Annotated in this window: 48 protein-coding genes (2 of these 48 running past the window's edge); 22 read left to right on the forward strand and 26 right to left on the reverse strand. The window is 38.6% G+C overall.

The window, feature by feature from the left end; all coding sequences use genetic code 11:
• The 3 genes from G6R09_RS01950 to G6R09_RS01960 all read right to left on the reverse strand — a co-directional run.
• Positions 1-918, reverse strand: partial view of a bifunctional UDP-sugar hydrolase/5'-nucleotidase gene (locus G6R09_RS01950; protein WP_065168789.1) — the start only. The gene continues 1,071 nt to the left of window position 1, outside the view; only the first 918 of its 1,989 coding nucleotides appear in the window; its start codon is at positions 916-918; its stop codon lies beyond the left edge, outside the window.
• 157 nt (positions 919-1,075) lie between these two features.
• Positions 1,076-2,479, reverse strand: coding sequence for a cytochrome c peroxidase (locus G6R09_RS01955; RefSeq protein ID WP_163920243.1), 1,404 nt, complete (start codon positions 2,477-2,479; stop codon positions 1,076-1,078).
• Positions 2,480-2,856: 377 nt separating this feature from the next.
• Positions 2,857-4,704, reverse strand: a complete 1,848-nt coding sequence (locus G6R09_RS01960) for a hybrid-cluster NAD(P)-dependent oxidoreductase (protein WP_240345701.1) — start codon at positions 4,702-4,704, stop codon at positions 2,857-2,859.
• A 244-nt stretch (positions 4,705-4,948) separates the two neighbouring features.
• Between G6R09_RS01960 and G6R09_RS01965 the strand changes: the two genes are divergently transcribed.
• On the forward strand, positions 4,949-5,521 hold the full coding sequence (locus G6R09_RS01965) for a cytochrome b/b6 domain-containing protein (RefSeq protein WP_065168786.1): 573 nt from the start codon (positions 4,949-4,951) through the stop codon (positions 5,519-5,521).
• Between the two features lie 57 nt (positions 5,522-5,578).
• Here G6R09_RS01965 and G6R09_RS01970 read toward each other — a convergent pair whose 3' ends face one another.
• The 3 genes from G6R09_RS01970 to katG all read right to left on the reverse strand — a co-directional run bounded on the left by G6R09_RS01970 (position 5,579) and on the right by katG (position 10,101).
• The gene (locus G6R09_RS01970; RefSeq protein WP_163920247.1) at positions 5,579-6,346 is read right to left on the reverse strand and encodes a TerC family protein; all 768 of its coding nucleotides are present in this window, start codon (positions 6,344-6,346) and stop codon (positions 5,579-5,581) included.
• 388 nt (positions 6,347-6,734) lie between these two features.
• On the reverse strand, positions 6,735-7,742 hold the full coding sequence (locus G6R09_RS01975) for a transposase (RefSeq protein WP_163920249.1): 1,008 nt from the start codon (positions 7,740-7,742) through the stop codon (positions 6,735-6,737).
• Positions 7,743-7,917: 175 nt separating this feature from the next.
• The gene (katG, locus tag G6R09_RS01980) at positions 7,918-10,101 is read right to left on the reverse strand and encodes a catalase/peroxidase HPI (protein WP_163920251.1); all 2,184 of its coding nucleotides are present in this window, start codon (positions 10,099-10,101) and stop codon (positions 7,918-7,920) included.
• A gap of 420 nt (positions 10,102-10,521) precedes the next feature.
• On the opposite strand from katG, the gene mltC reads away from it, so the two are divergent.
• A complete protein-coding gene (gene mltC / locus G6R09_RS01985) occupies positions 10,522-11,652 on the forward strand; it encodes a membrane-bound lytic murein transglycosylase MltC (RefSeq protein WP_163920253.1) in 1,131 nt (376 codons plus the stop codon).
• A 520-nt stretch (positions 11,653-12,172) separates the two neighbouring features.
• On the opposite strand, the gene murQ is transcribed toward mltC, so the two are convergent.
• Entirely contained in the window at positions 12,173-13,078 is a 906-nt protein-coding gene (gene murQ, locus G6R09_RS01990; RefSeq protein ID WP_205522969.1) for an N-acetylmuramic acid 6-phosphate etherase, read from the reverse strand.
• Between the two features lie 92 nt (positions 13,079-13,170).
• Between murQ and G6R09_RS01995 the strand changes: the two genes are divergently transcribed.
• The 5 genes from G6R09_RS01995 (at position 13,171) to putP (ending at position 24,019) form a co-directional block, all read left to right on the forward strand.
• Positions 13,171-14,004 carry a MurR/RpiR family transcriptional regulator gene (locus G6R09_RS01995; RefSeq protein ID WP_065168780.1) on the forward strand — a complete coding sequence of 278 codons (834 nt, stop codon included), beginning with the start codon at positions 13,171-13,173 and terminating at the stop codon, positions 14,002-14,004.
• 273 nt (positions 14,005-14,277) lie between these two features.
• On the forward strand, positions 14,278-18,195 hold the full coding sequence (locus G6R09_RS02000) for an AsmA family protein (protein WP_163920255.1): 3,918 nt from the start codon (positions 14,278-14,280) through the stop codon (positions 18,193-18,195).
• A gap of 163 nt (positions 18,196-18,358) precedes the next feature.
• The gene (norR, locus tag G6R09_RS02005) at positions 18,359-19,882 is read left to right on the forward strand and encodes a nitric oxide reductase transcriptional regulator NorR (protein WP_065168778.1); all 1,524 of its coding nucleotides are present in this window, start codon (positions 18,359-18,361) and stop codon (positions 19,880-19,882) included.
• Between the two features lie 173 nt (positions 19,883-20,055).
• On the forward strand, positions 20,056-21,717 hold the full coding sequence (gene hcp, locus G6R09_RS02010) for a hydroxylamine reductase (protein WP_163920257.1): 1,662 nt from the start codon (positions 20,056-20,058) through the stop codon (positions 21,715-21,717).
• Between the two features lie 814 nt (positions 21,718-22,531).
• Positions 22,532-24,019, forward strand: coding sequence for a sodium/proline symporter PutP (gene putP, locus G6R09_RS02015; RefSeq protein ID WP_065168765.1), 1,488 nt, complete (start codon positions 22,532-22,534; stop codon positions 24,017-24,019).
• 87 nt (positions 24,020-24,106) lie between these two features.
• Here putP and G6R09_RS02020 read toward each other — a convergent pair whose 3' ends face one another.
• Positions 24,107-24,478, reverse strand: a complete 372-nt coding sequence (locus tag G6R09_RS02020; protein WP_060997282.1) for a hypothetical protein — start codon at positions 24,476-24,478, stop codon at positions 24,107-24,109.
• A gap of 509 nt (positions 24,479-24,987) precedes the next feature.
• Between G6R09_RS02020 and G6R09_RS02025 the strand changes: the two genes are divergently transcribed.
• On the forward strand, positions 24,988-25,200 hold the full coding sequence (locus G6R09_RS02025; RefSeq protein WP_005372751.1) for a cold-shock protein: 213 nt from the start codon (positions 24,988-24,990) through the stop codon (positions 25,198-25,200).
• Between the two features lie 144 nt (positions 25,201-25,344).
• Here the strand turns inward: G6R09_RS02025 and G6R09_RS02030 are convergent, their stop codons facing one another.
• The 3 genes from G6R09_RS02030 to G6R09_RS02040 form a co-directional block, all read right to left on the reverse strand.
• Positions 25,345-27,720 (reverse strand): Lon protease family protein, encoded by a 2,376-nt coding sequence (locus G6R09_RS02030; protein ID WP_065168764.1) that lies wholly within the window; start codon positions 27,718-27,720, stop codon positions 25,345-25,347.
• Positions 27,721-27,940: 220 nt separating this feature from the next.
• A complete protein-coding gene (locus G6R09_RS02035) occupies positions 27,941-28,822 on the reverse strand; it encodes a 6-carboxytetrahydropterin synthase (protein ID WP_065168763.1) in 882 nt (293 codons plus the stop codon).
• A 170-nt stretch (positions 28,823-28,992) separates the two neighbouring features.
• A complete protein-coding gene (locus G6R09_RS02040; protein WP_163920259.1) occupies positions 28,993-29,667 on the reverse strand; it encodes an outer membrane protein in 675 nt (224 codons plus the stop codon).
• A gap of 294 nt (positions 29,668-29,961) precedes the next feature.
• Between G6R09_RS02040 and G6R09_RS02045 the strand changes: the two genes are divergently transcribed.
• Together G6R09_RS02045 and G6R09_RS02050 are read left to right on the forward strand one after the other, a co-directional pair.
• Complete coding sequence (locus tag G6R09_RS02045) at positions 29,962-31,443, forward strand: C69 family dipeptidase (RefSeq protein WP_163920261.1); 1,482 nt, start codon at positions 29,962-29,964, stop codon at positions 31,441-31,443.
• A gap of 248 nt (positions 31,444-31,691) precedes the next feature.
• Entirely contained in the window at positions 31,692-31,859 is a 168-nt protein-coding gene (locus G6R09_RS02050) for an addiction module component (protein ID WP_107204573.1), read from the forward strand.
• 86 nt (positions 31,860-31,945) lie between these two features.
• Here G6R09_RS02050 and G6R09_RS02055 read toward each other — a convergent pair whose 3' ends face one another.
• On the reverse strand, positions 31,946-32,209 hold the full coding sequence (locus G6R09_RS02055) for a hypothetical protein (RefSeq protein WP_065168760.1): 264 nt from the start codon (positions 32,207-32,209) through the stop codon (positions 31,946-31,948).
• A 276-nt stretch (positions 32,210-32,485) separates the two neighbouring features.
• Between G6R09_RS02055 and G6R09_RS02060 the strand changes: the two genes are divergently transcribed.
• Positions 32,486-32,725: a hypothetical protein gene (locus G6R09_RS02060; protein WP_065168759.1), complete on the forward strand. Its 240-nt coding sequence runs from the start codon at positions 32,486-32,488 to the stop codon at positions 32,723-32,725.
• Positions 32,726-32,814: 89 nt separating this feature from the next.
• Here the strand turns inward: G6R09_RS02060 and G6R09_RS02065 are convergent, their stop codons facing one another.
• Positions 32,815-33,213: a zinc ribbon domain-containing protein gene (locus G6R09_RS02065; protein WP_235004354.1), complete on the reverse strand. Its 399-nt coding sequence runs from the start codon at positions 33,211-33,213 to the stop codon at positions 32,815-32,817.
• A gap of 251 nt (positions 33,214-33,464) precedes the next feature.
• On the opposite strand from G6R09_RS02065, the gene G6R09_RS02070 reads away from it, so the two are divergent.
• Complete coding sequence (locus G6R09_RS02070) at positions 33,465-33,956, forward strand: copper chaperone PCu(A)C (protein WP_065168758.1); 492 nt, start codon at positions 33,465-33,467, stop codon at positions 33,954-33,956.
• A gap of 55 nt (positions 33,957-34,011) precedes the next feature.
• On the opposite strand, the gene G6R09_RS02075 is transcribed toward G6R09_RS02070, so the two are convergent.
• Positions 34,012-34,218, reverse strand: a complete 207-nt coding sequence (locus G6R09_RS02075) for a DUF3283 family protein (protein WP_060997230.1) — start codon at positions 34,216-34,218, stop codon at positions 34,012-34,014.
• A 449-nt stretch (positions 34,219-34,667) separates the two neighbouring features.
• Here G6R09_RS02075 and deoD point away from each other — a divergent pair, with 449 nt between their 5' ends.
• From deoD to G6R09_RS02100, 5 genes are all read left to right on the forward strand, one after another.
• Complete coding sequence (gene deoD / locus G6R09_RS02080) at positions 34,668-35,378, forward strand: purine-nucleoside phosphorylase (protein WP_065168757.1); 711 nt, start codon at positions 34,668-34,670, stop codon at positions 35,376-35,378.
• 209 nt (positions 35,379-35,587) lie between these two features.
• Complete coding sequence (locus G6R09_RS02085; protein WP_065168756.1) at positions 35,588-37,081, forward strand: lactate dehydrogenase; 1,494 nt, start codon at positions 35,588-35,590, stop codon at positions 37,079-37,081.
• Between the two features lie 452 nt (positions 37,082-37,533).
• Positions 37,534-38,484 (forward strand): transaldolase, encoded by a 951-nt coding sequence (tal, locus tag G6R09_RS02090; RefSeq protein WP_065168755.1) that lies wholly within the window; start codon positions 37,534-37,536, stop codon positions 38,482-38,484.
• An 81-nt stretch (positions 38,485-38,565) separates the two neighbouring features.
• On the forward strand, positions 38,566-40,560 hold the full coding sequence (gene tkt, locus G6R09_RS02095) for a transketolase (RefSeq protein ID WP_065168754.1): 1,995 nt from the start codon (positions 38,566-38,568) through the stop codon (positions 40,558-40,560).
• A gap of 476 nt (positions 40,561-41,036) precedes the next feature.
• The gene (locus G6R09_RS02100) at positions 41,037-41,351 is read left to right on the forward strand and encodes a cation diffusion facilitator family transporter (RefSeq protein ID WP_065168753.1); all 315 of its coding nucleotides are present in this window, start codon (positions 41,037-41,039) and stop codon (positions 41,349-41,351) included.
• Positions 41,352-41,444: 93 nt separating this feature from the next.
• Here the strand turns inward: G6R09_RS02100 and G6R09_RS02105 are convergent, their stop codons facing one another.
• On the reverse strand, positions 41,445-41,891 hold the full coding sequence (locus G6R09_RS02105) for a bifunctional diaminohydroxyphosphoribosylaminopyrimidine deaminase/5-amino-6-(5-phosphoribosylamino)uracil reductase RibD (RefSeq protein WP_065177137.1): 447 nt from the start codon (positions 41,889-41,891) through the stop codon (positions 41,445-41,447).
• A gap of 156 nt (positions 41,892-42,047) precedes the next feature.
• On the opposite strand from G6R09_RS02105, the gene G6R09_RS02110 reads away from it, so the two are divergent.
• The 3 genes from G6R09_RS02110 (at position 42,048) to G6R09_RS02120 (ending at position 45,279) form a co-directional block, all read left to right on the forward strand.
• Positions 42,048-42,356, forward strand: coding sequence for a hypothetical protein (locus tag G6R09_RS02110; protein ID WP_065168751.1), 309 nt, complete (start codon positions 42,048-42,050; stop codon positions 42,354-42,356).
• A gap of 301 nt (positions 42,357-42,657) precedes the next feature.
• Positions 42,658-43,989 carry a peptidoglycan DD-metalloendopeptidase family protein gene (locus G6R09_RS02115; protein ID WP_065168750.1) on the forward strand — a complete coding sequence of 444 codons (1,332 nt, stop codon included), beginning with the start codon at positions 42,658-42,660 and terminating at the stop codon, positions 43,987-43,989.
• Between the two features lie 237 nt (positions 43,990-44,226).
• The gene (locus G6R09_RS02120) at positions 44,227-45,279 is read left to right on the forward strand and encodes a succinylglutamate desuccinylase/aspartoacylase family protein (protein ID WP_163920263.1); all 1,053 of its coding nucleotides are present in this window, start codon (positions 44,227-44,229) and stop codon (positions 45,277-45,279) included.
• A 92-nt stretch (positions 45,280-45,371) separates the two neighbouring features.
• On the opposite strand, the gene G6R09_RS02125 is transcribed toward G6R09_RS02120, so the two are convergent.
• The 6 genes from G6R09_RS02125 to G6R09_RS02150 all read right to left on the reverse strand — a co-directional run bounded on the left by G6R09_RS02125 (position 45,372) and on the right by G6R09_RS02150 (position 52,657).
• Positions 45,372-45,977, reverse strand: coding sequence for an NTP transferase domain-containing protein (locus G6R09_RS02125; protein ID WP_065168748.1), 606 nt, complete (start codon positions 45,975-45,977; stop codon positions 45,372-45,374).
• Positions 45,937-46,917 carry an XdhC family protein gene (locus tag G6R09_RS02130; protein ID WP_065177139.1) on the reverse strand — a complete coding sequence of 327 codons (981 nt, stop codon included), beginning with the start codon at positions 46,915-46,917 and terminating at the stop codon, positions 45,937-45,939. The genes G6R09_RS02125 and G6R09_RS02130 overlap by 41 nt, the downstream gene beginning before the upstream one ends.
• A gap of 73 nt (positions 46,918-46,990) precedes the next feature.
• Positions 46,991-48,262 (reverse strand): cytochrome c, encoded by a 1,272-nt coding sequence (locus G6R09_RS02135; RefSeq protein ID WP_163920264.1) that lies wholly within the window; start codon positions 48,260-48,262, stop codon positions 46,991-46,993.
• Complete coding sequence (locus G6R09_RS02140; RefSeq protein ID WP_065168745.1) at positions 48,259-48,789, reverse strand: (2Fe-2S)-binding protein; 531 nt, start codon at positions 48,787-48,789, stop codon at positions 48,259-48,261. Before G6R09_RS02140 ends, G6R09_RS02135 begins: the two co-directional genes overlap by 4 nt.
• A complete protein-coding gene (locus G6R09_RS02145; protein WP_163920274.1) occupies positions 48,786-51,629 on the reverse strand; it encodes a xanthine dehydrogenase family protein molybdopterin-binding subunit in 2,844 nt (947 codons plus the stop codon). Before G6R09_RS02145 ends, G6R09_RS02140 begins: the two co-directional genes overlap by 4 nt.
• A 491-nt stretch (positions 51,630-52,120) precedes the next feature.
• Entirely contained in the window at positions 52,121-52,657 is a 537-nt protein-coding gene (locus G6R09_RS02150) for a Dps family protein (protein WP_065168743.1), read from the reverse strand.
• Between the two features lie 256 nt (positions 52,658-52,913).
• Between G6R09_RS02150 and G6R09_RS02155 the strand changes: the two genes are divergently transcribed.
• Entirely contained in the window at positions 52,914-53,834 is a 921-nt protein-coding gene (locus G6R09_RS02155) for a M14 family metallocarboxypeptidase (protein WP_163920276.1), read from the forward strand.
• A 66-nt stretch (positions 53,835-53,900) separates the two neighbouring features.
• Positions 53,901-54,377 (forward strand): methylated-DNA--[protein]-cysteine S-methyltransferase, encoded by a 477-nt coding sequence (locus G6R09_RS02160; RefSeq protein ID WP_163920278.1) that lies wholly within the window; start codon positions 53,901-53,903, stop codon positions 54,375-54,377.
• Here the strand turns inward: G6R09_RS02160 and G6R09_RS02165 are convergent.
• The 5 genes from G6R09_RS02165 to G6R09_RS02185 all read right to left on the reverse strand — a co-directional run.
• Positions 54,374-54,592 (reverse strand): TIGR02450 family Trp-rich protein, encoded by a 219-nt coding sequence (locus G6R09_RS02165; RefSeq protein WP_065168740.1) that lies wholly within the window; start codon positions 54,590-54,592, stop codon positions 54,374-54,376. The genes G6R09_RS02160 and G6R09_RS02165 overlap by 4 nt on opposite strands.
• Positions 54,593-54,594: 2 nt before the next feature.
• On the reverse strand, positions 54,595-55,254 hold the full coding sequence (locus G6R09_RS02170) for an HAD family hydrolase (protein WP_163920280.1): 660 nt from the start codon (positions 55,252-55,254) through the stop codon (positions 54,595-54,597).
• 158 nt (positions 55,255-55,412) lie between these two features.
• Entirely contained in the window at positions 55,413-55,877 is a 465-nt protein-coding gene (gene nanQ, locus G6R09_RS02175; protein ID WP_065177146.1) for an N-acetylneuraminate anomerase, read from the reverse strand.
• An 83-nt stretch (positions 55,878-55,960) separates the two neighbouring features.
• Entirely contained in the window at positions 55,961-57,439 is a 1,479-nt protein-coding gene (locus tag G6R09_RS02180; RefSeq protein WP_065177192.1) for a sodium:solute symporter, read from the reverse strand.
• Between the two features lie 46 nt (positions 57,440-57,485).
• On the reverse strand, positions 57,486-57,671 hold the 3' portion of the coding sequence (locus tag G6R09_RS02185; RefSeq protein WP_163920282.1) for an N-acetylmannosamine kinase. It continues 699 nt past the right edge of the window; 186 of the gene's 885 nt are visible here — the last part of the coding sequence; its start codon lies beyond the right edge, outside the window — the gene reads right to left on this strand; its stop codon occupies positions 57,486-57,488.

The following is a 57,671-nucleotide window of genomic DNA, read 5'->3' on the forward strand; positions in this document are numbered from 1 at the left end:
TGCATATTCTCCCGCTTGAACAACACAAGTTTCAGATTTACCGTCAGGGTTCTTTACCATCTGAGCGTATATACCATTATTGTTTAACCCTAGATCAGTAAAGTCACCTAATAATGTATGTGAATGACCACCAACAATTAAATCGATACCATTCACTTTTGATGCAACATCTAAATCAACGGCGTTACCGATATGGGTTAAAGCAATAATATTATCAATCCCTTTGCTTTGTAGCATATCGACTGTCGCTTGAGCCGTTTTCACCATATCATTAAATTTAACATCACCCGTATTAGGCGCAATATTTGGCATGTTATCAAGTGCTAAACCAAATACCGCAACAATGTTTTTATCTTTGGGTAACTGATTAATATTTTTGACAATAGTTTTGTTGTTGCCATCAAAAGCGAACACTTGGTAAGGCCGTAAATTGGTTTGATTTTTCAGATCGGCATCTTGACTGGTATCAATATTGGCCGCTAACACCGGAAAATTAACGCTACTAATAAAAGCGTTGAGTTTTTTATTATTTAAGTCAAATTCATGATTACCCAATGCCATTGCATCTAGGCCCATTTTACTGAGCATATCCGCATTCATCGCACCATGGTTTAACTTAAAATATGCACTGCCTTGCCATGCATCACCACCATGTAAAAACAATAAACTTTGATCTTCTTGCTTAGCTTCATCTTTGTATTCCTTCGCCATCGTCTGTAGGCGAGGATAGCCACCAAATTCATTATAGACACGTGTACCATCAGCTTTAAAACTTGACTTCACTGGGTCAAAATTAGAATGGGTATCATTAATATGAGCAACCGTCAGTGAGAATGGTTGGTGCTGAACAGTAGATGGGGTTGCACAACCTGAAAGCGCTAAAGCGATAGATAATGCGATGAGTGGCTTATTAAACATAGGTGATCCTTACTTTATGGTAATCGTTTGCGCCGCAAGCATACTCCACATCAAATACCTTTTCAGTAGCATGTATCAAAATATTGTTCTTTTAAATGCCTTATTTGTTTCGAATTAATGCAAAAACGGCTTCTTTAATAAAGAAGCCGCTATTATTTTATTGGAGTAATTTACCGTTATATTCGCCCGTCAGTGTTTTTAAATAAGCCGTGATTTTATCGACCTCATCTTGAGTTAACTTCACACCTACTTGGTACTGCGCCATATCAGCGACTGCTTGTTCTAACGTTAGTGCACTCGCATCATGAAAATAAGGTGCTGTTAAAGCAACATTACGTAAAGTGGGTACTTTGAAACGATGCATATCATTTTCATCTTTAGTCACGTTATAGCGACCGTTATCGACATTTGATACATTGCTACGATCACCAAAATAATCGTCTTTAAGGCCCATGACTTCAAACGTTAAACCACCCATCGCTTCACCAGTATGACAAGTTTGGCACTTATTTTGTTTAAACAGTGCATAACCTTGTTGCTCTTCTGCTGTCAGGGCTGTTTTATCACCTTTTAAGAACTTATCAAAACGGCTGTTTGGCGTCACTAACGTCTTTTCAAATTCAGCAATAGCATCCGTAATACTATGTTCTGTAATACCTTTTGGATAAATAGCATCAAACTGCGCTTTTAATGCGGTATCTTGATCTAACTTACCAATAATTTGTTGCCAAGATACTGCACCCATTTCTAATGGATTTAGTGGTGGACCACCAGCCTGAGCTTGAAGATCATCTGCTCGACCATCCCAGAACTGATGAATATTAAACACCGAGTTAAACACCGTTGGCGCATTAATTGGGCCTTTTGCTCCATTAATACCAGTCGAGGTATTCAAATTATCAACACCACCAGTATCTAAACCATGGCATGATGCACAAGAGATAGTGTTGTCACCCGATAAACGTGTATCGTGATAAAGCACTTCACCGAGCTTAACTTTTGCCTCATCCACTGCAAATGTAGTTGAAATTGGCTGTACAGCATCATATTTAAATTCAGCGCTAACCTTTGGATCAGCATAATATTTGCTACGCTCAGATTTCACCCAATTCAGTAATGTTTCGGTGTTCTCTTTAGATAAATCTGAACGCCAATGCATTAATAAATATTGCTTAGGTGGCATAGCATGATCAACCAGTACCGACTCTAATTTCGCTAGTTCAACCTCAGAAATAGGCTGATTATTCTGAACCTGTTGCATTAATGCCGTAATATTAAATTGACGTTGTGCTTTTTTAATATCATGTTCCATCAACTGTTTAGCTACCGGCATATCAGCATAAAATGGCATTTTGCTATCGGTAGTATGGCAATACTGACAGCCTTTTTCATTAAACAGTTGAAATGCTTCTTTTGAAAGTGGATCTGCTTTAGTCAAATTCGCTTGCGAAAGATTGTGTTGAATTAAATTTTTATCGCCTTGATCGACTGCATATACCGTTGCTAAATAACCGACTAAACCAGCACTAATTGCACACGCTAGATATGTTGTCTTTCTCATGAAAATTCCCTATGAAAATATTTTGGAAGAAAATAATCGCTCGTAAGGAATAATTCAAATCGAAAAAAACGTACACTTTCATAGGTAAATTCGATTAGGTGCTGCTCCCCTCATGGGAAATTAAAAATAAACCATAAATAACAACTAGATAGAGAGCCAATAAAAATAGTTAGTGAGAGGTGTAGCAAAATTTAACTTATGCTTTTATTGTTCTAGATCAATTTATAAAACAATCATTATTGTACTTTTATTGAACTTTCGATGAGAATGCTACAAAAGAAAATCATATTTACTATTTTAATCATATTTTCCAACACCTTAAAAAAACAAAAGAATAAAGATAATAATATCAATGTTCTTTTGTATGAAAATAAAACTTACTGAGTGATTTTTAGATCGGTTTTAGGTATACAACAACATGCCAACACTTTACCTTGCTGCCGTTCTTGCGGTAACAATGCAGGTACATCAGGTTGCTCAACTTGCCCCGAGGTTAATGTCACTTTACATACACCACAAAAGCCAGCTCGACAGCTGTAATTAAGACCAATCCCCGCCGTTTCAGCTTGCTCTAATAATGTTCTTTGGTTATCACCACTAAAAATATGCCCATTGATATTAAGTTTTAGGGTTTGTTTTGGCGTTAATGTTCCACGTAAAGGTCCAAAGGCTTCTTGATGGTAACGTGCTGGAGAAACACCTATTTTTAGCAATAATTTTTTTGCAGCAACCATAAAAGCATCAGGGCCACAAACAAACACTTGGCGCTTATCTAAATCACTGATCATTGCTAAATGACTCAAACTTAAACGGCCAGATTCACCTTGCCAGTCTCGTCGTGGTTGGCTAAGCACAATCCGTAAATCAAGCGATGGATGCATATTTTCAAGTTGATGTAATTCTTGTTGCGAAGGAATATCGGCTTCAGTACTGCATTGATGATAAAACACGACATCGCGAATATTATCATTATCAGATAAATACCTCAGCATAGAGAGCATCGGTGTAATACCACTTCCTGCTGATAACAATAATAATTTATCAGTATGAACACCTAAATGAAAATCGCCATTAGGCTTGTCAGCAACCAATACATCCCCAACTTGGAAATATTGGTGTAACCAGTTAGAGACACGACCATCATCGATACGTTTGACCGAAATAGCATAACGCCCTGGTCGAGAAGGACTCGATGAGAGCGTATACCTGCGTGATATAAACTCACCATTAATTTCAAGTTGTAACGGCAAATGTTGGCCAGGTAAATAAGTCGGTAACGGTGATTGTTGATGTGATTCCAACCAAAACGTTGTGAAATCAGCGGCAATGTCTTCTCGTTCAACACAAGTAAGTTGCAATTTCGTGACTATATTATCGGCATACACTGGTTTGGGTTGTGTTTCTAGTATTTCGATTTCATCACCAGCGCGAATAATACCTTCATTAATCGCCACTAAATTTTGACCAAAAAACACTTCGCCCTGTTCATCAGCACGAAAAGTAGCCATGGTTTTTAATGGCTCTTTAAGTGGACTAAATTCTCCCGTTAGAGGGTCAACTGTCGTCAAAATGCAACGCGCACACGGTTTGACAGCTTTAAACTCCACCTCACCAATACGGATCCGCTTCCAGCCATCTTCTGCAAAAGCGTCAATATTAGACACCACTAAATTAGTTCGAAACTGTGCCATTGTGTGCTGCTCACTGCTACGTTCATTTAACGCTGCTAATGATGCTTCACTGATAATCAATAGTGGATAACCGTCAGCAAAACTAACGTTATGTCCAATTTTAGGTCGTACTCGCTGAGATTGTTGACCACAAAAAAGTAACTGTACTGAATGACCAATAATGTCACTGAACCATTGGTTGGCTATTACCGTGGTTGTATGAGCATTAAAATTATCATTCCAGACCGTGGCTGCTGCATCTTTCATATCAAAATCAGCATACTGTAAAACAAGATCGGCTTTATTTGGATATTGCAGCACTAACCCTGCCATGGTCAATATTGCATTAATTTTAACCATTTGGGGATATTTACGCGCAGTGATCATCCCACCATCATCACTAGCGACCATAAAACGTCGATCAAACGCCAGCCCTTGTTTTTCAACCCAGGCTTGAGATTGAGTTAACGCCGCAATCGATTTCACGGGATAAACATGTATATGTGATAATGTTGGTATTGTTGGTATTGTTGGTATTGTTGGTATTGTTGGTATTGTTGGTATTGTTGGTATTGTTGAGGATTGGCTCACGGTGATCTCCATACACAGAAACATTCCTAATAAATTTACCCCAATTATTTAACATTTATCGCCAAATAAACAGCCAATAGTTTATTTATGAATAATTATTTTGCTTAGTAATGGCAAATTATTACATATATAAAACCATTAGTTATGCTAGATTTATAAAAAATTTATAACATTTATTATTCTATCCTGATTCCCTCTTGGAGATGATATGCCCCTTTTACGATCCTTTTGGCGCTACATTGTTCATTACTTTCCTAATGTAGGGTTACGCCACCTACACACAACCCTTGCAGGATTAATTATTCTGCAAATCTTAAACAGTAATCTAGTTCACATGACTCATACTGGTGCAGTAAAAGCTGGCATGTTTAATACACTATTTTTATGGGTACATATTGTTTTAGGATCGTTAACAGTACTTGCGACAATTGGCATGATTATTTTCATGTTAACCAAACAATCTTTTAAACAATTCTTCCCATATCTTTTTGGGGAGAATGCTATTTTAAAAGACGATCTCAAGCAGATTTTAAAAGGCAAGCTACCAGAACCTCGTGAACAGGGCCTTGGTAATGTTATTCAAGGGTTAGGTATTGGTGCATTAATCTTAATTGAAGCTGCGGCATTAATCTGGCTGGTGCTGTGGCTCAATCACTCCCCTTATGCCAACGATGCACGTGAAATTCATAAATCACTAACAGGGCTTATTGAGGCTTATTTGATTGGTCATGGTGGCATGGCATTATTGCATTTCTTTATTGAACGTAAGCGTTTTCAATAGTCATGATAAAAAGAACAAAAAAAGCAGAGCTCAAGGCTCTGCTTTCTTATTTGAGATTTACTTTGCTTTAACTGCCCAACCACCGCATTGTTGTGGATAAACTCGTCTAATGACTTTCTTATTCTGTTTTTTAAGCAAAATATGACAAGTTTCAATAATTAAACCAAAGGCCATAGCAAAATACACATATCCTTTATTCAAGTGAATCGCAAAACCTTCTGCCATCAACATACCGCCTAACATCACTAAGAACAGTAGCGCTAATGTTTTCAATCCAGGATAACGCATCACATAATCGTTAATTTTCTCAGCACATAGCACCATAATGACCGCTGACGCTAAAATAGCCGCAACCATCAAAGGCACTTCGCTGGTTAAACCAACCGCAGTGATCACTGAGTCCATTGAGAATACCGCATCGACTGCGACAATCTGCAATAACACTAACGCAATACCGGCTCTTACTGTACTTGCTTGTTGCTGATGAGCATGGCTGAAACACATCCATAATTCTTTTAAGCTTTTGGCTAATAAGAATGCACCACCGCCGATCATAATTAAATCACGACCACTAAAGTTATAATTAAATAGATTAACTAATGGTTGTGTTAATGACATTACCCAGCTGATAGAGAACACTAAACCGATACGTGCAGCTACTGCTAACGCGATACCGAGGTTGCGGGCCATTTTACGCTGATGTAATGGTAGACGTTCACAAAGTACAGAAATGAATACAATATTATCGACACCTAATACTACTTCAAGTGCAAATAGGGTCGCAAATATCATTAACGCTTCAGGTTGAAGAAATAACTCTAGCATTGAACAAACTCCATAGAAAAGGAGTTAGGAATTAAAGAACAACTCGAGGGGTCGTCCATATGTATTTTGATACCTCAATAAAGAATGAGTTTGTATTTGAGCAGTAAAATCGAAAAATGAAAACATAACAAATGTAACTAAATGTAATGAGTTTTGATTGGTTCATACGTAGAAAAAGAAGTCATCTGGACAGCCAAATCTTTTTGTTCTTAAATAGCTCTATCAAAAACAAACTATTCCACCTTAAATAAACTCTTCTACTATAAAAATTGCAGCTTATTATTTATATTTTCAGTTAAAACAATGCGATTTCCATATTTCACGATCAACAACACCCACAATCCTGATGGTTATTGCGGTACTTTTATCTCGTTATAAAAAGCTATATCTAATTAGGATGTAGCTGGTAACTCGCCGACTTTCCTTTGCACCAATGGCCACCAACATGCTGTTTGAAAGCACGCATTCGTGACCATTTTCCACTTACATTGGCATAACGTTCCATAAATTGTTCACTATGCTCAAGCCAAGCATCTGCTGATATTCCCAATTGCTTTAAAATCTGGGGTTGATTCGATGATATAAAGCCTTTTTTATCATTGCGAATGCAGCGACCAGTCCAGTCGATAAGTTCAAGATAATCGGCAAAGGCAAAGTTTATTCCAGCCGTTTTAGCCTGATGTTCAGCACCAACAAAGGGTAATAATTGAAAATGTCCTTTATTTGATGGTGATTGTTTAGCTGAGGTTTTCGTTTGCTGGTATTCACGAATGCGCTGCTGAATCGAGGTGAAATTTGATTGTTCTAATGACGGCGTAATACCAGCCCTGATCGGATTTAAATCTACATACATCATGCACGATAGTAACGCTTGCTCATCTAATAATGCTTGAGATTTAAATCGTCCTTCCCAAAACGCCCCTTTGCATTGATCTTCTTTATTAGCCTTACGTGCTATTTCTTCATTAAGACAGCGCATAAACCAGCTAATACTGCCTAATCGTTGCTGCCATTCAGTGACTAAATTTGATAATACTTGCTGTTTTTCTGCCCCTATTTGGCCTTCTTTTAAGAAATCTACCGCAATTGGATGACCATTAAATAACTGCAACCAGCGTGATATTACTGCTTTCGGTGTTAGATTTTGCTGTTGTTCAGTATCTATTTTTAGCACCAAATGATAATGGTTACTCATCACTGCATAAGCACACACATCAATACAAAACACAGCAGCTAATTGTTTGATTTTATTTACTATCCAACCACGACGATGATGATAATTTTTGCCGTTATATGGATCGTCACCACATAAATATGCCCGCCGTACACAGCGATTAATTACATGATAAAAAGGTGTGATTTGCGGCTCAATCAATTTGCGTCTTGAGATTGTCATTAGCTTCACCATAAGCAATATGAAGCTTAAGTGTAGTCACTCATTGTTGATGTGCAAAGTTATGGCTGTCCATTGTTCTTGTTCTTATAACAAAATAACGCCCAAAAAAAGAGGCGCTGATAATCAGCGCCTCTCATTTAATATTATCGAGTAGTGATACTACCGAGTTGTAACCTTATTTTTTAAGGTCAAAACGGTCAGCGTTCATTACTTTAACCCACGCATTGATAAAGTCATTGATGAACTTATCTTCAGCATCGGCACATGCATATACTTCAGCGATTGCACGTAGTTGAGAGTTAGAACCAAATACTAGGTCAACACGTGTTGCCATCCACTTCTGCTCGCCAGTCTTACGATCAGTACCTGCAAAAATATCTTGGTCAACAGAGGTTGGTTTCCATACTGTTGCCATATCAAGTAGGTTTACGAAGAAGTCATTGGTTAATGCTTCTTTACGCTCAGTGAATACACCAAACTCGCTTGCTTGATAGTTAGTATCAAGAACACGCATACCACCGATTAGCACTGTCATTTCAGGTGCTGTTAGGGTTAGCAACTGTGCACGGTCTAGCAGTAACTCTTCCATTGCAACAGTGTATTTTGCTTTTTCAAAGTTACGGAAGCCATCAGCGATAGGCTCAAGAACAGAGAAAGAAGCAACGTCAGTTTGTGCTTGAGTAGCATCAGCACGACCAGCTGCAAACGGTACAGATACATCACGGCCAGCTTTCTTCGCAGCCATTTCAATACCAACACCACCAGCAAGGACAATTAAGTCAGCAAGAGAAATCTCTTTGGCAAAGTTTGCCTTAATGGTTTCAAGTACTGTTAATACTTTATCAAGCTGAGCTGGCTCGTTCGCTTCCCAATCTTTTTGAGGCGCTAGACGAACACGTGCACCGTTAGCACCACCACGCATATCAGAACCACGGAATGTTGATGCTGATGCCCACGCTGTTGATACAAGCTCACGTACTGATAAACCTGAATCTGCGATTGCTGTTTTTAGTATTGCAATATCTGCGTCGTTAACAACATCATATTCAACTGCTGGAATCAGATCTTGCCAGATGAATTCTTGAGTTGGAATTTCAGAACCCAAGTAACGTGCACGAGGTCCCATATCACGGTGAGTCAGTTTAAACCAAGCGCGTGCAAATACTGCTGCAAACTCTTCTGGGTTTTCATAGAAACGACGTGAAATTTCAGCATAAGCAGGATCAACACGTAGTGAGATATCTGTTGTTAGCATTGTACCACGGTGCATACCTTCACCAAATGCATCTGGGTATTCATCACGGCCATCTTTAGCGATCCATTGATGTGCACCTGCAGGGCTCTTTTCTAGTTCCCACTCATGACTAAACAAGCTATGGAAAAAACCATTACCCCATTGTGTCGGTGTTGTAGTCCAAGTTACTTCTAAGCCACTTGAAATAGTATCAGCAGCATTACCACAACCGTAGCTTGAAGACCAACCGAAACCTTGCTCTTCAATACCAGCAGCTTCTGGTTCTGCACCAACTTGAGCGGCATCGCCAGCACCGTGGGTTTTACCAAATGTATGGCCACCAGCAATAAGTGCGACAGTTTCTTCATCATCCATTGCCATACGTGCAAATGTTTCACGAATATCATGTGCAGCTAATAGTGGATCAGGATTACCATCTGGACCTTCTGGGTTTACATAAATTAGACCCATTTGAACAGCAGCTAATGGATTTTCTAGATCACGTTGCGCGTCATCTTTCTCGTAACGAGTATCATCAGCTAACCATGTTTTTTCTTTACCCCAGTAAACATCTAGCTCAGGTTCCCAGATATCAACACGACCACCGGCAAAACCGATTGTTTCAAAGCCCATTGATTCTAGAGCAACGTTACCTGTAAGAATAATTAGGTCAGCCCAAGAAATTTTGTTGCCATATTTTTGCTTGATCGGCCAAATTAAACGACGTGCTTTATCAAGGTTAACGTTATCAGGCCAGCTGTTTAATGGCGCAAAACGTTGGTTACCAGTACTTGCACCACCGCGACCATCTGAAGTACGGTAAGTACCTGCGCTATGCCAAGCCATACGAACAAAGAAAGGACCGTAATGACCAAAGTCTGCAGGCCACCAATCTTGTGAATCAGTCATTAAGTCGCGAAGATCTTGCTTCACGGCTTCTAAATTTAATGTTTTAAATGCTGCTGCGTAGTCAAAATCAGCACCCATTGGATTTGATTCACTACTGTGTTGATGCAGTAAACCTAATTTAAGTTGATTTGGCCACCAATCACTAGGAGAAGTACCATTACCAGGGTTAATCGATGGATTAACAGTTTGTGTATGATTAAAAGGGCACTTTGACATTATTATTATCCTAATTGTTCGTATGATTATTGATAATCACTAAATATCATATTGTTTATAAACATAGTCTAATCAAAAAATATAGTAACGTTCTTTTTATGGATAAATTTAAAATCTAATTACTTAAATTTATTCACTGTTACTACTTAGGCTCGTTCACTTGTTAAACATAATTTATAGCACTCAAATAAATAAAGACAATATTACTTTTCTATTACTTCAATAGGTCATACTTATCAAAGAAAAAAACACCATTAGATTAAAATAATTCATCGTCACCATTAAAATAATGAACACACAAAATTGCAGCGCTTCTGTAAACTAAGCTGTTATTAATCAATCATATTTTCGGGTTAAATATACCCAAATGTCATTGATATTCTCACTGCTTATCATGGATCATAATAATTAGGGATAATAATGAAAAAAGCTTGGCTTGCTGTCGCTAGTTGTTTATTAACCGTATCATGTTCGTCGTCTTCGACACCTGATTGTATTTATAATTGTGCGCCATCATCAAGTGTTGGAAATAACAATCTAAATGGTAATAATAATCATGTCGCTCTTACTGAAGCACAGCGCCTCGCATTATTTAAATACCTTGAGAACCAAGTTAAAAAACAATGGGGAGATGATGATTATTTACAAGCAGGAAAACATCGCTACGTAAAATATTTTGATGGTTATCGAACTCGTGCTCATATTGATTTTGATAATGGTAAAATTTATGTATCTACAGTTGCTAATTATGCGCCACAAGCAACACTAAAAAAAGCGATTGAAGCAACCTTATTAATGCCTGCAGATCCATCTCAAGTTGATCTTTTTAGTGATAAATCAATTCCGCTAAAGGGTAAACCTTTTTTATTAGGCCAAGTTAAAGATCATGAGAATCAGAATATTCAATGGCCTTGGCGTGCGGGTAAATATGCAGATTATTTAATTGCAAATAAACTTAAAACAAAAAAACTTCAACATGGTACAGCCTATTATGTTGAAATTAATATGGTCGATGATCATCTTGAACAACGTGAATATCAATATGCAGATCTGATTCGTCAAGCCGCTAAACGTTATGATATTGATGAAGATTTAATTTACGCTATTGTAAAAACAGAAAGCAGTTTTAATCCATATGCTGTCAGTCATGCAGGTGCTTATGGCTTAATGCAAGTTATTCCTAAAACGGCAGGAGCTGATGTTTTTAATTTAGTAAAAAATAAATCAGGTATTCCAACTAAAGAGTATTTATTTGATCCGGCCAATAATATCGATACCGGAACGGCTTATTTCTATATCTTAAAAAATCGCTACCTCAAAGAAGTTCAGCACCCAACGACTAAGCACTACACCATGATTTCAGCCTATAATGGCGGGACTGGCGGTGTATTGGCAACATTTGATACTGATAGAAAACAAGCAATGAACGATCTCAATCAATTGCAACCAAATCAAGTATATTGGGCATTAACCAATAAACACCCCAAAGCGGAAGCTCGTCGTTATTTAGAAAAAGTACTTCATTTTCAAAAAGAATTTGAAGCTATGTAATATATAAGTTAATTAAGCTGCTTAACCGAATAACTCTACATTATAGGAGTTATTCTTTATATAGCAGCTTTAAATATTTCTATATGTAATATTAAGCTATTACTCAAATATAAATTTAATTAAAACAAATAAAGGCTCATTAAGCATAGGTTAAGCTTATATTTAAAATAAAATATTCGTGATATATAATAGATTTATATTATTTAAAAACATTGACCTTGCTCTTATTTTAATATGACATTGCTATAACAATAAACCTATTGTCTCTGTATACTGTATTGTACAACTCTTAGTGGACAACCTTTTGGATTATATATGCTTATCTTATTAGTATTATTTATTCTATCTGCGCTTGCATTGATTATTTCACTGCGTTTGTGTCGATTTAATGATAGTCCTAACCAATCATCACAAATATCCGCCCCCCCTAAAAAAACATATAACAATCATGTTATGTAACTCATAAAACACACACCATGCTTTTGGTGTGTGTTCTTAATAACATTAACAATAATATGCATTAGCCATTTTTTGTAATTGCCGAACGAATATAACCTTTATTTTGCTGCAAAAGTGCTGTAGCTGTCACGACATCAACTCCTGTCAATATCATTACAATCGCTGTTTTACAGTGGCCCTTTGAGGCTATTAATGCTATTTCTGCTTGTTCACGATCACACTCTGTTGCCTGCATCACAATCTGCTTTTGACGTTCAACCAATTTAGCGTTGGTTGCTTCAACATCCACCATCAAGTTACCATATACCTTACCGATGCGGATCATTGCACCTGTGGTTAGCATATTAAGTACTAACTTTTGCGCTGTACCTGCTTTCATTCGAGAAGAACCGGTGACAACTTCAGCCCCAACAACGGGTGTGATAGCAATATCAGCAACTGCAACCATCGGACTGTCTGGATTACAACTCACACAAGCAACAATAGCATTAACTGCACGCGCATAAGCCATCGCACCTAATACATAAGGTGTACGGCCACTGGCAGCAATACCAACCAAAACATCACGATCTGAAAAATGAATTTCTTTTAAATCTTCAGCGCCCATTTCAGTATTATCTTCCGCATTTTCAACTGCTTTCAAAATAGCTTGATGGCCACCAGCAATTAAACCAACGACTTGTTCTGGCGCACTACCATATGTCGGTGGACACTCACTCGCATCAAGAATACCTAACCGACCAGAAGTACCTGCGCCAATATAAATTAACCGACCACCATTTTGAAAAGCAGCTGCGATAGTATCAACAGCTTGCGCAATTGCTGGCAATGTTTGCTCTACAGCTAATGCGACTTTTTTATCTTCATCATTAATAACTTTCAGCATCTCTATCGTAGATAAAGTATCTATCGCTTCACTGGCACTATTACGACTTTCAGTAACTAATTGTGTTAAATCTATTTTCATGATGAGTCTCTAAAATAAAACCATGAGTGGTAACATGATGCTTGGTTATTTTTGTTATGATAGCAGCATCCCCCTCTTTCTAGATAAAGCCTATGACGATTATTGCTAAGATTGCTAATATAAAATCGCAACTATCACCCAGTGCGCAAAAAATTGCTGCCTTAATATTACAACAACCCGCAGTCGTTGTATCATTGTCGTCTCTTCAATTGGCACAACAAGCGAACGTTGGCCAATCAAGCATTGTTAAATTTACCCAAAAACTGGGATTTTCCGGCTTTCCCGCTTTTAAAAATGCCATAAAAGAAGAATTAGCTCGCCAACAAGCAATTGGTAATGATCCGCTACAATTACAAAACCAAATTAGCGAAAGTGATACATTAATAACTATTGCCCAAAAATTAGCCCATCAAAAAACAGATGCCATTATTGAAACCACCAATGCCATTGATGAGCAAAATCTTAAAAATATCGTTGCCTTATTTATTAATGCCCACCGTATCCAACTGGTCGGTTTTGGTCACTCAGCAGTAGTGGCGAAGGATTTCAGTACTAAGCTACTCACACTTGGCATGATGGCGATTGCAGAACAAGACAGCCAGAGCCAAATTGATATTGCCAATACACTGGGGCCAGCAGATATTCAATGCCATATTTGTTATGACGGCAATCATCAGTATGCATTACTCGCCGCAAATAATGCAAAAAATAAAGGGGCAGCGATAATTGCATTAACTTCAGTACATGAAAGTCCATTACGACAATTAGCACAGTTTACTCTTGATACACTTGCAATCGAAACATCCAGCCTGAGCCAATCTCAACCACACAATTATTCACTGGCTTCACATGCAGCACAACAAACGCTAACTGATCTGTTATTTATGGCATTAACGCAGCAACCTCACCATTCAGCGCAACAATGATACTGAAATTGCTTGTCTATCATTAGCAACATAAGCTGTTAATGGCTAAAGTATGACGGAATATTTCACTAAAAAAACGCTAATAATGCATTTTTAGCAATCAAAATACGAAAAATGAATGGAACCACAGACATTGCGGAATGTCACACTGTATAATAGCCTCCATAAAATACAGTTCCAGCGCTAACAATAAATCCAGTAAAACGTCATTGTTTTACTCATAATCACTGCTGGATTAATTTTTCATGACTACGGATAGAAACTGAATAAGTAATGACACAAGATACCCCCCAATCCACACCGACTGTCCACAAGAAAAAGACCATCAAAAAAGTGGTGCTATGGACACTTGTTGCACTATTAACGCCAATCGTCACTCTCTCTGGGGTACTTGCCTATGGGGTTAAACTTGATCTAAGTACTCATCGAAATGAAATTAACCAATGGCTAACCAAGGCCCTTGATCGTAAAACGAATATCAAAGGTAATATGGCATTAACGCTGTCTTTTAGCCCTGAAATTGAGCTCAGCGATGTCACGATCGCTAACCTTAAATCAATGCCGTGGCAACCAATGCTAACTTCAGGCGAGATTGCAGCAAAAATTTCAGTATTACCCTTATTACAAAATACTCTTAAAATTGATTATCTTAATCTTAAAGATATTTCTTTAAATCTACTTCGTGATCAACAAGGTCATGAAAACTGGATGTTTAATAAACAACCCACACCGGAAAAACCGACGTCATCAACGGCTTTTAAACTGGTATTGAGTAATAACATTAATGCTGACAAAGTTAGTGTTAACTATGAAGATCAAACCAAAAATACCTATTACAGCGGTTACCTTGATCATCTTGCACTGACGAAGCCTGATAAATGGTTATTAGTTGCTAAAGGTGATGCCATGGGAAGTGAATATAACCTTTCGCTAACAGGTGATCTGCAAAAATTAATTAACAATCAACACGGTCAATTATTTGCGAAAGGCAGTTTTGCTGGAGCACAATTAGATGTTGATGCTAACATTTCACCATTTAATAGCGGTGATGATTCAACTGCAAATATCAGTTTAAATTGGAAAGATACTAGCCAAATTGCCAGCTTGTTAGATCTTGATCTCCACCATGTTGCTCCCTTATCGGTCACAACAGCACTTAGCGCATCAAACACCGGTTTTGCCTTTAAAGATATTCAAGTTCGCAGCCCAATTACCTCTGCCAATGGCAATATCAATGTTAGTTTTGCGCAAAACGCGCAGCAACTAAATATCATTGATGGCAAGTTAGATATTCCCAAAATCGACCTTCGTCCATGGCTGCAGCCGCAACCACAAATGCTGCGTGGCACTATGTATGCCGCAGCACCACCACAATCTCCATTGCAAAAAGCATTAGATCAATGGTTAGTAAAAACGCGTACCCACTTTGGATTAACCATTGGTGAAATTAAAGGGCTCGGTACACCTGTTAACACTATCTCACTCAATATTGATGGTGAAAAAGGTAAATTATCGGCTCCAATGGCAGCAAATATAGCCAATGTTGCCTTTAAAGGTAACGCTAGTATTGATGCAACGGAATGGACATCTAAAGTTGACGTCACATTAGGCGCTAAAGACTCACAATTAGGTGAGATGGCTGGTTGGATTTCAGGCTTACCTAACGCGACCGGGCACCTTAAAAATGCTCAACTGCAATTGACAACCGAAGGCACAAAATTACAACAATGGTTAGATAACAGCCAACTTGGGCTTACCATTGATGATGCAAATGTCGACTGGGGTGCTAAAGCCTCATTTGCAATTGATAAAGCCAAATTACACGCTGGCATGGAGCAACCTTTCAGCTCTCGAGTTAATGGCAAGATCATGAATATCCCCGTTACAGTCACAGCTCAAGCGGGTACATTATCAGACATTATTAATCATCGAGATTGGACGCCATCACTGCACTTCTCAAGTCCGGTGATTGATATTAAAGCTCAAGGTAAGTTAGTGCATACCGACTGGCAACAAGGGAGCTGGTTTGATCTTAATGTCCATAGTAATGACGCTGGCAAACTGAGTCCATGGCTAGGCACTCGTGCTTCTATGCACGGAAAAATCAACTTTAAAGGTAAGCTAACCAATACTGGCGAGTGGCTTGATCTTGATATTCCCAATGTGACCTTACTTAATAGTCAGGGAAAACTAGATTTACAATGGCGACCACAGCAAGGCCATCAGTTTTTAAAACTTAACAGCCAATTTAACACTCTGGATTTTACTCAATTAAGTCAGTTTGTTGATAAAGCCGCTTTGCCTAAAGTAGAGCAAACCGTTCCTACCCAAGGTGTTAACCTCGATGTACCAATTTTAAGCAATAAAGTCGTTATTGCCGATGCGGATGTTAATTTACACGTCAATAAAATGCTGTGGGCACAACAGCAAATTGATGATATGGCATTTAAAGGCAAAGTGCGTAACGGCAAACTCAGCACATCACCGTTTAGAGCTAGCTATGCGGGAAGTGTTTATCATGGTGATATTGCATTTAACATTAATAATCAGCTGATTAATTCACAATTACAGTTAGCAGTTGATAAGCCTAATATTGGCCGTATTTTGCAGCAATTTGATATTGTTAATAATCTCGGCATGAGTTTAGATAGCGCTAAGCTTGCAGTATCATTATCAGGTCGCACCCTATTAGAGTTAATGGAACAGGCAAAAATTGATGCTCAGCTTAATGGCGGTAAATTAAAACTTGCTGATAGCTACACCGGCAAAGCCTTTAATATTACCCTTAACCAAGGTCATTTCGTTACAGGGCCAAATACAGCCACTCACCTCACCCTTGAAGGACAAGCAGCCAATAAACCGGTAGCGATTAACCTTGATTCAGTTTCATTAAAACAAGCCAATGATGGTCGTAAGTCAATTCCCATCAAGCTTCAAGCAACTGTCGGTGAGATTGCCGTTAATGCTCAATCACAAGTTGTATTACCGCTTGATCCCAAAAGACTTAACCTTACCTTTGAAGCGACGACACCAAATTTAAATCGCTTTGATGACTTTACTGGTATCAAGTTACCGCCTTATGGACCTGTTAAGGTTGCAGCATCATTATCAATGGATCGCATCGGTTACCATCTGCGTAACATGATCATCAATGTCGGTAGCAGTACCCTTAAAGGCCATGGTGATTTTTTACCACCATTAAAAGGTGATGGTCGCAATCGTCCTGATGTAAAACTGGTATTAAATGCACCGTTTATTCAGATCAATGATTTCAAACTTAAAAACTGGCAAGCATGGCTACCAGCAGACAAAAAATCACAGTCCGTTACTGTCTCTAAACAGCAACCTGTCGATGTCATTAGCCCACAAGGGTTAAATTTACTCAATGCTGACTTTAAACTTAATGTCGATAATGTCCGTTCAGGTAAAGATTGGTTAGGAGCGGGTAAATTAGATTGGACCTTGCATAATGGCCTGCTAACACTGAAACCATTACATATTCAGTTACCGGGTGGGGATATCAATATTGATGGTTCAGTTGCCGCTAAAGGGAATAAGTTTGCGATTAAACTTAATGGCTTAGTTAAAAACTTTGACTATGGCATTATTGCGCGTCGTATCGATCCAACAACTGATATGCACGGTAAGATCAGCGCTAAATTTGATCTAAACAGTGTTGCTAATACACCAGAAAGCCTGATGAATAACGCCAATGGTTTTATTGGCTTTGCCGCATGGCCAAAAGCTTATCAAGCAAATCTTATTGATCTGTGGGCGGTCAGTTTAGCTGATGCGGTATTACCCACATTTACCACCAAAGATCACTCCGTGCTCAATTGTGTTGCTGGCGGTTTTAATATTCATAATGGCAACATGAAACAACGTGATTTATTACTTGATACCTCACGAATTCAAGTTCATGGCGCATTTGATGCCAGCTATAAAAAACGTGATTTCAATTTATATTTATCACCGCAATCTAAAAAAGCACAAATTTTTAGCTTGCAAACTCCGGTTGAAGTTCACGGTACATTTGAAAAGTTTAATCTTGAAATACCGCTATCAGCCATTTTGAAAACTTCGGTTCGATTTACCACCAGCCCAGTTGTCGCACCGCTGCAATGGCTATTTGAGAAACCGATCGCTGCCAATGGCAGTGCTGAGTGTCAACGCATCTGGCAAGCACAATAACTGCTTAATTGATTAGGCTGTTACTCTTCTAATGAAAAGATGGATCTCAGATCCATCTTTTTTATCATTTATTGTTTTTAAATAAAGAATCACCTTTAAAGCTGTGATGTTATAAAGACATCAATATTGCTGCCATAGAATAACTCACACTCGTTAGGTTGTTATGAATTCAAAACTCAATAATGTATTACTGAATATCGCCCTTAATCTTAGTGCCAACCTCGCCAGTGATCAGCACTATCAACACCTAATTGATGGTATCGACCAAGTCTTTCCCTGCGATGCCAGTGCGTTATTTGTATTGGATAAGCAAGGACTATTAATTCCTGTCGCGGTTAAAGGCTTATCAACTGCGGTTCTCGGACGTCGTTTTTTCCCTCAAGCTCACCCTCGCTTAGAAGCGATTATGGCAACCAAAGAGCCGTTACGATTTGATGCTGATTGTCCATTACCCGATCCTTTTGACGGTATGTTATTAAATGAAGCTCAAACCATTGATATTCATGATTGCCTAGGTTGTAGCCTATACGTCGAAGGTCAACTTGTTGGCGTCCTGACACTTGACTCACTCACCGTCGGCGCATTTGATAATATAGAAACTGTGGCCATTGAAACTTTTGCAGCTCTTGCCGCAGCAACATTACGCAATATCGCTCAATTTAATGCCCTTAAAGATCAACATAAAAAACAAAAGTCACTGACGGATACCCTGATCCAGCAAGCACGCTCACAGCAAGGTGAAATGGTCGGTATCAGCCAAGCAATGCAACGATTACGCACTAATATCGCCACAGTTGCGACATCTGACTATGCGGTATTAATCAGCGGTGAAACCGGAACTGGTAAAGAATTAGTTGCCCATGCGCTTCATGCTCAATCTTCACGGGCTGACACACCAATGATTTATGTTAATTGCGCAGCATTACCTGAAGGATTAGCTGAAAGCGAATTATTTGGTCATGTAAAAGGGGCATTTACCGGTGCCAATAATCATCGAGCAGGTAAATTTGAACTTGCAGATGGCGGAACGTTATTTTTAGATGAAATAGGCGAACTGCCACTGCTACTGCAAGCAAAATTACTGCGTGTTCTGCAACAAGGTGAGCTCCAACGCGTTGGCAGTGATCAACATTTACATGTCAATGTACGTATTATTGCCGCGACTAACCGTCAATTAGATACCGAAGTCGAACTTGGTCACTTTCGAGCTGATTTGTACCATCGACTGAATGTTTTTCCTATCTTTGTACCCTCTTTACGTGAGCGCCATGACGATATTCCAGTTTTGGCAGGCTACTTATTAGAAAAAGTGCGTCATCAATTTAAGCTGCCCAATCTTCATATTCAGCCTAATGTTTTGCAAATGTTGGCTTCCAAATTATGGCCGGGAAATATTCGAGAATTAGAACACACGTTAACCCGTGCAGCATTACGCGCTATTCAAGACAATCAGCATACAATCACTCGTCATTATTTCGATATTCCCCTGACCGATGATGTCAAAAATACATCGCCTTTTTTTCCAACGACCTCTCAACCGATGCGTCAACTGGTTGAGCAATACCAGAAACAACTTATTGAACACGCACTTGAAAAAACACATACCAATTGGTCTAAGGCAGCAACGTTTTTACAGATGGATCGTGGCAACCTCTATCGAATGGGGAAAAAATTAGGCATAAAATAATAAACCACCCAATCGTGATGTGAAAAACACAACAATCATGATGTATTTTTTACATCACCACAACCACTAAAATTCAAATAAAACATTAACTTACAACAACTTAAAAAATGGCACAGTTAATGCTTTGCACTCACAATTAATGATAAAAATAATCAAAGCTGTGGAGATTTTTAATGTTTTGTATTCAATGTGAGCAAACTCTTGAAGCACCCAAAAAGAAAGGCTGCGCTTATGCCGCAGGTATGTGTGGTAAAACGGCTGAAATTTCAGATCTACAAGATGTCCTTGTTTACACGCTACAAGGGGTTTCTTTTTGGGCTGATTTAGCCCAACAGTATAATATTATTGATGATGAAATTAACCATTGGGCTCCACGAGCTTTCTTTTCAACATTGACCAACGTTAACTTTGATCGTGAACGTATTCTTGAGTTAACCAACCTTGCTGCTGATTATAAAATGCGTTTGAAAACAATCGTCATTGCCGCAGCAAAACAAGCCAAACAACTGCTACCGAATCTTCCCGTTGTGGCTGAATTTGAACTACCAAGCAACGCTGATGACATTTTAGCTTGTGCGCCGCAAATGGCTGTTAACCGCGGCTATGAAACCACAAATGAAGATGTCATTGGCTTACGTCTATTATGCCTTTACGGTTTAAAAGGCGCGGCAGCTTATATGGAACATGCGCGCGTATTAGGTCAAACAGACAACGCGATTTATGCTCAATACCATCACATCATGGGTTGGTTAGGCACAGATCCTAGCGATCTTAATGCACTACTTGAATGTTCAATGGAAATTGGACTAATGAACTACAAAGTCATGGAAATGCTTGATTTAGGTGAAACCAATACCTTTGGTCATCCAGAGCCAACCCAAGTCAATGTAAAACCCGTGCAAGGTAAATGTATTTTAGTCTCTGGTCATGATCTGCATGATCTTGAAAAAATCCTGCAACAGACTGAAGGCAAAGGTATTAATGTTTACACTAACGGTGAAATGTTACCTGCCCACAGTTATCCAGAACTTAAAAAATATCCGCATCTAGTCGGTAACTATGGTGGAGCATGGCAAAACCAACAACTAGAATTTGCTTATTTTCCAGGTGCGATTGTGATGACATCAAACTGTCTGATCAACCCCTATGCTGGTGAATATGCTGATCGTATCTTTACTCGCAGCATTGTAGCTTGGCCTGGGGTTACACATATTGATGATGATGATTTTAGTCAAGTCATAGACTGTGCCTTAGCGTTAAACGGTTTTCAGCACACTGAAATCGAACACCTGATCACCATTGGTTTTGGCCGAAATGCACTCATGAATGCTGCACCTGCAGTTATCGATCAAGTGAAACAAGGTAATATTAATCACTTCTTCCTTGTTGGCGGCTGTGATGGTGATAAAGCAGAACGTAGTTACTATACCGATTTTGCAGCACAAGTCCCTCAAGACTCACTGATCTTAACTTTAGCCTGTGGTAAATATCGTTTTAATAAAAATAACTTTGGTGACATTAATGGCATTCCACGCCTGCTTGATGTAGGCCAATGTAATGATGCTTATTCCGCGATTCAACTTGCGCTAGCATTAGCAAAAGAATTTGATTGTGATATTAACGAATTACCACTGACCTTAGTACTGTCTTGGTTTGAACAAAAAGCGATTGTAATTCTACTAACCTTATTTGCACTTGGGGTTAAAGGTATTTATACCGGCCCTACAGCACCGGCATTTTTAACCGATAACTTACTCGCTATCATTGCTGAAAAGTTTGATATGCGTTCAATATCAACTCCAGAAGCAGATCTTAAAACAATACTCAGTGCATAATAAGTTTGATTAGTGGTGATGATCTAATTGGTGATCACCACCAACAACACCAAATTGAATAATTATGCTATTTTACCTATTACACCAATAGCAAAGTATTCACTACTAAATCTTAATATTTAGAACATAAAACTATTTAATCATCTCATTTAAACTCACATCAACAATTACCTCGGTTATTTTGATCTTTCTACATCTCAGCTTTACCTTTATACAGAATAATGTACCATATAATAAAAAAGTAATAAGGTAGCTATAATGATTCAATGTAAACACTGCGGCAGTTTTGATATAAACCGTATTCGTAGAAATATCTTTAAACGCTTATTTATAAGAAGGATTCATTGCTGCAATAATTGTAAAAACCACACTTATGAGAGCAAGTATAATATCTAACACTTAATGTAAATTATTATATATATCAATTTACACCTATAAATAATCAATAACTAATTTTAAAAAATATATTGAATTTCATCATAAAAGTAATAATTAACATCAATAGTTATTTTGAATTAATTTGTTAGTGAATTTAAAAAGTTCGTCATTAAATTGTCAATTAGCACTCATTTGTTAACATTTTATTTGCTTATTGTATCTGTTTTGGGTATTTTTATTAGGATTTAAATGTTTTATTTGGAATAAAGTGTTGCGTTTTAATGCTTTCAACGGGTTAGTCAGGTATCAAAAATATTTAATAATAACTGATTCTGAGCTATCTAAGTGAAACAGTAAATAACAGTATCAGGTGTTCTAATTACCCAAACCAATTATTTTGGTTAGAATTTACTGATCAGGCAATATAGGAGATCCAATGTCTACTTACTATATCGTGTTAGCGATTTATTTTTGTATAATTTTCGCTATCGGAATAGTCGCGGCACGAAAAACAGAAGGAAATTCCGATTATGTTCTTGGCGGTCGAAGTTTAAGTCCAGGTGTTACCGCCCTTGGTGCTGGCGCTTCAGATATGAGTGGTTGGTTATTATTAGGCTTACCTGGCGCGGTATTTGTGTCAGGTTTAGATCAAATTTGGTTACCGATTGGTTTAACCATTGGCGCTTATTTAAACTGGCATTTTGTTGCACGAAAACTGCGTATTTATACAGAAAACGTTGGTGATGCATTAACAATCCCTTCTTACTTTTATGCTCGATTTGGCAGTGATAATCGTACTCTTAGGTTAATGACTGCATTAGTTATTCTTATCTTTTTTACACTTTATGCAGCTGCAGGTTTTGTAAGTGGTGCGTTCTTAATTCAAACCTTATTCCACATTCCTTATACACAAGCAGTCTGGATCGGTGCAATCTTCTTAATGGGTTATACTGCCATTGGCGGATTCTTAGCAGTTAACTGGGTCGACTTCTTTCAAGGGTCATTAATGTTCTTTGCGCTATTAATTACACCAATAGTGACATGGTACAACCTAGATCCAGCCATTAATCAAAGTGTATTACCCACTCACTACTTCTCAGTTATTAGTGATAACACCAGTACAATTGGCGTATTGTCATTACTTGCTTGGGGTCTAGGTTACTTTGGTCAGCCACACATTTTAGTCCGCTTTATGGCTATTGGTGATGTAAAAGGCATGAGTGTTGCTAGAAAAATTTGTATGAGTTGGATGGTGGTTTCTTTAGTCGGTGCATTTGCCGTCGGTATTACTGGCGCGATGTATTATTCAGGTGCGCATCATAACTTCGATAACGAAATGATCTTTTTAGAACTTGCCAAAGGCTTATTCCCAAGCTGGATTGCAGCGGTTCTTATTGCCGCGGTACTTTCAGCTGTCATGAGTTCTGTGGCGGCACAATTATTAGCATCATCAAGTGCGTTAACAGAAGATATTGCTCATTTCTTTGATATTAAATTTACTGGAAAGTCTCAAGTTCTTCTTGGCCGTTTAGCCGTTGTTGCAGTGTCATTAGTAGCGATGATTTTTGCAAGTAATCCACAAAGTACGATTTTATCTATTGTTGGACACGCTTGGGCTGGTATGGGTGCAGCATTTGGACCTGTGGTGTTGTTCTCATTATTTTGGCGTCGTTGTAGTGCACATGGTGCTATCGCCTGCATGGTTGTAGGTGCAGCAGTTGTACTTGGTTGGATTGCAGCTCATTCAGCATGGCCAAATTCAACTTTCTTTAGCTTATACGAAATTATTCCAGCTTTCTTATTAGCATCTATTGCGCTAGTTGTGGTGAGTTTAAAAGGTGAAAAACCCAATGAAAAGACTTTACGTCATTTTGATGAGGTCAATGAGCACTGCCAAAAGCTGCGTCTACAACAGCAGCGATAACCGTTAACGATAAACAAAACCCGCATGCTACTCTTATCATAAGAGAATCAATGCGGGTTTTTTATCATCAGTCATCATTTATAACGATTAAATTTCTTTCATCGCAGACACTACAGATGGGTCATTAATCAAGTTAAATAATAAACTCTTAGCTGCCGTTCTCTGCGCATCAGATAAGACTTTCTTAGGATTTTCTCTTGATTGAATTAGGATATTTGTGATGAATTTACTGTTTGTACCCGATAATTCATATACAAATCGAAGCGTATCAAGCAACTCATTTTGCGGCAAACTGTAAACAGCCATCTCGCAACTAAGACCATCCATCGCTAAAAAATTATTTACGACAGCTTTACGCTCAGCCTTAAATATTTCTTTCGCTTTAAACCCGTCAATAAGAGCCTGTACTCTATCAGCGATAGCAACAGGTACTTCCATTGTTTTAGTTTCATGAGTCATTATTGCTTCCCCTGTTTTCGTTTCATATCTGATATTAATGTTTATTTATGTAATTCATAAGCATGAACGATAATTTTATCACCAATTTAGCTTAACGCTCTAGCCACAAAAGCTAAACTACTTTACTACTCTAGCATATTAATGCCGTTGAATGTGCAAGATAATGCCAACAATAGCGGCATAAGAATATTTATTAAAAACCAAACTTAATCATTAAAAATCAACAATATAACAATATATAAATCACAAAACATTGCCTTAAAATTACTATTTTTCAAAAAACCTACAAAAATAGGTGTACATCAGCATCACAGCTGCTATTATCCGTCTCGCTCTGTTGTTTAAGAGTTATTAAATGCAACACCAAGTAACAGTTAAACTAAAGCTACATTGACGTTTTCGTTTTGTATCTCTGTGTTTCCCTTGTATTGGCAGTAACATTAATAATTTAACCACGTAGCACATCGCATTTTAGCGGTTAATTAATCTCAACTTATAAGGGACATCTCATGTCTAACAAAACAACTGGTCTAGTAAAATGGTTTAACGAAGAGAAAGGTTTTGGTTTCATTACTCAAGACAACGGCGGTGCTGACGTATTCGTTCACTTCCGTGCTATCGCTTCTGAAGGTTTCAAAACTCTTGCTGAAGGCCAAAAAGTGTCTTTTGAAGTAGAGCAAGGCCAAAAAGGTCTTCAAGCTGCAAACGTTGTAGCTCTATAATTTATCTTTATTGATAAATGAAAAAATGCTGGCTAAGGCCGGCATTTTTTATATCTGTTATTTGGGGATATGAAGCAAAAAGCCAACCATTTTTACATAGTCGGCTTTAGTATTCAGCATGCAAATAGCATTATTGGTACATGGTTATCGACGCAAAGCATTGAGCTTACTTTGCACTAAACCAAACACCGTATTCGATGGATAGAAACCCTGCTCAGCCTCCACACCTACTGCATTACCAGTAAATATTTCAATTGCTTGTGAAACATGGCTTATCGCCCAAATAGTAAATTCGCCCTTTTCAACAGCTTCAACAATGTCTTTACGTAACATTAAATTATGCACATTAGATTCAGGAATAATAACCCCTTGTCCTGACGTGCGTCCTTTAATACCACAAACATCAAAAAAACCTTCTATTTTCTGATTTACACCACCAATTGGCTGCGCTTCACCAAACTGATTCATTGAGCCTGTGATCGCAATATCTTGCCGTAATGGTAAACCAGAAAATGCGGAAATAATCGCACACACTTCCGCCATTGACGCACTATCACCATCAACTCCACCGTATGATTGCTCAAAAGTAAGATGGGTTGTTAACGGTATTTTGGCTGTTTTGCCAAACACAGAAGCCAGATATGCAGAGAGGATCATTACCCCTTTTGAGTGAATATTACCACCCAACTCAGCACTGCGCTCAATATCAAATACTTCACCATCACCATAAGCGGTTGTAGCAGTGATTCTACTTGGCGCACCGAACTGATAATCAGAGGTTGCGATCACTGACAGCGCATTCACTTGCCCAACAGCTTGTGAATCAACGTCAAGCAGTGTGGTGCCTGTGACGAAACTTTGCATGACATGATCTTTTAAACGGCTCACTCGCAGTTCTTGATTTAACATTGCTTGTTCAACATGACTACTGCGGATCATGGTTGCATTAGAAGCACGAGCAACATAGTTAGTTTCACGCAATAAATTAGCAATATCTGCCGAATGTAGCGATAACTTGTTTTGATCATCGGCTTGGCGAGAGCTGTATTCAATAATACGAGCAATGGCTTTACGATCACAATGCAGCATATCGTTATCATGCACAATACTGGCAATGAAACGTGCATAATGCTCTTCTGAAGTATCATTACGCGGCATATCATCTTCAAAATCAGCCGTTACACGAAACAGTTCTTTAAACTCTGGATCGTAGTGTTGTAATAACTGATAGGTTTGATAATCACCAAACAAAATAATTTTTACATTTAATGGAATCGCTTCTGGCTCTAATGAAATCGTACCTGATAGCGTAACCTCTCGCTCAAGAGAGCTTAGATTTAGTTTTTGTGCTCGCAATGCACGTTTAAGACCATCCCAAACATACGGTCGCTCAAGCACTTTTACTGCGTCCATCATCAACACACCACCATTAGCACGATGGAGGCTACCTGCGCGAATTAAAGAAAAGTCAGTAAACACGGTACCTTTATAGGTCGCGTTTTCTATATAACCAAAAATCGAATGGTAACTGGGACTTTCTTCAACTTCGATAGGAAATTTACATTGATCACTTTGATGAACTAACACATTAACTTGATAACGACGCGGCATTTTTTTATCTAATGATGCATATGCGAGTGCCACTTGCTCTTCATTTTCCTCAAGAAAAATATCAATATGCTCTAAAATATCGGCATACATATCAGCTAAATATGCTTTTACATCCGCTACTTTTTTATATTTTGCTTGCAGATCTTTAATACAATGGCCAACAACTTCTTGAGCTATATTTTCATCGAGTTTTTGTTGCTTCTCTGAATATTGTTCTTCCCATTCTGTAAGCTTACGTACAATACCACGCAACTCAGCTTCCAATGCATTAATGGTATTTTCAAAAGCGAGCTGATCATCTGCTGATAAGGCTGCGAAACTGGCTTCAGTGTGCGGCTCTTTTCCATTCATTGCCACTAACTGATAATCACCTTGATTGGTGATTGATACGCTAATACCCCGTTCTTCGGCACTTTGTGTGAGAGATTTTAATGTTGCTTCTTGCTTTGACGCTAATTCAGCTTTTAATTTTTCAGCACGCGAATAATAAAGCTCATTATCAAACGCTAATGGAAACGCTTTTACTAATCGCTTCATGAGGTTTTCAATGTCTTTTTTAAAGCTACAGCCTTCCCCTGCAGGTAGTTTTAATACTTTCGGGCAACGTGTGTCACCAAAGTTAGACACATAGCACCAATCATACAAGGTATGACTATTACCATTGGGCTCATGTCGATTTAAATAACGCATTACCATGGTGCGTTTACCTAAGCCATTACGGCCAATGGCATAAATATTATAGCCTTTTTCTTTTATCGACATCGCAAACTCAACTGCATGTTGAGCCCGTTCTTGTCCTACTATTTCATCTAATGGTGTAAGGTGCTTAGTTGACTTACACGCATCACTCAATCCATTTAGGGCTGCAATACGATACAGCTTGTCACTGGTTAGAGGCGCTAAAGGCATAATCGATCCCTCTTGTTTATGACACTTATTCTAAGTTTACGCACAAATAACTGACTATTAGGTGATAGAAACTATATTTAGTGCGAAAGATCTCACTATTACACTGATTTTGCTTTAATTTTAACCAAAAAAAAGCCCGATCCAATATTTGTATTACTACAAATACCACATTGAGCTTATTTTTTATGCTGTATATCAACTACATGGTCAAAATAGACATTTAGCCTATGCTTGCCATCGCACCTTTACCGACACCTTCGTAAGCAAAAACATCAAGTCGATCTGTGGCTACTAATTGCGGTTTCAGCTGTTCTGCAATATAGCAAGCCAACAACTCAACCGTGGTATCAGTGGCTAATATTTCAGTCACTGACTTTGTGATCGCTAATTCAAATTCACCTTGTGGCGCGGTATAACGAAAACCATAGTGTGTTTCATCATTAATATTTGCCGCGGCGGCACTTAAATTTAACTCACTGACACTAATAACATCTTCTTGTGAGCCTAAGTAAATATCTTGCCAACGTTGTGCCCATTGTTGCTCCAAATCAGCATTACGTTGACCATTAACTACTAACTCAACCGGAGAACGATGTCCATGAGCAATGCGTTGACAATTACCATCATGTTTTTTCAAACCGTGGCTATAATGATAAAATGCACCGTCAATATTTTCGTGACGTAAGGTTATTTCTAGTCCTTGTACATTACTTGGTAAATTGCCAAGCAACACTTGCTGTACATGCTCAGTTACGGTCTCAATAGTGATAGCTTCAGCATCAACAAAACAAAATGCCTGTTCTGGGCTATGTAAGTGAATCGCATGCTGTTCGCTGACTAAATCAACCGTCATGTAATCCGCTTTAGTAGCTGCGGTTTGAATGGCAGTTGATGCAGTAGGAATCAATAAGCGGTGATCAACATATTGATCAACGAGTTGTTTAATTTGCTTTTTTACGCGACTGAAATCAAGCACCATGCTCATTTCATTCAACTCACCCGACATCACCACATCAAGAATCCAACTCTCACCCACCATTCCCCGTTGTGGGCACAAGTAAGATGCGTCAATTACAGTGAGATCTCTAACGAATAGCTTCAAGGTGAAGTCCTTTATTGATAATGGTTGTCGTTTACTAGGGGGATGCATTATACGCGGCTAAACGGGTGAGTAAACCTTCTGTTTATCCACCCTTCAATAAAATGGCCTCAATCATTATTAAATCAAATTTAATATTCATCGAAACCACACCAACAAATAAAAAAAGCATATTAAAAACGGTAATTTAATGATGCATACCCGGTTGAAACACTTTTCATTTGCGAGATGATTTTATTTGATGACCAGGGTTTAGTATCTTCACCTTGTGTTGCAGTATGACGCACACCAATTTCAGCAGATATGTTATTTGAGATCCGCCATGCAACACCAGCCTGAATACCAAGCACTTCTCCTGACTGGCTATGTGAGCCATACTGGTGGCCTTTACTGTCAGCGATCATATAACCTAAATGGGCACCAATGAATGGATTAATACTTTTATCAGCGCGGAAAATATAATCAGCATTTAATAAGTGCAGTGTCACATCTGTTTCAATGGCTTTAATGCCATTTAAATTAGAATCAGCTGTCATTTTTTGCCAGCTGTAATAAAGTCGTCCTGCGCCACCAGCCGTATAATAACCAATATTTGCACCAACAAAACCTGCTGCATCAGGCGAAGAGAAGCGATCATTACTGCTAGTAGTGGTAATTGCAATCATACTAATATCACTTGTCCCCCCCGTAACACCGATAAAATAATGACCACTATCATCAAATTTAACTGATGGTGCTACCGTGTTCGCATCACTAACTGGCTGTAAAACAAAGGATTCAGATGCTTGTACTGAGGCAGATAACAATAGCGCAGTTATTGCACTCATAATGATGGTTTTATTGCTCATAGGTGACTTTGATCCTCATTGGCCCTATAAAATGATATTACATCACTGATATTTATAATAAATTCATATATTTCATCATACATCAATAATTCATCAAGCCCGAGTAATAACCGTTATCATCTCACGTATGAGGTTAAACTATTTACGAGCATTTTAATGGCCCACAATAAAATCGAATATAAAACTGCAAAATTATTATACTCACAGGGAATACGCAAAGGTGATACTGCTCACAAAAACAGCTTAACTTTCCCCGTATAACTATCATATTATTCACCCGATATTATGAAGAACATGAAAAAAATCACCTTTTTAGCCTCTGCTATCACAGCGGCATTTACTGCAGTAGTAGCATTGCCTGCCAGTGCTTGTACTACTATCTTAGTTGGTAATCAGGCAACAACAGATGGTTCTTACATTATTGCTCGTAATGAAGATTACCAAGCAACCAACGCTAAACATTTTGTATTTCACCCCGCTGAAAAAATTCAAAAAAGTGATTTCCACGGTAATGCAAATAATTTCACCTACCCTGCAGCTAAAGATGCATTGCAATATACGTCAATGTCAGATTTTGATACCAATAATAAGAGTATGGGCGAAGTCGGCTTTAACTCTGCTGGCGTCGGTATGTCTGCTACAGAAACTATCTATAATGGCGCCAAAGCTCTTAAAGCCGATCCTTATGTCACCAAAACGGGTATTGGTGAAGATGCAATTGAAAACGTGATTTTACCGCGTATCCACTCTGCAAAAGAAGGCGTAGAGTTACTTGGTAAGATCATTGAAACGCAAGGTGCAGCGGAAGGGTTTGGGGTCGCATTTGTTGATAATACCGGTATTTGGTATTTAGAAAGTGGCAGCGGTCACCAATGGATGGCAGAGAAAATTCCTGCGAATAAATACTTCGTTTCAGCAAACCAAGGACGTTTAACGACTTACTTACCTAATAACCCTAATTACATGGCATCACCAACATTAGTCAGTTTTGCTAAGCAACATGGTTTATATAAAGCAGAAGTAGGCAAGCCATTTAACTTCCACGCTGCTTACTCACAAGATACACCTAACGATGTGACGTATAACTATCCACGCGTGTGGACGTTACAGCATATGTATACCCAAGGCTTAACCACTAAAATCGATCAAGGCACAACGTTCCCTGTTTTTCTAAAACCGACTAGAAAACTCAGTGTTGCTGATGTTGAACAGGGTCTACGTAATCATTACCAAGGCACATCACACGACCCTTATGCAACCCAAAACCCGAAAGAAGCTTACCGCCCTATTTCGGTATTCCGCACCCAAGAATCACACGTATTGCAAGTGCGTCCTAATTTACCTACCGCCATTGGTGATGTCGCTTACATTTCATACGGTATGAGTGCGCTTGGGGTTTACATTCCTTATTACCAAGGTATGACAGAAGTTCCACATGCATTAACTATTGGTACTGATAAAGCTGATAGCGCATCTGCTAATTGGGCATTCCGTAAGCTGCAAACGTTAGCAATGACCAACTGGAAAGTATTCTCTCCTATCGTACAAACGGCTTATCATAAGTTTGAAGTACAAACAGCTACTAAGCAACGTGAACTTGAAAAACATTACCTTAAAATTTACAAGCGTCAGCCTAAACAAGCACAAGCCTTGATCAATGAATTTGAGAAGACAACTGTTGCAGATGCATTGGCATTGACCGATCAATTAACCAATACTTTATTTACTAAAATGACATACACCACAGATATGACTTATCATTTTGAAGGTGCATAAGTTTTTATTAGATTGAGCATATAATGTAAAACAAGGAGATCAATTATGGTCTTCTTGTTTTATCGATACAAACTATTCATCGTAAAAATACCCACCACATTGGCGATAAAAATGACATGTAAGTTTGCTGTATTATTCGCTTAAAAGCATTTTTTTCCGTTGCCAGATCAATTTAAAAACCCAACATTCTTTGTAGAATTACAGCCAATTCGTTTAGTTATTAAACTTAATTATGAAGGCTACTGACAATGAAAAATTTTAAAGTCACTTATGTTGTATCACCATATTTTGATATTCCTTGCCAATGTAATATCAATGCGATAAGCGAATCAGAATCACAAAAAAACGCACAGCAAGAACTTGATCGTCGTTATCCTGAACAAAAATTCAGTATTATTACTATCAGCGAAAACTAAATTATTTATTTCCAACTAGAAAGAGCTATGATTCTAATTAAATATTCTGTAGTAGTGGCTATTTCATCGTACTATTACAGAATAAATTAAGCTTTGGTTATCATTCGTAAAGTATGTTTTACCCAATAAAATGCTAACGCAGCAGGAGCCAATAAAATAATTATTGCAGCAACATAACTAATAACCGTAGGTAAACCCATCCCCCATGCGAATGCAAACGCAATTCCACTAATTGCGTCGGTTATCATTTTAAGCAATGAATACTGGCTAATAAGTAATGGTAACCACGGTAAAATTAATATCCCAATACTAACACTGACAATATTTATTTTAGTACTTTGCTTAAACATTTATAGAACTCCTCATTGATACATCATTATTGTTAATGTGATAGGGCTATTAAGCAAACAAAATTATAAACAACATCTAAATACGTAAAAACTTGTCGTAATTAACAATACATTATTACTCGCAAGTAAAACTAATTTAACGTTTGCAGTCATTATCATTTACTTAAAATTAAATATAATAAGTCACACAACATCAACTTCTTTGATGTTATTTAACTGTCTTTACTGTGTATTCCTGATTGCTGAAATAGCAACCTTTCCTATTTGGAGGACACAATGGATCAACAACGCGCAGAAAACCTTTATTACTATTTACGATCCCAAAACACACCACAAAAAGAAATGAATGTGGTGATTAAACAACTTATTGATAATTACAATATTAATTTATATCCACTCGATCGTCGTTACCGTTCTCGTATCGGTTATTCTCCTAATCGCTACGATATTAACAGTTATGGTACTGTCGGTTCACGCACAATGAATCAAACCCGTGGTATGCAGAAAACACATTAACAAAAACCCCAATAATCATAAACCGACTATTGGGGTAAATATTTTGGTGCTTATATTAACATTACGGCTTAATACCGATGTTAATTAAGTTAACCTTTAAGACGATCAACGATTAATGGCACTAAAGAAGTATAAGCATACCATCCTGCCGCAACAATTATAATCGTCCACACTATACGAGATAACCATTGTGTCCGCTGCATGTGACGCGAAGGATCAGGCTCTCCGCAATGAGGGCAAAAGTGGGCACGGCGAGAAACACTACCATCACAAGCGGGACAATCAGTTAAACGCTTAGAGCGTGGCTTTGTCATAGTTTCAGTCACTATCTTATCATTAACGGCATCAGAGCGAGATGCTGGTTGACTAAAATCAGGGGTATTCGCCGGTGGCGCTTTATGCCCTGAACGTTTTTCTGCGTGTAATGAAAACGATACTTCATGTTGAGCATTATCGTCATCAAGTGCAGAAAATTCAGTTGTTTTCACTGTAATTCACCCTTTGATTAATTTCTGTACACAGAATACGCAATATTAAAATAATAGTCTCAATTAATCTTGTTACGAGCACAATTTTAACACTAACATTTCTGAGTTCATATCAACGAAAATTATTGTGGCGGCTTTATCAAGCATACTTATTACTGCTCATTCAGCAATAAGTATGCTTAGCTGTTTTTCTAATGCTACACTCTTAATAAGCGCTTAAATTCATATAATTGGAAAAGGAGAACCATTGTATGTCTAAAGTAATTATTGCTCTATTAACCACTGCAATACTTTCAATTTCAACCGCAGTCACAGCGAAAACAATCGAAATAGCGCATCCTTGGTCAAAAGCGGTTCCACCTACATCCAATGTTGCAGCGGCTTTTTTATCCATTATTAATCATAGCGATGTTGACGATACGCTTATTGCAGCACATTCACCTATTGCCGAAATAGTCGAGTTACATACCCACAATAATGACAATGGATTGATGCAAATGCGTCAAGTTAAGGCAATTGATGTTGCAGCTGAACAACAGCAGCAATTAGTCCCTGGTGGTCTACATGTAATGTTATTTAATCTTACACAAGTGCCATCGATTGATTCGCAGTTTCCACTCACCCTCACCTTTAAGCATGCCGGAGAAATAACGGTCAATGTTACTGTTAAAGCGGCAACATACAGCGGTGATGATAATCATATACCACATGATGTGAGCCATAATACGCAACACCATCATTGATGATTTCAGCGTACATGGTTTATGTACGCTGGAATAGATCGCCATACACTAGCTATCAATTAACGCCCATTAAGGTTTTATATTTCATGATGGCTTGTTGGCAAAAATCACGCTCATCATCATCGTCAATATTATTGGTTAATTCAGCAAACGCCTCATAACCGACTTTACCGTTTTTCACTTTCCAGACAGTATAAGAAGCTTGCTTATCTAACTCGATACGCATTCTTTCGCTGTCTGATAATTGGGTTAAATTATACATTGTCTTCTCAAGCAATCTTTTTGTTAATTCTACCCAAGATTATGCTCAAGAAGAACCTCTTTCACACCCATTACTGTAAGCACTCTTTCATTATTAAAAATAACGATATAACGATCACTACCAATGTAATGGATTACATTTTTTATGTTGTTAATTTTTTTGTAATCCATACATAAACAGCAATAAAAAACAAAAAAATATAAAATATCAATAAGTTAATAATTTAAAACATGACCAATGACTTAATTATGCATTTAATTAACCCTAAAAAAGAAAACGCTACCCTTCACGGTTTCAACAGATTTAGTTATCTATGTCATTCATTAACTAAAACAGCCCAGTTTTTGTGATCTAGATCTCAAGGCTTGAATATTTTATTCAATAAACTAGGTTCATAAATTGAAGCATAATCTTTGCTTCTGAATAACTCATAACTCTAGGAGCACTTCATGGCTACTCCACATATCAATGCTGAAGTTGGCGATTTTGCAGAAACAATTTTAATGCCGGGTGATCCACTACGCGCACAGTTTATTGCAGAAACTTACCTAGAAAACGTAAAACGTGTTTGTGATGTTCGCAGCATGTACGGTTTCACTGGTACTTATAAAGGCAAACCAGTATCAGTAATGGGCCATGGTATGGGTATTCCATCTTGTTCTATCTATGTCCATGAACTAATTAGAGATTTTGGTGTTAAAAACATCATTCGCATTGGTAGCTGTGGTGCTGTTCATGATGACGTTAAATTAATGGACGTCATCATTGCAATGGGCGCTTCAACTGACTCAAAAGTTAACCGCATCCGTTTTGCTGATCACGATTTCGCGGCGATTGCTGACTACCATTTACTTGAAACAGCGGTCAATCAAGCACGCGCACAAAATGTTGCAGTTCGTGTCGGTAACGTATTTTCAGCTGATCTATTCTACAGCCCAGAAGTTGGCCTGTTTGATAAGATGGAAAAATTAGGCATTCTAGGTGTGGACATGGAAGCGGCTGGTATCTACGGCGTTGCTGCAGAACTTGGCGCTAAAGCACTAACGATTCTAACGGTATCTGATCACATTAAACGTGGCGAAAAGTTATCTGCAGAAGCACGTCAGCATTCATTCAATGAAATGATGAACGTAGCATTAGAAACTGCCATTAATCTATAACATCTTATCGTGGTACTACTGGCTGTAACGATAAGTCTGTTATAAAGATTATTAGAGTGAAAAATATATCTGTTGTGATGTATTTTTCACTTTTTTATACCTATTAATAGCAATATTATTCAACAGTTAAATAATTTCAATAATAGTAAAGCAACATCATTACGCTTAGGTATAATCATAGCCACCTCAACGCAATTCGGTGACGATCGATGACTTTATCTTCTCTACAAACGACATTGGATCAACTGCCGCCAGCTTGTGATGATTTTCAATTTAATTACTGTAAAACCGTTGCCTGTGTCAATTTTAGTCGCACAGATCCTCAGCTCTACGTATTACAAAAAAACAATTTACAGCGACCGATACTGATTTGTCGTGAGTGTGGCGCATTTCCGCCAGTACTCAGTAACTATGATGTTATTGCAGAAAAACAGCGTTTAACACAGCAACAAAATAGTGGTTTAGCCGCATGTTCAAATCCTGATTGCTCACATTATGGCTTACCTGTTCTTACCTATCGCCAGCTTTATCATGCGTTTGGTTTTAGTGGTGAACGTCAACGTTATCGGTGTAAGTCTTGCCATCATACCTTTGTCGATCCGTGGTCTAACGGTAATAATAAGCACCAACTACAACAAAAATTATTAGCCTATTTATTTACCGGCTATACCGTACGAGAGATTTGCCGTCGGTTGGTTATCAACCCGAAAACTTTTTATGATCAACTTAATCATATTGCTGCTCGTTGCCGTCACCAATTGACGATTTTTGATGCGCGGTTGGGCAAACACGCTCAAGCACGTCACCTTGCAACAGATCTAACCCCGTTACAGCCTCACAGTGATAATGGGGTATTATGGATCGCAACTGCTGAAGCAGATTCTGGTTATGTGGTTAGCCAACATGTTAATTATCAAACGCAGCAACCAGTAACAACTTACGTTAACCAGCACGATGCATACCATATTGGTACCCGCTTTATCGCTCCGCATAGCTATTATCATTCGACTAATACCGTTGTTACTTCACAAGGTCTACTCGCACATATCGATGCAACTTATCGCCAAATCTTAGCCCGTAAAAATATGGAAAACCCGCTTAGTGGCGAGGTTACGATTAACTACCCAACCAAAGGTTGCCTTATTCGTCCTCAATATACGGTCTATAGCCATTTTTTATATTTACGCGAGCTGCTTAATTCCAATATTCCTAGCCTCGCGGTATTTATGCCTCAAGAAACCTTATTACGTTCAGCCTGTTTGTCAGTGTTTATTGATCGGGTCAATAACCATACTCTCCATCCACTGTATGTTGTTGAAGACGCGCAATGGCAACATGGACAACACGCCGAAAAAATTGATATCGTATTAATGGGATGGTGGCGAGACCGCTGGGCATTTAGCCGTAATAAAAACGGTAATAAAGGTATCTGCCATCTTGGTGGCAATAAAAAACAGCAACAACATTGGCTAACTGTTGCTACTCATCAAGCAGCGACAGTCTATCAACAACGTTTTTATGACCAATTTAGTCATATGGTTAATGAACCACGACGTAAACTTCGTCCTGCCAGTTTATTACCGTTGTTAGATATCTATCGTGCTTGGCATAACCTTTGCCATCAGAATAAAGCTGGCATAACACCTGCGCAATCACTAGGGTTAATGTCATCACCAATGACCCTTGAACAATTATTGCAATAAGCAAGACTGTGTTATTTATAAGCACTCACTATAGATGCCATTAGATCACTATCTAATGTTTTTTTTGCACTTATTTTAGCGTCCAATATCATTTAAACATGCTTCTCTTTAGCCCTTCCCTGGCTAAGCAAATGATCAATAGCCAGATCAAATGCTCACTCAATAATAAGTAAAAAAACACCTCACATTTACTCAACAAAGATAATTTAAATTTTATCTGGCTTTTATTGCGATCAAAACAGGATTTATTCCCATTTTGAATTGACAAAAAAGCCAAAAAAGTCAATTATCAATCTATCAAATGCTCTTACACATTCCATCCGCTCACACAATGAGTTAATGGTTATAATCAATGTGGTTAAGAGTCAGTATGAATTCTTTTGAACATAGTGGCATTTCAAGCTATAACTGATGCCATCATGACATAAGCCATATACATAAGGTCGATAGATATGAGCACAAAACTAGAACAACTACGCGCACTAACTACTGTTGTTGCTGACACTGGTGACATCAAAGATATCAGCAAGTACCAACCAGAAGATGCGACAACAAATCCATCATTGATCTTAAAAGCAGCACAAATTGCTGAGTACGCACCTCTCATTGACCAATCTATTGCTTACGCAAAAGCACAAAGCGATGATAAAGCACAACAAATCCAAGATACTTGCGACATGCTTGCAGTAAACATTGGTAAAGAAATCCTAAATGTTGTTCCTGGTCGTATCTCAACAGAAGTTGATGCTCGTCTTTCTTACGACACAGAAGCAAGTGTTATTAAAGCACGCCACCTAATCAAACTTTACAACGATGCGGGTATCACAAATGATCGTATCCTTATCAAGTTAGCTTCTACTTGGGAAGGCATCCGTGCAGCTGAAATTCTTGAAAAAGAAGGCATCAACTGTAACCTAACGCTTCTATTCTCTTTTGCTCAAGCGCGTGCATGTGCTGAAGCTGGTGTATTCCTAATTTCACCATTCGTTGGTCGTATTATGGATTGGTACAAAGCAAAAGAAGGCCGTGATTTTGAAGCACAAGAAGATCCAGGCGTTATCTCTGTAACTAGCATCTATAACTACTACAAAGAACACGGCTATAATACTGTTGTTATGGGCGCAAGCTTCCGTAACATCGGTGAAATTCTTGAACTAGCAGGTTGTGACCGTCTGACTATCAGCCCACAACTTCTTCAAGAACTTGAAGATGCTACAGGTGTTGTAGAACCTAAGCTTGTTGCAGCGACAGAACTTAAAGATCGCCCAGCAGCAATGACTCACGCTGAATTCCTATGGGATCACAACCAAGAAGCAATGGCTGTTGAAAAACTAGCTGAAGGTATTCGTAACTTCGCAGTTGACCAAGGCAAATTAGAGACAATGATCGCTGATCGTCTTTAATTACTAAGCTCTATTTCAGAAAGCGGCTCATCGAGCCGCTTTCTTAAGTTTCAATTTACTTAATATTTTGGTGGAAACACTATGGAACGTAAAATGTTAGCTAACGCAATTCGTGCCCTAAGCATGGATGGCGTACAACAAGCAAATTCTGGTCACCCTGGCGCGCCTATGGGTATGGCTGATATCGCAGAAGTACTTTGGCGTGGTCACATGAACCACAACCCACAAGATCCTAAATGGGCTGATCGCGACCGTTTTGTATTATCAAACGGCCACGGCTCTATGCTTATTTACTCTCTACTTCACCTAACAGGTTACGACCTATCAATTGACGATCTTAAAAACTTCCGTCAATTACATTCAAAAACACCAGGTCACCCAGAATACGGTTACGCACCTGGCGTTGAAACAACAACAGGTCCTTTAGGCCAAGGTATTACTAACGCTGTTGGTATGGCGCTTGCTGAAAAAGCAATGGCGGCACAATTCAACCGTGAAGGTCATGACATCGTCGATCACCACACTTACGCTTTCATGGGCGACGGTTGTATGATGGAAGGTATCTCTCACGAAGCGTGTTCTCTAGCGGGTACTTTAGGTCTTGGTAAGCTTGTTGCTTTCTGGGATGACAACGGTATCTCTATCGATGGCGAAGTAGAAGGTTGGTTTGCTGACGATACTGCTAAGCGTTTTGAAGCATACGGCTGGCACGTGATCCGTAGTGTTGATGGCCACGATGCAACTGCAATCAATGCCGCTATCGAAGCTGCAAAAGCTGAAACAACTAAACCTACATTGATCTGTTGTAAAACAATCATCGGGTTTGGTTCACCAAACAAAGCAGGCTCTCACGACTGTCACGGTGCTCCACTAGGCGCTGAAGAAATCAAAGCAGCACGTGAATTCCTAGGTTGGACTTACGGTGCATTTGAAATCCCTGCTGAAATTTATGCAGAGTGGGATGCAAAAGAAGCGGGTAAAGCAAAACAAGCATCTTGGAATGAGAAGTTTGCAGCATACACTGCAGCATTCCCTGAGCTAGCAGCTGAGTTTACTCGTCGTATGGCAGGTGGTTTACCTGCAAACTGGGAAGCTGAAACAAGTAAAGTTATTGCTGATCTACAAGCAAACCCAGCTAACATTGCATCACGTAAAGCCTCTCAAAACGCACTTGAAGCATTTGGTAAACTATTACCTGAATTCATGGGCGGTTCTGCTGACCTTGCACCATCAAACCTAACGATGTGGTCTGGTTCTAAGTCAATCACACCTGAAGATGCATCAGGCAACTACATTCACTACGGCGTACGTGAATTTGGTATGACTGCAATGATCAACGGTATGGCACTACACGGTGGTTTTGTTCCTTACGGCGCAACATTCCTAATGTTTATGGAATACGCACGTAACGCACTACGCATGGCTGCTCTGATGAAAGTTCAGAACATTCAAGTGTACACACACGATTCTATCGGTCTAGGCGAAGATGGTCCAACTCACCAACCTGTTGAGCAAGTATCATCACTACGTCTAACACCAAACATGAGCACATGGCGTCCATGTGACCAAGTTGAATCTGCAGTTTCTTGGAAATACGCGATTGAGCGTAAAGATGGTCCAACATCTTTAATCTTCTCTCGTCAAAACCTAACTCAACAAGATCGTACTGCTGAGCAAGTTGCTAATATCGTTAAGGGCGGTTACATCCTTAAAGATTGTGCTGGTAAGCCAGAGTTAATCTTGATCGCGACAGGTTCTGAAGTAGGTATCGCAGCAGAAGCATACGCTGAGCTAACAGCCGCTGGTCGTCAAGTACGTCTAGTATCTATGCCTGCTACTGACCTATTCGATAAGCAAGATGCCGCTTACCGTGAAAGCGTTCTACCATCAGACGTTACAGCACGTATCGCTATCGAAGCGGGTATTGCTGACTACTGGTACAAGTATGTAGGTCTTAACGGTCGCATCATCGGTATGACAACATTTGGCGAATCAGCACCTGCTGAAGAGCTATTTAAAATGTTCGGCTTTACTGTTGAGAACATCGTAAACACTGCTAACGAGTTACTTGCTTAAGCATATATTGCTAAGTCATAGTAGACGTTAAAAAATAAAGCCGAGTATTTATACTCGGCTTTTTATTTATCCGGATTTTATTATTGTGCCAAATAAAATACTCTTTCTCCTATCTATATCCACATATCTGCGATATAACTTCCTATATTTAATGTTCAATATTGAATCAAGAAATAGAAAAGGTCTTTATTTGAAAAATTAATAGCTTTTCTATTGGTTGTTATTTGTGCATATTATTTATTAATATAAATACTCATCTCCATTTATATTAATAAAAAACTGTAACTATTAATATAAAGGCTCATGTATGGGCTTTTTTTTGTATGTAATAAACCTATTTTATATATTGGGCAATTAGCAAAAATAGAATGTTTGATTATAAAAAAGTGTATTGTTCAAATTTAAAATAAGCGTAAATTAAATTCCATAGACAGACACAAACTTACTTATAACGCTGTTTATCAAAGGATTTAGATATGTCACATTTTAATAGTCAAGAACATCAAGGTTCACAAAAAGCACATCAACATACTGCTGAAGCTGAGCATGAAAAAATGGAACGTCGTTATGGTGAAGAAGTAGAACATAAACATAACCGTGACCACCATGAAGTTCGTGACCATGAAAAAAGCCACCCACATACACAACACGGTGGTGATCCAAAAGGTCATAAACATCCAGAACAAACTCATGGCGATCGTCATGAGCATGACGAACATCGTCATCACAAAACTAAAGAGCATGATCATAAAGAATCATCTCGTAACCATCACAAAACTTCAACTAAGTAATTAGTTAATAAATTTTAGTGATGAGTTAAAAGCCAATTTAATAACGATAATATTTATCGATTTAAATTGGCTTTTGTTTATATAGAATTAAATTTATTTATTATTCGGTAATAAATAAGGTGAAATAAACGCAGCTACTTCGTCTTCACATAATCCTAATGTTACTTCTATTCCCGCTTGCTTTAATACATCAATACCTTTACCGCTATTACGTGGATCAGGATCTAGAGTTGCTACCACCACTCGCTTTATCCCCTTTTCAACTAAAGTATGTGCACAAGACGGTGTTCGCCCCACAAATGAACATGGCTCTAAGGTTACATAAGCCGTTACATCATTAAGCGGTTGATCATAATTTGCTAATGCCATCGCTTCTGCATGATGACACCCCGGTGCTTGCGTAAACCCTTCGCTGACAATCACGCCATCTTTTACTAAAACACATCCAACTGGCGGATTAGGACGACACGCTGGCAGTGCTTGATGCGATAATGTTAATGCGCGCTGCATAAAGCTGATTTCTTCTGCTAAGTCTGTCATAACACCTTCACTTTAATAGTCTCTTGTTCAATATTCTATAACGAAATCAAGTTTAACCGTTATGTTGATACCATGAATAATATATGAATTTACAACTCACCCTCAATTCAGGTGCGATAGGTTTAAATAGCCTCACTGAATAACATGAGGTTTTTCATGAAACGATTAATCATAACCTTAACATTATCGTTGGCATTGCATTCATTATCCGCATTCGCAACACAGCCAAGTACCACGCCAACACCATTACAGACTCAAGATATGATTGAATATATTGACCATACCCATCAATTAACAACAACAGAGAAAGTCCAAACCGATGTAATACACTCAATCAATACCAATAATTATCTACAGATAAACTCGCACAAAGACGCCCATTTAGAGCGCCGAGAAATCGCACGGCGTCCAAAGAAAAAAAACACCAGCGCTTTCTACACTAAAGCACATACTCAGCCTCAGTAATCATTCAGGTAAGCCTTGATATACTGTTAGCAGTACTCATTAATACCCTCTTCGTCCAGCATATTTTACATTTTCCTTGCTGGACGAAACTATCATTTCAGCTCAATTGAAACATAAACTATCGTATAGTTATCATTTATATACTTTCTGCATCTAATTATCGAAAAGTTAAGCAAAAAATCCCCCTCAAAGGTATAAATTCATTTAAGGTTCAGAAAAGCTATGTTTTTATACATGCTTGCTAAAATAAGCCAAGTGCTGACACTCGCACTCATTAAAAATAAAAGAACTGACGAGCATTATGTCTACGTTTAAAACGACAGTATTAACAAATTTTGTGAATTACCGCTTTATTAGTCTAATTGGGCTATCTATTATTACCGCTGCTGCCGTATTCTCAATTAACACCACACCATCAATACACAATAAAGAGATCCAACTACCTTTAGTGACTACGCCACAAGTGGTGTTAAAGAGCCTAACACCCGCAGCGGTCACTAAAGATATCGTGCTACCACCAACCTATGAATACGAAGTCAAAAATGGTGACACGCTCAGTGAGATATTTGCACAATTAAATTTGCCGCAAACCGATGTTAAAGACATCATGGCTGCAGATTTAAATAGCTTACAAATTGATAACTTACGTCCGAATGATATCTTAAGATTTTGGGTAACAGACAGCAATCATCGTTTAAATAAAGTGCAACTGCAATTTAACGTCGCGCATATGATTGACTATACTCGAGAAAAAAATAACGACTTTAGTGTTAAAGAGATCACCTTACCTGGCGTATGGCGTGAAAAAGTCATCAGTGGTGAGATTCATGGCAGTTTTAGTTCATCAGCAAAAAAAGCGGGCTTAAGTTACACTGATATCCATGAAATTATGGCTATTTTTAAAGACAAACTCAATTTCGATCATGACCTAAAAACAGGTGATCGTTTTGAAGTTGTCAGCAAAGCAAAGTATGTCAATAATCAAGCCAGTGGTGATACTGAGCTCCAAGCCGTTCGTTTATACACCAATAAGCAGCAGTTCTCTGCCTATTTAAACAGTGACGGTAATTTTTATGATCAAAACGGCGAAAGCTTACAACGGGCATTTTTACGTTACCCTACAGCAAAACGGTTCCGTGTGAGCTCACAGTTTAACCCTTATCGTCGCCACCCAGTAACGGGGCGCATACAACCACATAATGGCGTTGATTTTGCAGCACCATCTGGCACTCCCGTACTCGCGACAGGTGATGGCGTTGTTACTCGTGTAACCAACCACCCTTATGCTGGTCGTTATGTCGTGATCAAACACAGTGCCAATTACAGCACCCGTTATTTGCATAACAGCCGTATTCTGGTCAAGGTCGGACAACGTGTGAAACGTGGCCAAGAAATTGCGTTATCAGGCCGAAGCGGTCGTGTGACTGGCCCGCATATTCATTATGAATTTTTAGTGCGAGGAAAACCGGTTAACCCATTAACGGCAAAGATTCCACTAGCAGCATCAGTGTCACACCAACAGAAAAAAGAGTTTAAACTTGATGTGGCGCAATATAATCGTCTCATGCGTTTACCATTAACACATAAAAGCAGTGATATAAAAGTCGCTGTTAATGAACCTAAAGACATATAATTATTACAATATAAGGCACTGTAGTACGACTACAGTGCCTTTTTATTATCTTTCGCAACCATCCCTTTTCACAGTTGATACAATTTGATACATTTCTGCTACTTTAAATCTAATTAAACGTGATATTGTTCCTGTTTTAAAATGGAATTTATGATTATTCTCAAGATGTTATAACGCCTTCATTTTCTATGCGTAAACATTAATCATATTCTAATAGCCCATATACAGGATGTATCCATGGCCACAAAAAATACGCCGTTTGAATTTTCAGATTTGTTGGTTGAACCGGGAAGCCATATCAATTGTGAACTAGAAATAGCTCGTCTTTATACTCACTCACCTTTATCGGTATCGGTTGATATTCTGCATGGAAAACACCCAGGCCCGGTGTTATTGATTAATGCGGCAATACATGGTGATGAGCTCAATGGGATTGAAGTTGTCCGTCAAGTTATTGAAAAAATTGATTTATCAAAACTTCACGGCACTATTATTGCTGTCCCGGTAGTTAACGTTTTTGGCTTTATTCATAAATCACGTTATTTGCCTGATCGTCGAGATCTTAACCGTTGTTTCCCAGGAGCTGAGCGCGGTTCAATCGCTGGACGGATGGCATATCAATACTTTAATCAAGTCGTGCGCCGTGCAACCCATGTGGTTGATTTACACACCGCAGCTATTTACCGCACTAACTTGCCACAGATCCGTGCCAACCTTGATAATCCACAAGCTAGTGCAATGGCAATGGCGTTTGGCTCACCTGTAGTGGTTGATGCAAGCTTACGTGAAGGTTCATTACGGGCTGCGGCAGAAGAGTTTAATATTCCCGTGATCACCTTTGAAGCTGGTGAAGCATTACGCCTTGACGCGCATGCTGTCGGCTCTGGCGTGCAAGGTGTATTAAAGGTTATGCGCCACTTAGATATGTTACGCACTAGCCGCAGTAAAAAAACCATTGAGCCAATGGTACCAAAGGCGACACGCTGGGTACGTGCTGATTCTGATGGCTTACTACGCTCTCACGTTGCATTAGGTGAAAAGGTCGATAAAAATCAAATCATTGCAACGATCAGTGACCCTGCAGGTAGCAATCAAGTAACCGTGATTGCCCCTCAAGGCGGTATTGTAATTGGCCAGCAAACATTACCACTGGTTAATGAAGGTGATGCTATCTTCCATATTGCTTTCTTTGAAGAGCCAGATGGTTTAGTCGAAGAACAAGTAGAATCTTATTTATATGATGCTGTAGAAGAGCTTGATGATGATCTTAAATGGGGCATGACCAGTTAAGTCAACTTTACTGTGAAATAGCGGTACCCAAAAAGCGTTAATAAAAAGAGAAGCTCATTGGCTTCTCTTTTTGGTGGTCTCTGTTACGAGGCTTACTCTTTATTTTTAGCAATTAATTGCTGATACTTTTCAGGAGTATCAATATCATAATAAATACCACTCGCAGCGTTTAATTGTAAGTAATGTTCAGTGCCTGTTTGTAATACTTGCTTCATTTTAGCGGTAATCGGTAACGCTAAAATCGATGGAATTAACACGCTATCAATCAAAACTGGATGCCCTGTTTGATGTTGATTACCCGCAAACACCGCCGTAGCGTGACGAACTTGCAATAACATTCTAAATACCTGCGGATCAATACACGGCATATCAGCATGAGTTATAAAAAACCGTGCACTAGTTACGGCTGTAATCCCCTTTTGAATTGAACTTAACATTCCTTGCTGATAATCAGCATTCACTACCACTTTAATATGCTGCTGATATTGATATCGTAATACCAGTTCATCGGCGCGATAACCTGCAACCACAATCACTCTGGAGCAAAACTGTAATGCATGTTTAATCGCAACATCAAGTAATGTGCTGTTATTGTAAGGCAGCATCGGTTTCCATGCCCCCATTCGTGATGACAACCCCGCAGCAGGTATTACACAATCAACCATGTCGATAATGCCACGAATCACAGTCAATACCATTTTTTACCGCGATAACTTCGGCAATAATAGCAATGGCTATTTCAAACGGCGTTTTACTGCCAATAGCGAGTCCAACAGGCGCATGTAGACGAGCTAATTGTGGTTGCGTATATTCACCAATTCGCATTAATCGCTCTCGACGACGTTCACTGTTTGCATGTGATCCTAAGGCACCAATATAAAATGCATTGGACTCTAATGCCCCCATTAATCCGATATCATCCACTCGTGGATCGTGGGCCAATGCTAATATTGCGCTATGAGAGTTAGCATAACGTTCCACAAATGCATCAGCAGAGCACCATTCCACATCAACTCCCCCCTGTGCTGCAGTCCAACGCCAACTTTGACTATAATTTTCACGCATATCGCATAATCTTACGGTAAATCCAGCTCTCATAGCTAAGCGTGCAACCTCTTCACTGACTTGGCTAATGCCCAATAATAATAATTGCCAACGTTGCTGGTAATGCACCGTTAACCACGGTGAAGGATATAACGCGCTATCAGTAACATTAATAATGCTGCGTTGCTCAGTATTAGGATTGATCGCACGAATAAAGGCAAAAACTTGTTCTGCAGCAGCTAGCCAATCATCAACAAAATGGCAGTCATCAGGCTGTAAATATTCAATCAACAACGAAATATGACCGCCACAAGGTAATTCATATTGACTGCCATTCGGCGCTAAATGACTGCCATAATCAAACTCTTGTAGTGGTTTATCTAATTGGTGCTGTTGAATCAATACCATAAAAGCATCTTCAATACAGCCTCCAGAAACGGATCCGGAACGAATGCTTCCTTCCGTTGCAAATAACGAACCAATTGGACGCGGAGCTGAGCCATAGGTGGACACAATAGTACATAGCCACACAGGTTTTCCCTGTTGTAGCCATGACTGGCAATCTAATAATACCTGTTTATCTAAAGCATTCATAAGTCGACTATCACTTGTTTATTTTAACAACAATATCAACGTTAGCCTGCAACAATGCAGGCTAATATTGTGCTTATTGAGAAGCTAATTGCTTTTTAATCGCTGCGACTTGCTCTGCGGTTGTGGTCGTCATATGTGTCGCAAAATGCTGATGTAAATAGGTTATCAAATCAGCCATTTGTTGATCATCTAAGCTATTTTTGTAACTAGGCATAGCATAATAGGTATGCTCTTGGCTGTAACTTTGTCGCTTAATACCATTATTTAATACCGCAACTGTATTGAAAATATTGCTGTTTCCAATAGTGGCATTATTTTTTAAAGCCGGAGCAACATTGGGGATCCCTTGTCCACTTATGCCATGACAACCAGAGCACTTATCCATATAAATACGGTATCCTGGTAACTTAGTACCATGTTCTGGAACAGTTGAAGCCACTTTTTTAGGTTGTGACTCTAAGCTTGATTGTGGCTGTTCTTGATTCAATAAATAACTGGTTATTGCACTAATATCATGATCATTTAGCTGCGTTAAGCTATGTTTTTCAACAATAAACATATCATCAAACGCAGTACCTTTAGCTGATTGACCTGTTTTTAAAAACTGGGCCAAATCATGAAATGTCCAATGTTCTTGAGTGAGGTTTTTGGCGGTAATATTAGGCGCGTTAAGGTTATTTACCACTGCTCCTTCAAGTGCATGATCTTGCTCTGTTGCCATCATAAAATTACGTGGAGTATGACATTCACCACAATGGCCTAACCCCTGAACTAAATACTTACCTCGGTTCCAAAGTGGACTTTTATCAACAGTTGGTGTAAAGCTTGCCTTATCAAAACCAACTAAATTCCAGAGCTTTAAGCCCATGCGTATATTAAACGGAAAACCAATACCATTTTCTCTATTGGGCTGTGTCGCAGGCTTGGTGTGCATGAAATAGGCATATAACGCTTGCATATCATGATCATCAATTCGGTGATACGACGCATAAGGCATTGCAGGGTATAAATTACCTTTAGGGGCGACACCATTACGAACAGCATCAACAAATTGCTGATAACTATATTTGCCAATACCGTGTTGTTTATCACTACTAATATTGGTTGAATATAATGTTCCAAAGGGTGTTTCAAATGCACGCCCACCGCCATAGGCTTGACCTGTAGCAATAGTATGACAACCACTGCAATCACCAGCAGCAGCTAAATACTTACCTTGTGCGATCAATTGTGCCATATTTTTAGGCAATGGCGCTTGAACATCCGTTGATGGTGCTTGTGCACAGACCATATTAGAACTTAAGAGTAACCCGCTAATTACGCTGACTTTTAGATTTGGTTTCATTTGACTAACCCCGGCTGTGAAAGAACTAAATCACGTAGGCCAACATAATATTTGCGGTAACCAGAACAACGACAAATATGCTTCTTAAGGGCATTTTCGATCACATTCTCAACCTGATCTTTCTCGACAGGCTGTTTTGCTAATTGCTCAACTAGCACTGTTGACTCATTCACAAAGCCAGATGTACACCAACCACATTGAAAAGAAAAATGATCAACAAATGTCTGTTGTACAGGACTTAGTGCCGTAATTTGTCCCATTAAATTACGCTTAGCATGGCCTTCGATGGTACGCAGTTTTTTACCATTAAAGTTACCAACGCCATTGATACAAGTACGTTCAGTATGCGAGCCACCATCTGCATCATCCACAATAATAGAACAGGCATGACACACTCCAATACCGCAACCAAACTTTGTCCCAGTTAACCCTTGGTATTCATGCAAAAAGTCGATCATTTTAACTGATTCATCAACGTCAATTGGACCGACAACATTGCCATTAATTGTCATAGTTACAGAGATCATGCGAGTGCTTCCTTAATATCAGCGGCGGTAACAGGTAGATGGTAAAAACGTTTATTGGTAATTTGGTACAGTGCTTCAGTAACAGCAGCGACAATTGGGATCATCACTACTTCAGCAATACCTTTACGCTGATCAGAATTATTAAAGGGTGGCAAAATAGTATGATTCATCTGCCATACACCAACATCAGTCGCTAGTGGCACCTGATAACGATTGAGATTCCAAGTACCATTACCAGGGCCTTCTTCACCTGGTGGTAAGTATTCGTGCAATGCATGCCCAATCCCCATCACCAAACCACCTTCAATTTGACCTTCAACCAGTTCTTTGACGATCACCTTACCTGCATCTAGCCAAGTTTGAGTTGCAATGATTTCAACCTTTCCAGAACCTTTTTCTACCGCTAATTCAACTAAAGTTGCACATGGTGCGTAATACACCACCATTGCGTTATTTAATGATGTCGCTGGGTAATTAACTTTATTACGATCCAATAAATGCCAGCCATTACTGGCCATTAATTTTTTCTTAGTAGCATCAGCACCATGACCATATTTAATCGCCATTGCATCTAATTGATACGTTTGTTTTTGTCCTTCAACAGTAAATTCAGCTTCAACCCAACCCCAACGATTAAAAGTATGTACCATGGCGGCTGTAACTAGACCTTGCTGATGTACATGTTGAGCTAACATATCAAGTGGCAGTGGCTCCATACCTTTGGCACTTAACTTACCATCAACCCAGACCGCATCTTCCATAGCACCGAAATCCATCGCAGCCAGATCACCGCTGTAATACAACTTGCTCCAAATCGATTTTGCCGCAGGCCATAAGCCATATTCAAAAATAACTTTCGCCGCATTTTCAGTTGCTTTAGATTGGAAATAAGCAGAGGTTGATGCCGACGATGCGTAGGGAATGGTTGGTGTCCAACGGGGATTTTGTTGCATTTTATCTTGATAAGCTTGGCTCATCGTAAACGGAGATTGGGTATTAAACATTTGCAGTGGATCCCAACCATGCACTTCCGCAAGATTAATGGTATCTGCCGGACGACCAAAATAATCAACCAACACTGCAGCTTGAGAAGTTTGCGCTCCCGTACCAATTTCTACGGCAGAGATCCCCATTACTATACGGCCGCTTTTATCTAACTCAATATAAGTTGCAGGCGCATCATCACCGGCTCCATAATCTTTAGTACAAATAGCAAACCCAGTACCAAAAAGCTTGTTGGGGTGTTTAGCTTCATATTGTTTACGACGTTGATGACGATTAACCCACATTTCATGTTGCTGAGCTTGAGTGAGTATTTCAGCATAATGTTCGGTACTGGTTGGCACAGCACCTTGAGTGTTAAGTTGACCTGTTTTAATAACATTGCGTAATCGTAAGTCAATCGGATCAATATTGAGTAATTGGGCCGCTTCATTAACCATCATTTCCATTGCTGACATGGTCTGCAAAGTACCAAAACCACGCATCGAGCCTGATGCTGGATTTTCAGAGACATTAGCGACAGCTGTAATATCATTTTTAGGGAAATAATAAATAGATTGTAAGGCACTTGCGCCGACTTCCGCGACCACAGAACTAAAGTTTTCACGGCCGCCACCATCAAGTTCCATATTACTGACAATACCTTGGAACTTACCGGTAGTTTTATCTATCGCTAACTGATTGGTCATCATAAATGGATGGCGTTTTAGACCCGCCTGAAACTGTTCAAAACGATCGTTTGCCATTCGTACCGGATGATCACAGTACATCGCGGCTAATAAACCATAAAAAGGCAATATCGAGTGATCTTTACCGCCAAAACCACCACCAATAAACGGTGAATGAACCACTAAATTTTTAACTTTACTCGCAAGTGGACCTTTGGTCAGCATTGAGGTTGCAAAGCCAAAAAAGTTATTTGGTGATTGCGAAGAAGGAATGGTGTGCATTGTTTGAGTTTTACTATCAAACCAACCATTAAAGCACTCCGGCTCCATAAACATTGGATCAATAAACTGAGTTTGATAGTCACGTTTTAAAACAAAATTATTATCATCAGTAAGGCTAGTTTGGATCTCTTCTGCAACGGCCATTTGTTGTTGTAATGGCGTACCCAAACGGTCGGCCCGAGGCCAAAAAGGCTTATGGTCAACATAATTAGGGAAATTAACCCCATTTTGTAATGGGCTATATTTATCAGGTAGGATCCCCTCAGCATTACCTTGTTCACGAGTAATTCGCCATACGCCCCAAGGATCTTTACTCGTAGCCACTAATGGTTGCTGCTTACCATATTTAATTATTTCGGTATTAAATTGCAGCATATTTTTAGCACGATGATAAGTAAGAAAATCATCAAAAATAAGTAGCATTGCCGCTTGACCAATATAATCAGGCATTGCTCCTGCAGTAGCTAACATATTGGTGCCATAAAATGGTGGCAATTCAACATTGTCTTGTTTTAATGTTGCAGCAGTAACTATTTTACTCGGCTGAGCATTCGCCGGTAATAGACTTAAATCAACATCTTGATAAATACGATCGGCACGATTTAAACGAATATAATAAGCCCATGATTGTTGACTTGGCCAGCCATCAATATCGGTTGAACGTAAATCACGACCATATACTTTTTCACCAGTTACTTTTGCAATAGCATCACTACGAAAGCGAACTTTAAAATTAGATTTCCAAGATGATGCTAACTCTGGAGCAACTAAACTATTACTACCATCTAAATTAAGATTAAATCTAGCTAAAGCGGGGACGGTATAAACACAAATACCAGCGATGATACCATGCTTAATAAAACTCCTTCTAGAAAGTTCCATTGACATGACAGACTCCTTTTCCATTTTAATTATATTTTTTATAGATTATTTAAAATCGAAAACTATTTTTTATTTATTACTATCGACAATCAATAGTAACTATAAAAAACGATAATCATATTTTTATAAAATAGTGGCTCACACAATAAACATGCTTTATCAGTGCTATTTTATACTCACAACAATCATAAATAACAACCAATTAAAACCTTAACCATGAATACACATTCACCGCGAGAGTGTATAAAAAAAGGAAGACAGTCATAACCACAAATAAAAACGGCAATATAATTAATATATCATCTCTCTTTTATTCATATTTTAAAATACCAAGTGTCACAGCTCTAAAAAACAATAAAAAAACCGATAAATATTGATTAATAAGTTATCAATTTAATTACCTATTATTTATTTTCAAACACTATTTACCAAATAAAAAAAAGGATAGATTCTTAAATCTATCCTTTAAAATTAATATTTAATAAATATCACATCACTCAATGACGGTATGATTCATAAAGAAACCAGACACGGCGTTCGGTTTCATCAATCCAATTATCAATCATGCTCACTGAAGAGAAGTCATTACGTTCATCACATAATATATGAGCAGCACGAAGTTCTGCGGCTAACTGTTTATTGTCTTCGCACAATTCAGCCAGCATATCTGCAGGTTCAACATACTCAGCATCATTATCTAAAATACGCTGCATTCGTGAAATTTCACCAATTGAACGTATTGTACGACCACCAATTTTACGTGCACGTTCAGCAATATCATCAGTCATTGCAAACAATTGTGCACTCTGTTCATCCAACATTAAATGGTAATCACGGAAATGGGCACCACTCATATGCCAATGGAAATTCTTGGTCTTTATATAAATAGCAAATACATCCGCTAAAATCGCAGTTAGTGCACCACTGATCTCTTTAGTCGCGTCTACACATAAATCTGTAGGTGTGGCTAGAGGACGAGTAAGGTGTTGTTTAGCATCTTCAATTTGAACGTCATTCAAGATAGTAGTACTCATCGTCTTTTCCTTTATAAAAACAATTTATTGGACGAAGTAACTATAATCCAATTCATTTGTATGACAATAATATCTACCTGCAGATTAATGCAACCTAAATTTGCTTTCTTCTCGGTTAATAATTACAACTTTATTTCAGTATACTTATTGTTTTTGCTCTTTCTTTGACATCAAAATTTAATAAAATTTGCTTAAATATTACAAGCTGTTTACCCTCTAAAAGCAAATGCATCAATAATAATAGATAGGTACTACAATGGATAATTCAGTGAGATACGCAATCGGAACACCTGGAATAAAATGGGGTGCCACAGAAAAAGCGGAGTGGTTAGCACAAACCACTATTAAACGTAGTTATCTAGAACAAGTTGTTTCTAAAATTCACGCTTTAAGTGAAAAGTTTGATGTTGAACAATACGGTGCATTATCTTACGCGCCAGAAAAATACCCCCTACTTGCAATTAAAAGCCATCATTGGGATAAAACTAAACCAACAGTACTTATTACAGGTGGTATTCATGGCTATGAAACCAGCGGTGTACATGGCGCATTAGCTTTTCTAGCACTAAAAGCTGAACAATATAGTGCTGACTTTAATATTTTAGTGGTGCCTTGTGTTAGCCCATGGGGATATGAAACGATTAATCGCTGGAACCCCAATACGGTTGATCCTAACCGTTCGTTTTATGCTAACAGTCCAGCAGAAGAATCAGCAGCATTAATGCAACTCGTTCAGGCTCAACAAACGCATTTTCTAATGCACCTTGATCTACATGAAACAACAGACAGCGATGAAAGTGAGTTTAGACCAGCACTAGCGGCACGCGATGGTAAAGAATATATCGCAGATATCGTACCTGATGGTTTTTATGGTGTTGGCGACAGTGAAAATCCTCAAGATGCTTTTCAAAAAGCCATTATTGATTCTGTTCGTCATGTCACCCATATAGCACCAGCAGATAGTGAAGGTAATATTATTGGTGAACCAATTACTCAAGAAGGGGTGATTAATTATCCATTAAAAGCATTAGGTTTATGTGCTAGCGTAACCGATGCAGAATACACCTCAACTACCGAAGTTTATCCTGATAGCCCACGTGTTACTGATGATGAATGTAATATGGCGCAAGTTGCTGCGATCGTGGGTGCGCTTGAGTATTTAAAACAACACCAATAAGCTGTTTTTACCCACCATTAACCGCGCTATGGTTGATTATCTGGCTATAGCGCGAAGGTTTTTATCATGTCGACTTATTACCACACCATAAACACACCATTGGGCTGTTTAACGCTATATGCCACAGATAGTGCACTAACGGCTATTTTATATCAGCACCAAACACCAGCGATTGAAACTGCGACGTACTCACCACAACACCCTCTTTTAGCTGAATGTGAGCTGCAATTACAACAATATTTTTCAGGGATACGCCAACAATTTGATTTACCGTTAGCACCGCGAGGTACCGATTTTCAGCAGCGGGTTTGGCAAGCATTACTAACGATTCCGTATGGCAGCCATTGGAGCTATCAACAGCTCGCTATCACTATTGGTAATCCAAAAGCTTGCCAAGCAGTGGGAATGGCAAACAGTAAAAATCCATTATCAATCGTTATTCCATGCCATCGTGTGATTGGCAAAAATGGCAAATTAACCGGTTATGCTGGCGGGTTAGACAAGAAACAAACATTATTAGCACTTGAAGCAGCAAATGTTTAATTCCAGCCAATAAGCCAAATCTGATCATTCTTTAAATCTTGCCATTTAATATCATAAAGTCGATTGGTCATTACAGCTTGAATTACACACTTTTCAACTTGTTGATTATCATTAAATAACACCGTAACAATCTCAAAATGCTTTTCTTTATTATCCACTACCACTTTGGTCCATTTACTATGCAGCAATGCTTTGGGGTTCACTGGGTTAGCCATAATTAATTTCCTGACGGGGTATTACACTCTACCCTATCACGCTCTTGCGGTAACATATATGCTTGTTGCTGTAAAATCTTTGTCAAGCCGCCTAAGCTTTGAACCACAATCGATGCTTGTTGGGTAAACGGCAAATCCTCACCATTAGTCACTAAACATGATGGCATATTCGCATGGTAAGCTGCTTGTAAATCATAAATATAATCACCAACATAGAGTATGTTTTGCGGCGCTAATTGCCACTGCTCGGCAATGTAAACTAAAGCATCAGGGGCTGGTTTAGGCGCAAAGTCTTCACGTGAAACAATATGCTTAAATTGCAATTTATGGTGATTTATCTTCAACATTGCCGCTTGAGCGCAATTGCGTGTTACCACTGCTGTCGGAATATTTTTTTGATTGAGATAAGACAGTAATTGTTGGCATTGAGGCATAATGGTGGATTGGCGAGCATCAGCTAATTCATAATCAATCACTGTTTGTTGTAATTGTTCGCGTAAAGAAATATTCGGTATCTCATCAATATATTGCAATAAATCAGTATCAGCCGAACAGCCTAATTGTTGGCGTAGCCAGTCAAAATCTAATGCTGAGCTTACAAGCGTATTGTCTAAATCAAAAATAACACCGTTAATCATATTGCAAGGGATCGGCGTCTGCATACCATTCTCCATTATCAGCAAAACCACACTAATCAGTGTAAGAACATATGCATCTAATGGCAATTGTAGAGAATGAATTCAGCGAGAATGATCACGACCTGCTACTTAGTCAAGCGACTTAACAAACAGTAGCTTGACGTTTTAGTTGTATTAATCAATCACGATAAACAGTCTTTATGGATTTTAATCACTACTTTTTTAATCACCATCGGCGCTGTAATCACACAACCAGGTTTATGTGGCTGCTGTGGAAAAATAGCTAAAAACATTCCCGGCTTTAATAATAAGGAGCTGGTATTGGGCATGGTTTCAACTAATGTAAAATCATTATCACTGTCATAATCTGTAGCAGGAATGCAATCCGTTAAATTAAGTGACACATCAATCCGCTCTTCGCCACTGATCAGGTATTGAAAATCAATATATTGCTGATGTACTTCACCTTGTTTATTAGCGGCATCTTGAGTTTCAAAGCTCATCACATTAGCAAAAATACGATCACCATCTATCTCATAGCGGCCATTCTCTAACTGCGCTAGATCTTGTGTATTTATAAAATTTATCGCTTGCTGAAAAGCTGTTGGTAATGTGTGTGGCGGTTGTTTGATTTCACCAAAAAACATAGTCTTATCCTTTAGAAAATAAAAAGCGGACAAGCACCTATCTTCTCCGCTTTGTTTTAAGTTTGTTTTTAACCAGTCGAGTATTATTCAGTTACTAAATCAAGATCTTGGGTCGATTTACTTTTAAAGAACGGTGCCGTAATAAAGCCCACTATCACCACCATTAAAGTACCAATCACACCATAGAAGAAGAAGTTCAGGTCAGTAAAGCCACGTACAAATAGAATTGAGGCAACCGCAGCAATCACACCACATAATGCACTACCCGCATTAGCACGGCGAACAAAGATGCCCAACATAAACAGACCTGTCATAGGGCCGCCCATTAAACCAATTAAGCTGTTAAACGCATCCCATAATTGGCTTTCATTACTTTTAATTAAGTACACCGAGGCAGCAACACCTAATACACCCGCAACAACCGTTACAATACGTGCGGTGTTAAAGCTTTGCTGAATATTTTTTTCTTCGCCAAAGCGGTTATAAATATCCATGGTGTAACATGCAGAAATACTATTTAAACTACTTGAAATACTTGATTGAGAAGCTGCAAAAATCGCAGCAATGATCAATCCAGCAATACCTGCTGGCATTTGTGAAATAACGTAGAAAGGCAAAATACCGCCAGTATTAAAATTCTCAGGTATCAACTGTGGGTTTTGGCTATAGAAAGCATATAACGCGGAACCGATAGCAAAGAAGAAGATAGGCACACAAGCGACAAGTTTCGCGTTAGTAATCAGTGTTTTTTTCGTTTCTTCAATTGAATCAGTCACAATATAGCGCTGTACTACATCTTGACTTGCCGTAAATTGCTGTAAGTTAGCAAACAAGAAACCAATCATTAATACAGGTAAGGTGCTGTTAGTCCAACTCCATTCAAAACTTGAACTTGGAAAGTATTTATCTTGCTCAGCGCTTAGGCGGAACACTTCAGACACTCCACCATCAACATGGAAACAGATAGTGACAAAGATTAACACCGCAGCAACTGATAACATAATCCCTTGAATAACATCTGTCCAAATAACCCCTTCAATACCACCAAGGAAGGTATATACAATACATAACACACCAATTAAAAATACGATAGTTAATGGATCAATATTTACAAAAGGCATTAATGCGAGTGCGGTTAAGTACGTAATAATCGCAATACGCCCAATATGGAATAACATAAATGACATACTCGCGAACAAGCGCATCTTAATATCAAAACGACGCTCTAAGTATTCATAAACAGAGGTAAGATTAAGTTTTCTAAAAAATGGAATATAAAAATAAAATACAATTGGAAGAATAAGAATCGCTAAATACTGCCCAACAAGAAAAGTCCAATCTGATGTGTAAGCCTTAGCAGGAATAGACATAAATGTAATCGAACTTAATGTCGTTGCAAACACACTAACACCTGCAGCCCAGCCAGGTATTCGACCACCTGCTTTAAAATAATCATCTGCAGTTTTTTGACGTCGGGCAAAATAAACACCCACCAACATTACACCAATTAAATATGCGAACAGCACGATATAATTTAGCGTACCAAATGCTTGAATTTCCATATAAGCCTCACCATGTAGGGGTTGAGATAAAATATTTAAATTATTATTAATGACTTTGTTGTTGTGCAAACCAACTTGCAGCACCTAATAAACCTGCGTCTACTCCTGATTGAGCAAGAATAATATGAGGTCGATAAAGTGCTGGTTTTTCATTTAGATATTGTTGAATGTAATGACAATAATTTGGAGCAAGACCAACACTCCCCCCGATAACAACACTATCGAGATCTAA

The sequence above is a fragment of the Photobacterium sp. Alg240-V54 genome (assembly GCF_900537155.1).
Lineage (GTDB): Bacteria > Pseudomonadota > Gammaproteobacteria > Enterobacterales > Vibrionaceae > Photobacterium.

Excerpts from the sequence above, each read along its gene's own strand:
- G6R09_RS01955 (WP_163920243.1), bottom strand. The coding sequence starts at position 2,479 with ATGAGAAAGACAACATATCTAGCGTGTGCAATTAGTGCTGGTTTAGTC.
- G6R09_RS01965 (WP_065168786.1), top strand. The coding sequence starts at position 4,949 with ATGCCCCTTTTACGATCCTTTTGGCGCTACATTGTTCATTACTTTCCT.
- G6R09_RS01970 (WP_163920247.1), bottom strand. The coding sequence starts at position 6,346 with ATGCTAGAGTTATTTCTTCAACCTGAAGCGTTAATGATATTTGCGACC.
- G6R09_RS01975 (WP_163920249.1), bottom strand. The coding sequence starts at position 7,742 with ATGACAATCTCAAGACGCAAATTGATTGAGCCGCAAATCACACCTTTT.
- katG (WP_163920251.1), bottom strand. The coding sequence starts at position 10,101 with ATGTCAAAGTGCCCTTTTAATCATACACAAACTGTTAATCCATCGATT.
- mltC (WP_163920253.1), top strand. The coding sequence starts at position 10,522 with ATGAAAAAAGCTTGGCTTGCTGTCGCTAGTTGTTTATTAACCGTATCA.
- murQ (WP_205522969.1), bottom strand. The coding sequence starts at position 13,078 with ATGAAAATAGATTTAACACAATTAGTTACTGAAAGTCGTAATAGTGCC.
- G6R09_RS01995 (WP_065168780.1), top strand. The coding sequence starts at position 13,171 with ATGACGATTATTGCTAAGATTGCTAATATAAAATCGCAACTATCACCC.
- G6R09_RS02000 (WP_163920255.1), top strand. The coding sequence starts at position 14,278 with ATGACACAAGATACCCCCCAATCCACACCGACTGTCCACAAGAAAAAG.
- norR (WP_065168778.1), top strand. The coding sequence starts at position 18,359 with ATGAATTCAAAACTCAATAATGTATTACTGAATATCGCCCTTAATCTT.
- hcp (WP_163920257.1), top strand. The coding sequence starts at position 20,056 with ATGTTTTGTATTCAATGTGAGCAAACTCTTGAAGCACCCAAAAAGAAA.
- putP (WP_065168765.1), top strand. The coding sequence starts at position 22,532 with ATGTCTACTTACTATATCGTGTTAGCGATTTATTTTTGTATAATTTTC.
- G6R09_RS02020 (WP_060997282.1), bottom strand. The coding sequence starts at position 24,478 with ATGACTCATGAAACTAAAACAATGGAAGTACCTGTTGCTATCGCTGAT.
- G6R09_RS02025 (WP_005372751.1), top strand. The coding sequence starts at position 24,988 with ATGTCTAACAAAACAACTGGTCTAGTAAAATGGTTTAACGAAGAGAAA.
- G6R09_RS02030 (WP_065168764.1), bottom strand. The coding sequence starts at position 27,720 with ATGCCTTTAGCGCCTCTAACCAGTGACAAGCTGTATCGTATTGCAGCC.
- G6R09_RS02040 (WP_163920259.1), bottom strand. The coding sequence starts at position 29,667 with ATGAGCAATAAAACCATCATTATGAGTGCAATAACTGCGCTATTGTTA.
- G6R09_RS02045 (WP_163920261.1), top strand. The coding sequence starts at position 29,962 with ATGAAAAAAATCACCTTTTTAGCCTCTGCTATCACAGCGGCATTTACT.
- G6R09_RS02050 (WP_107204573.1), top strand. The coding sequence starts at position 31,692 with ATGAAAAATTTTAAAGTCACTTATGTTGTATCACCATATTTTGATATT.
- G6R09_RS02055 (WP_065168760.1), bottom strand. The coding sequence starts at position 32,209 with ATGTTTAAGCAAAGTACTAAAATAAATATTGTCAGTGTTAGTATTGGG.
- G6R09_RS02060 (WP_065168759.1), top strand. The coding sequence starts at position 32,486 with ATGGATCAACAACGCGCAGAAAACCTTTATTACTATTTACGATCCCAA.
- G6R09_RS02070 (WP_065168758.1), top strand. The coding sequence starts at position 33,465 with ATGTCTAAAGTAATTATTGCTCTATTAACCACTGCAATACTTTCAATT.
- G6R09_RS02075 (WP_060997230.1), bottom strand. The coding sequence starts at position 34,218 with ATGTATAATTTAACCCAATTATCAGACAGCGAAAGAATGCGTATCGAG.
- deoD (WP_065168757.1), top strand. The coding sequence starts at position 34,668 with ATGGCTACTCCACATATCAATGCTGAAGTTGGCGATTTTGCAGAAACA.
- G6R09_RS02085 (WP_065168756.1), top strand. The coding sequence starts at position 35,588 with ATGACTTTATCTTCTCTACAAACGACATTGGATCAACTGCCGCCAGCT.
- tal (WP_065168755.1), top strand. The coding sequence starts at position 37,534 with ATGAGCACAAAACTAGAACAACTACGCGCACTAACTACTGTTGTTGCT.
- tkt (WP_065168754.1), top strand. The coding sequence starts at position 38,566 with ATGGAACGTAAAATGTTAGCTAACGCAATTCGTGCCCTAAGCATGGAT.
- G6R09_RS02100 (WP_065168753.1), top strand. The coding sequence starts at position 41,037 with ATGTCACATTTTAATAGTCAAGAACATCAAGGTTCACAAAAAGCACAT.
- G6R09_RS02105 (WP_065177137.1), bottom strand. The coding sequence starts at position 41,891 with ATGACAGACTTAGCAGAAGAAATCAGCTTTATGCAGCGCGCATTAACA.
- G6R09_RS02110 (WP_065168751.1), top strand. The coding sequence starts at position 42,048 with ATGAAACGATTAATCATAACCTTAACATTATCGTTGGCATTGCATTCA.
- G6R09_RS02115 (WP_065168750.1), top strand. The coding sequence starts at position 42,658 with ATGTCTACGTTTAAAACGACAGTATTAACAAATTTTGTGAATTACCGC.
- G6R09_RS02120 (WP_163920263.1), top strand. The coding sequence starts at position 44,227 with ATGGCCACAAAAAATACGCCGTTTGAATTTTCAGATTTGTTGGTTGAA.
- G6R09_RS02125 (WP_065168748.1), bottom strand. The coding sequence starts at position 45,977 with ATGGTATTGACTGTGATTCGTGGCATTATCGACATGGTTGATTGTGTA.
- G6R09_RS02130 (WP_065177139.1), bottom strand. The coding sequence starts at position 46,917 with ATGAATGCTTTAGATAAACAGGTATTATTAGATTGCCAGTCATGGCTA.
- G6R09_RS02135 (WP_163920264.1), bottom strand. The coding sequence starts at position 48,262 with ATGAAACCAAATCTAAAAGTCAGCGTAATTAGCGGGTTACTCTTAAGT.
- G6R09_RS02140 (WP_065168745.1), bottom strand. The coding sequence starts at position 48,789 with ATGATCTCTGTAACTATGACAATTAATGGCAATGTTGTCGGTCCAATT.
- G6R09_RS02145 (WP_163920274.1), bottom strand. The coding sequence starts at position 51,629 with ATGTCAATGGAACTTTCTAGAAGGAGTTTTATTAAGCATGGTATCATC.
- G6R09_RS02150 (WP_065168743.1), bottom strand. The coding sequence starts at position 52,657 with ATGAGTACTACTATCTTGAATGACGTTCAAATTGAAGATGCTAAACAA.
- G6R09_RS02155 (WP_163920276.1), top strand. The coding sequence starts at position 52,914 with ATGGATAATTCAGTGAGATACGCAATCGGAACACCTGGAATAAAATGG.
- G6R09_RS02160 (WP_163920278.1), top strand. The coding sequence starts at position 53,901 with ATGTCGACTTATTACCACACCATAAACACACCATTGGGCTGTTTAACG.
- G6R09_RS02165 (WP_065168740.1), bottom strand. The coding sequence starts at position 54,592 with ATGGCTAACCCAGTGAACCCCAAAGCATTGCTGCATAGTAAATGGACC.
- G6R09_RS02170 (WP_163920280.1), bottom strand. The coding sequence starts at position 55,254 with ATGCAGACGCCGATCCCTTGCAATATGATTAACGGTGTTATTTTTGAT.
- nanQ (WP_065177146.1), bottom strand. The coding sequence starts at position 55,877 with ATGTTTTTTGGTGAAATCAAACAACCGCCACACACATTACCAACAGCT.
- G6R09_RS02180 (WP_065177192.1), bottom strand. The coding sequence starts at position 57,439 with ATGGAAATTCAAGCATTTGGTACGCTAAATTATATCGTGCTGTTCGCA.